The following is a 57,671-nucleotide window of genomic DNA, read 5'->3' on the forward strand; positions in this document are numbered from 1 at the left end:
GTCCGCCCTCAGGGACCACGTACGGGAATTCGCGAAGGTCGTTTCGGATTAGGGCGTGCAGCGGCGCGAGCTGGTTGACCAGCTCGGTGTGGCCGAGCAGTACGAAGCCGAGGCGGGTGCGGGCGTCGGCGGAATTCTGTTCGTCGTCCGCCTCGAAGGCTTTCGCGATCTGTCGTGCTGTAGCGGGTTTCGCATTGGGTTGGGTCTTGCCCAGGTGGTCGATGAGTTTCTTTGCAAAGTCTGCTCCGCTCGTCGCGGCATCCGCGATCGTGCGCAGCTCGGTCAAAAGGACTTCAGGCTCGTACCCACTCTTTCCTTGGAGTCCGACCACCACGCCTCGGGTGTATTCGGCGGAATAGCCGAGCAGACCTTCGTAGACGTAACCGATCTGTTCGACGTCGAGGTCACGGAACGACAGCTGGCGGGCTTCGCCGCCTACATGTGCGATCTGCACAGCCCTTAGGACTTGGAGCATGACTCGGTCGGAGACGCGGACGGAGAGCTGCCCATGTGCGTTGGTCGTCCGGAGCCATGGGAAGCGAGCCGGGTCGAACAGGGATCCACCGTAAGCCGGCATCCGGGTGTCTTCGAAGGTGGCGCCGGAATAGATTGCAGTGCTGGCGGCGAGTAGGCGGTACCAGGTTTCCCATGTGTGGTCGAGGGCCTCTTCCGTGGCGTGCTGCGCGTGGTGCTCCAGGTCGACGCGCACTCCCGAAATGGCGTAGGAGTCGCGGTACATCTGGTGCTGCGGCAGCAGGGCGCGTTCCTCGGCGAAAAGGAGGAAGACGACGCGCATCAGCACGGACACGGCGGCTTCGTATACATGCCTGCCGTCGTCCGGCAGAGGGGATTCCTCTCCGCTCGCGATGGCCCGCAAGTGCGACTCGGACATGGCCTGGAGCACGAGCTCGACCGCGCGACGGACCTGGTCGCCCAGGGCCTCGGTGATCGCCTCCGCGCTCGCGACGCTGAGCTCGAACAATTTCGGCAGACGCTTCTCTGTGGCGCCGCCGGCGAGCGAGACCAGCCCGGCGAGGGCGAGGAACGCATCCCGGCTGTCCCGTTCCTCACGCCAGATGAGTGAATCGAAGACGCCGCTCGCTGTAGTGACGTCGCGGACGGCGGAAACGATCCCCCACCACCGGCCGTCGGTGACGAGCCCGACACTGACTTTCGCTTCGCGCAGCAGGGCGGCAGTTCGGTCGATGGCGTCGGCTGCCCAACCATCGGCGCCGGTTCGTCGGAGATCGTCGGTCGGGTCGACGACCACGACCAGGGCGGCTGGTCCGTCACCCGCGTCCAGCGCGGCCCAAGGGCGTACGGTCACGTCTCCATCAGGCGAACTGGCGACGATCGTAGAGTCGGGGTGCCTGTCAAGGTAGTCACCCCACTGCAGAAGGTCGCGCAGGACGGCCGTGACCCAGCGGTCGCGCCAGGCGAGTCCCCCCGCGCTGTCGGGCTGGCCTTGGCGGGCGGTCCACGCCTTTGACCAGACCGTGTGCTCGTATACGAAGGTGCTGTTGACGTCGTCGATGGCGTTGTAAGGCCGATCAAGTCCGGTGGGGAACACCGATTTGAGCGCAGCGCGCGAAAGGAATGGCCCGTCAACGTCGACGAGAGACAGCCACTCCCAAGGGTCCTTAATTGCCATCGTTCTTCCCCAGTCTCTCAGCATCGGCCGGGCTCAGTGCGAACACGACCGCGGCGACGAATGTGTGCGGTTGCAGATTGGCGTAGCGCCTGGACACGGCGTCCCGCTCATCGCGCTGCTCCTCGGCGAGGGCGTCGAGGCGCCTCCTGATGTTTGCCAAGTCCTTCTCGCGCTGGCGCTGCTCCTCGTGGAACAGCATGTCCTCAAGCTCGCGTTTGCGCGCTTCGGCGTTGTCGAGCGTGCCAGACAATGTCTGGCGGAAACGGGCGAAAACCTCGTTCACACGTTCGAGATCGGCGGTCTTGCGTTTGACCAGGTCCTGCTCGATCCCGCTGCGCAGCCTCTGAGCCCGGGAGGCGACGGCGTCGGCGACGCGCTGGCGAATGCCGCCGTCGTCGGCGCCATCTGCATTCCAAAGATCGGCCAGCCCGGCGAGCACTCCGGGGGCGGGTGACGTCAACTTGTCGGCGTCCAAGGCTGTGACCAGAAGGTCCTCCGAGCGTTCCACGCCGAGTTCCTGGCGCCGAGTGAGCCGGGTGCCGGCAAGAAACACTTCCTCATGGAGGCGAGTGCCGCCGTCGCCGACAACGACCAAGCGTGCGACGCCGGCGACGAACGACTGCTCCAGCCCGTCGACAACAACAGCGCTCACGCCATGAATGTGATTTGAGCGGGTCCAGATCTGGCCGCGCAATTCACGAGCGGCGCGCTGGATGAGCGGGTGTCCCAAGTGGGCGTAGACGATGTCGGTGCGACCCTTCGCCTCTTCACCGTCGAACGTGATGGGGCGCGCCAGATCCGGGCGCAGACGAGTGCGCAGCCCCTCCAACCCCGGTGTCCAGGTCCGGTCGAGTCCGGACGGAAGGGCGTAGAGGTCAGCCTTTTCGTCGTCGTCGACCACACCAATGAGGCCGGGCTGACCGGACACCCGCAGCCCGGTCTCCAGGACCCGGCGTAGATTGCGGTCGTGGAGGTGAAGGCGGTCGCGGGAACTCTCGAGCCTGTCGGCAAGGGCGGTTAGTTCACGGCGGAGATTGTGTTCGCCTTGCATGGCCGTCTGAATGATCTGCTCGCCGGAGCCTTTGACTAGCTTCGGCCGGGCGGGCAGGTCTCCGTAGCCAAGCGTTCGCTGGATATCCGGATCGATGATGTCGCCCGCGGACCCGAGGTCTTCCTGTACACGTGAGATTTTGCGGGCGACTCGGGCAAGATAGTCGGTGTCCCTGGCGTAGTTCGAGGACGTAGCCGACTTGTCTTCCGGATCAGGGTGGTAAATCTGCGGGCGTTCGGTCTGCCCATATCGGTCGATGCGGCCGATGCGCTGCTCAAGGCGGTTGGGGTTGAAGGGGATGTCGACGCTGACCAGGCGGTGGCAGTATGTTTGCAGGTCGATGCCCTCACCCGCGGCGTCAGTAGCGATCAGGATCCGTACGGGGTCCTTGGAAGGGTTCTCGGTGAAGCGCACGCGGATGAGTTCGCGCTCTTCGGCATCGGTAGAGCCCTCGATCACCGCAAGGCGGTCGCCTCCGAGGTCAAACGCATTGAGAATGTCGCGAATCCAGTTGAGCGTGGCGACGTACTCGGTGAAGATGACGAGGCGTTCGTTCAGCCAGGTTCCGTCTGGAGTGAGTAGCTGACCTCGGATGAGGTCGATGAGCGCCTGGAGCTTCGTGTCAGGCAACGAGGCGTAATCCCAGCCCCAGGCGATGAGCCACTCAAGGTCAGCGACATCTTCATTGGTCAGCGGAACCTGTGCGCGCTGTGCCATGCGGAGTGCTTCAAGCTCAGGCTGCTCCAGGCGGCCTTCTTCTTCATCGGAGGCTTCGTCGCCGAGCACCTCGTCGTAGTCAGGCAAGTCGATGTCGTCGTCTCCACGCAATCGCGTGGCGAGATACGTTTCGGCGGTCGAGGCGAATGCTGTCGGGGAGGAGAAGAACCGCTTCTTCAGAATCAGCGTTGCGAGATCGGCGGCGCGCTTGCCCTTTTCGGCTTTTACAGCAGCGTTGCGCCGTTTGGTGAACGCGATCAGCCGGTCGTAAGCCTCAGACTCGTCGTCGGAGGGCTGGAACAGCAGGGCGTGCACTTCGCGCAGCTGGAAGCCCTCATCAGGTAGGTCCTTCTTGAGCCGGCGAACGGCCACTTCGCGCAGCGCCTTGGGATCGAGATCGGCGCCGCGGGCGAAGCGCTGTGGGTCGACCATCTCCATGAGGGCCGTAAACGATTCGGTGTAGCCGTTGTGCGGGGTGGCGCTGAGGAAGAGCCGGTGTTCGCAGCGTCGCGCGAGTTCGCGGACGGACACCGTTCGCTGGCTGTCGATGGCGTAGCGGCTCTTGTCATTGCCGCCTCGGGAGGGCGTGGCCGGGGCAACGTGGTGGGCTTCGTCGACGATTACGACATCGAAGGCGTACCGGTCGGCAACACGCTTGTCGTCGGCACGGGCGTAGACGTCCCGGAGGAGTCGCTCGGCTCGCGGCGACGGCAGCCAGGACATGGAGACGATCACCCGGGGGAACAGGATGAAAGGGTTTGCGTGCACTCCGAAGCGTCGCCGGAAGTCGCGCATGGTGTTGGAATTGACGATTTCGAAGCCGAGGCCGAACTTGTCGCGCATCTCCTCCTGCCACTTGATGACGAGGCCGGCCGGGCACACGATGATGACGGATCGGGCTCGATGGCGGAGCAGTAGCTCCTGCACCACCAGTCCTGCTTCGACGGTCTTGCCGAGACCGACGTCGTCGGCCAGGAGGAGGTTCGCTCGAGGTGCTTCCAGCGCACGGCGGAGCGGCTCAAGCTGGTAGGCCTCAATGGTAGCGCTGCTGCGGAAGGGGGCTTGAAGCGTCCGGGCATCCGCCGACGTAAGAGCACCCCAGCGAAGGGCATCGACGTAGGCAGCAAAGGTGGTCGGATCGTCGAAATGATCTGAGTCGACTTCAAGGGGGAGGCCCTGGTCAAGAATGACGCCCCGTCCCGGCTCAAGCTGCCAGATGGCGGTCATCTCACGGCCGTAGTGCTCTTCCTCGATCGACTGGAGCGACACTGCGTGCTGGAGCTCGGCTTTCCCGTCATCCGCGCTGGACCGTTCCAGGGCCTGTGCGGCTACGTCGGTGACGATCCATTTTGAACCTCGAACCGTGACCAGTTGACCGACCTCAGGCAGCTCGTCGTGAACTGCCGACGCCGCAGGCGCGACTGTCATTAATGCTCCCCCATTTTTCGATTTCGTTGATGCTCCTACTATTTATACACACAAGCCCCGACATCAGAGGGAGGCATACTCCTTGAGGTCTTGCATGAAGGCGTCCTGGTAGCGGAGGGTGCTTCGCAGCAGCCGCGAGGCGAACCCTCGTGTCGCCTTCGCAGAAAGGGCGTTTGAGCCCCTCTCCTTGAGAACTCTTTGGAGGGTGAACTGCCGGCGCAAAGGCCCGGTGACGGGAGCTTCCGAGGCTTTTGTGCGCCGCACGTGATCGCCGACCGAGATTCCCGCCGAGCCCCAGCCGTGTTTCACATCAAGTTCCCGGGGGAGCTCGACACTACCCAGTTGGTCATACCGTCTGAGACCCTCAGCTATCCACTGCACCGCCGGGACGGCCACTGCGTTGCCAACGAGCTTCCAGCGGTCTCGTGACGGTGCCGCGCTGGTCCAGCCCGGGCGAAAGCCTTGCAGGGTTTCCAAGGCTTCAATGGACGGCGTCCGGAACTTCAATTCGATTGGTTTCCCCGGAAGCCAGACGCCCGGAGCCGAGGGGATTCCAGCCGTGGTGGACCCCTTTATCGTTGGCACCACACCGTTGCCCCAGCCAACCCCGCGATTCCCCTCAGTCCAGTAGAAGCCATGAGCCTTCTGGATTCGGTCCGTGGTGCTCCGCTTGCCTTCGGAAGGCGCTGCGTAGTCCCGAAACAGCACGCGTTCCGGGTCCTGGTGGCGGCTGGCGAGGAGGAAGACTCGTTTACGCCGTTGGGCTACGCCAAAATGCTGGGCATCGAGTGTGCGATAGCACCAGCGGTATCCGGCGTCGCTGAGCATGCTGCCGATGATGGACATCGCCTCACCGCCCTTAAGCCGCAACATGTTTGGGACGTTTTCGAGCAGAACCCACTCCGGCTTCTGTTTTTGAATCGCGCTGAGAACACCGATAATCAGTCCGGAAGCTGCTCCCGCGATGCCTGCTTGTCGGCCGGCAGGTGAAAGGTCGGTGCAGGGGAAGCCAGCCGTGACCATGTCAGCGTTGTGAAGATTCGGCGGAAGGTCCTGTACGTCAGCAAAAAGGGTTGCCGAAGGGAAGCGCATCTTGATGACCGCTTGTGCTGAGGACCACGTTTCATAGGCCAACACGTCCCCGGTGAATCCCGCTTTTTGAAAGGCTTGCTCAAACCCGCCGATGCCTGCGAATAGGCTAACAATTACTGCATTGCGATCCATAACTTCAATCCCTGGTTGATCCCCCGGAAGCACTGCGTCTTCCGCCTCCGGCGAATCAACAGCCTAGACGACCCTTCTATGGTGGCAAGTCAAGCCATGAGTGTTTGGAGTTGGCGGAAGATTTGTCTAGCGATGAAGCGCTTGAGGCAGCGGCGGATCTCCCGTGGGCTCCTGCCTTCCGCGGTGCGTCGCTCGATGTAGTCGCGGGTGGCGGGGTCTGTGAGGCTTCTGGTCCGGGCGATGACGTCCAGTGCCCGGTTGAGTTGCCGGTCACCGACGCGGTTGAGCCGGTGCCGGTGCGTGTTGCCTGAGGATGCCGGGATGGGGCTCGCGCCGGCCAGGGCCGCGAAGGCCGCTTCCGAGCGGACTCGGCCGTGGTGCGAGTACGCGGCGAGGATGATCGCCGCGGTCACTGGGCCCACTCCCCGGATGTCCATGACTCCCGGGGCCATGAGCTGGACGTGCTCGGCCAGGGCAAGCTGATTGGCCTCCAGTTCCGTGCCGAGCGCGATGACCGCAGACGCGAGCCGCCGCGCCTCGGCCCGCGCGACAGTGGCGGCAGCGCCGTCGCCGGGCCGGGCCCGCCAGCTCTGAACCGTCTTGATTTGGGCGGCGGTCAGCGGGGAGCGTGCGTCGATTCCTAGGTCGAGGGTCCGCAGCAGGGCGGTCAGCGCGTTGCGCGCGCCCGTGCGCTGTGTGTCCATCGAACGCCTGGCGGCCAGGAGGATCCGCAGTGCTTCCCTCAGACCCTCGGACCGGGGGCTGACCAGTTCTGTGATGGCCGCTCCCAGGACGGTCCGGGCGGCCGCGACGGCGTCGATCGCGTCGGATTTTCCGTGGCCGTGGCGGGACTGCCGTCGAGGCGGCCTGGCTTCGCAGACTGCGAAGCGCTCCGCTTCGAGCAGGCGCGTCAGCCTAGCCCCGTAGGAGCTCGTCCCTTCGACCGCGACCAGGACGCTCCCGGTCGCGGTGCGGCGGCGGATCCATTCCACTGCCCGGCTCATGCCTGCCCCGCTGGCCGGAAACGTGTCGGTCCCGATCACCGCGCCCGTGGTGGAGGTAAGAACTGAGAATGTGTGGGTTTTGGCGTGTGTGTCCACACCGACGACGTGTGTGTACTGTTCTGCGACTATGGTCATTTGCTTGCTCCTGTCCCCGATAGCGTCACGGTCGGAACCAGCCGGAGGATCACCCAGAGGCAAATCTCTAACGAGTCACGCAGCACCATCGTGGGGCGGAGCGGACAGCCTTCTATCAAGCCATCGGAGTGGGCCGACTGCTCCCGGGACCCTAGGGGCGGACAGGTCGTCTATAAGACACCGCAGGGCGGGTCAGATATGAAGGGAGTCACGCCCCGGCGGTCCCGGAAAGCAGTCTGCCAACCAACCCCGGGCTGGTCACTACCCATTAGAGATATGAGGTAGGAGGACCCGGCCCTCGTGAAGCCCCGAACCTTCTGGAGTCCATTTTCGCCGGGGCCCGATCCGGACCGCCAGCCTGCCAGGGGGTGTCGTGCCATGTGTGGGGGTGGCGGCGTTCCGGATCGTGTATTCCCCGGCGCTGATGGCCTCTATCAGAAGGTTCGGGGAGGATGTGCCCGGGGCTGGAACCTCCTTTCAAAGCAAGACGTGGGTTGCCTGCCACACTTGGCGGACAGGTAGAGCCACATTTGAAAATTGGAGGTTCCAGCTATGTTCGAGCGTACAAGCGTTGGCCTGGATGTCCATGCCCGAACGGTCGTTGCCTGCGCATTGGACGCGCAGACCGGTGATCCCGCACCGCATGACTCCGGATTATGCCGCAATTCTCGGTTGGATCGTGTCGCTCCCGTCGCCGGTGAGAGTTGTCTATGAAGCCGGGCCCACGGGGTTCGGGTTGGCCCGGTTCCTGCTGACTGCCGGCATCGACACGCTCGTGGCGGCCCCGTCCAAACTTCGCCCGTCCGGGACAGGGTGAAGACCGATGCGAAAGATGCGCTGCATCTGGCCCGGCTGCTGAAGCTGGGCGAGATCACCGCGGTCCGGATCCCCTCTGCGGATCAGGAAGCGGCCCGGGATCTGGTCCGCTCCCGGGAAGACGTCAGGGGCGATCTGATGCGTGCCCGGCACCGGATCTCGAAACTCCCTTTTGCGGCAGGGAATCGTCTATTCCGGCGGCAGAGCGTGGACCGGTATCCACGACCTCTGGCTGGCCCGGCAACATTTTGATGCCCCCGCAAGGCAACTGACCTACGAGTCCTCCCTGGAGGCCTTGCATGAGATTTCGGACCGGCGCGACCGTCTTGACGAGGCGATCACCACGATGGCCTACGGCAGCGAGTACACCCCGGTCGTCAGGGCACTACAGTGCCTGCGCGGCATTTCAACCTTGACCGCGTTCGGCCTCGCTGTGGAGATCGGTGACTGGGACCGGTTTACTGGCTCCACGATCGGCGCCTATCTGGGCCTGGTACCGACTGAGCATTCCTCCGGCGCGTCCCGATCCTTGGGCTCCATCACCAAGACAGGCAACACCCACGCCCGCCGGCTTCTTGTCGAGGCCGCCTGGCATCACCGTCGACCATACAACAGCCCCTCACGGCTGACGCGCTCCCGCTGGGAGGAAGCCACCACGGAGGCAAGAACCCGCGGCCATGCCGGAAACCGGCGCCTGCACAACCGTTGGATGAGTTACCTCGAACGCCGCAAACGACCGGTCATCGCCAACGTCGCCATCGCCCGAGAATTATCTGGCTGGTGCTGGTCCCTGGCCACCGGACAGCTCGAGACACCTACATCCACATAACTAAAGATTCCGTTCCCCTCCGGGGCCACGGAAAACCTGCCGAGGACGGCCCCCTGACTGTCCACGTGGTTCACCTTGCAGCGCGTGGAGTAAACCCGCGAACCAACTATGAGCAGCCCTAACGGCCACGCCCGTGATTCCTAGACCAGCGGTAACCTCCAGCCGAACAACTCGTCCTGCGGTAACCAACCCGCGCATATCAGTCTGACCGCGCCGTCGCCAACGACACGCTAACCACTGACACCAGCACGGCCGTCCCTGGCAGCAAACAGACGAAGCGGTCCCAGGTAACCAGCCCGGGACCGCTTCGCCCTGCCACTTGACACAACCGATCTACATATCAGTTGGTTATCGGTTCCAGAGGCGACCACCTGTCGTAAGCTGCTGGGCGATCCCGCCCGGGGTCGCCCTGCCTGGCTGCTGCGGACGATCTGACCCTTGTACGCGCTGAGTTGAGGATAACCGAGCTGCCCCTCAAGAACGACGGTTTGTACGTCTCAGCCGCCCTCCTCCACTCAACCCCAACGACTTGCGGCAGCTGACTTCAGGTGCAAAACCATTTCATCGGGCAGTAATGCCCAACTTGACCGTGCACGGTGTTCTTAGATACTTTGCGCTGAGAGCAGGACTGTCAGTATCTAGCATGGGCCCGCTGGCTAGTCCGGAATGGCCAGTGAAGCCCGACTAGCGTCTCGCGATACGCTGGGTCACCCAATTGAGGTGGCTTTGAGTTACGTGTTATGTGCAGCTTCGTTCCGATGTTGTAGATATTGACGGTCCTGTTCGCAAATCAGCATGCCCTCACTCGCTACTCGTAGGGCTCCTAGTTGAGCGGTGACGGTGATCATGTACATAAATAAGCGCCCTGTTCCCAGCCTTGAGTATGTCGCCTCAGAAGCAGGGGTTAGCTCTGCTTTTCTTCGTGACGTAGCTGAGCGTCGCGTCGACGCTTACAGCGAGTTCACGCTGGCAAAGGCCAAGAAGGATTCCACACGGACTATTGCGTCCCCCCTCCCGGACCTTGCAAGAGCCCAGCGTTGGATCCTGGCCAACATCCTTCGCGGTTCAACGGCCGAGTCACCGAGTTTCGCCTACCGTAAAGGCGTATCCGTCAAAGACTGCGCCCGAGTTCACGTCGGGGCTCGCTGGGTATTGAAGTTAGATTTGCGGGATTTCTTCCACTCCGTTGATGTGGGGAGAGTCGCCAAGATTTTCAGGAAAACCGGCTGCGATGACGGGGTCTCTCAGCAGTTGGCTCGAATCTGCACGAGGAGCACGAGGAGCGCAAGGAGCACAGCATCCTTGGCATTGGGTTACCTGCCACAGGGCGCGCCTACGAGTGGTATGCTCGCAAACCTTGCGGCGTCGAACTTGGATCGTTCGCTGTCACGATTGGCCGCGCGTTACAACCTGAAATACACCAGATACTCGGACGACCTGACGTTTTCCTCCGGCGGAATGTTCTCCAGAACCGACACCCGTGCGATCATACGATCCGCCCGCGGTGAGATCGCTAGAAATCATTTCGAGATGAACGAAGAAAAGATCCGCATTAGCCCTCCTGGATCGCGGCTGATAGTGCTGGGGCTGCTCGTTGACACCGACCGACCACGTTTGAGGGGAGATTTTAAAAAGGCCCTAGAATGGCACGTCTACGGGTCCTCCACCTTTGGTCCAAATTACTCCGCTTCAAAGGGATTTACCTCATTGCAAGACTATGTCTCTCATGTGGACGGTTTGTTCGCTCACGCGGTCGACATCGAACCGGAGTGGACTCACGAATTGCAGAAGTCCTGGACAGCTGTTTCCGAGGCACTGACCAAAAAAGCGTTGGACCCATTTGGAACGGCGCCGTTATACGGCTAACACAAATGCGAGTAATGGCCGCAGCTACTTCACATAATGATCGGACTCTTCGCACCGGCGCAGGCAGATGATGTAGAGGCACACCAGTCTCCGCAGCCAGCGACTGGGCGCAATGCCCATTTGGATCTGGTCGAGGAATGCCGCCCTGGAGCTCAGTCATGCGTTGATCGCCTGGAATGTACTGGCTGGCAGACCTTCGTGAGGCCGAATGCCGGCGTAGGCTGAGGATATGGAGGACGTTGGCTGGGCATCCAGCGCGGCGGCACGGACGGTAATGCAAGGCAATCGCTCCAGAGATACGAGGCCGGAGTTGGCGGTTCGCCGCGCCGTCCACCGGCTGGGCCTTAGATACAGAGTTGCCCATCGACCCCTGCAGAACGTGCGTCGCAGTGCGGACCTAGTGTTCCCCCGAGTCAAAGTCGCCGTTTTCGTAGATGGCTGCTTCTGGCACGGATGTCCTGAACACTATAGTGCTCCGGCCTCGCACGCGGATTTTTGGCGCGACAAGCTCGCCGCCAACCGTGCCCGTGACCATGAGACCATGGAACTTCTCAGACTGCAGGGTTGGGTGGCATTACGCTTTTGGACGCACAACGACCCCCTCTTGGTTGCTGAGGAGATCCGTTGCGTTGTCGAACAAAGGCGCCAGGCGCTCGTCGACCATCACGCTCCATCGGCTAAGGGCTCATAGGCCGCGATCGCTTAGTACATATTCACTTGGGTTCCTCTGTGAGTCCGCGGTTGCCCTGGACTAGGTTATTGCGTGCATCCGCCTGGTCGCGAGGGTTGGGAGATATTCCGTGGGGCATTACTCTGAGCTGAGTTGATCGTCGGCCCCGGGCCGAAGAGGGGGATTCAAATGGGGCTTTCCAACCGTGAGTTTGTCGGCCGCGCGCTCAAGGTTCTGGCGTCGAGCCTGGGCCCGTACATTTCCTCAGTCCTGGCGGACCTCGCTCCAGGCATCTTGTGGCCGAAGCTTCTCGAACACAAGGATGCCGCGGCCGGACGTACGGCGCAAAGCTATTCAGCCACAGACCTCAACGTGCAACTGCGTGTCATGACGGAGTCCCTTGGATCACTTGGTTACCCCTTCAACCTTGCCCATGCGGCCCGAAGCTACACCTCGGAGCTCCGCCAGACGCGCAATCTGTGGGCGCACAATGCAGAGTTCGATGACAACGACACGTACCGGCCCTGGACACTGCCGGCAGGCTGGCCAAGTGCCTCAAGCTGGAAGATGCCACGATGGCCCTCTCCGTTCTGCCGGACGGCTACAAGGCGCGGGGCTCAGGGAACGACGAGGATGCGGTTGACGGGCGTACGGAATCGGCTGAAACGAACGAACGCGTCGACGAGCTGACTGACAACGACGTTGTTGTGCTGTCGCCGAGCCAGCATGAAGTTAGCGTTGAAGTAACCGCGGCTGCGGCGCTCAGCTATGCGACGGCCCACAACGGGTTCAAGTTCGTTCGTCAAGTTAAGATGATCAACCCCGGCACGGAGATCCGTGGGGCCGTGGTCCGCATTGAAGTGCTGTCCCCCGCGGGGAGGATTTCTGAGGAGTTTCAGCAGTTCGTTGAACTTGCCGCTGCCGGCCCGAACAACGTCCGAGACCGGGCGCCGGTAGCACGACCTACACGCCGCAAGCAAGGCAGCGCCCGTCCTCCCTGGGAAGCAGGGCAAAGTCTCCCGCGCTCCGGGGCAGTAACGGATGTTCCCGCGCGTCACGCAGTGGAAGAACGCGCTGCTGGACCTGAGTTTGCGGAACCGGCTGATCAACTTCACCGACACGGCGCGTTTTCCGCTGGCAGTGCCGAGCTCGTGGATCGGCTCGTTTCACTGCTCCGACCGTCGAACTCCTGCTTACGCTCGGAGCTGACAACGTCCTGGTTGCTCCTCGTGGTCGGTAGGAGGCTCATGAAGTTTTTTGCACCGAAGGAAGCCAAGGGTGGACATTCGGCAGGTAGGCTTCGGGAAACTAGACAAAAACTTACGCGGCGAGCCTTTGGGCGATAAGGGGGAAGACGTGAGCGTCACAATGAAGAGCGACACGGATCGCACAGTCGACGGCGTGGCCAAGACGGTCGAAGAGGTGCTTGAGAAGAAAAAGTATTCGATCGACTACTACCAGCGCGAGTACAAATGGGAATCCAAGCAGCTGGCCGAGCTCGTCGCCGACCTGACCCGGAAATTTCTGGAGCTCTACGAGCCTGGCCACGCCCGTAAAGACGTAGCCAGCTACCCGGGCTACTACCTTGGCTCAATTATCGTCTCGCAGAAGGGAAGCCAGCCGTTCATTGTTGATGGCCAACAGCGATTGACCAGCCTTACCCTGCTGCTCACATACTTGCGGCGCCTGCAACATGGGCGGGACGACGCAGTCGACATTGACCAGCTGATCTTCTCTGAGAAGTTCGGCGAGAAGTCCTTCAACCTCGATGTTCCTGACCGCATGGACTGCATGGAAGGGCTCTTCGAAACGGGCGAGTACGAACCGCCCACTGAGGCGCCGGAGTCAGTCCACACGCTCGTCGGCCGCTACAGCGAGCTGGACGGGCTTTTCCCGGAGGAGCTGAGACAGCAAGCGCTGCCATTCTTCATCGACTGGCTCAAAGACCGGGTCCAACTTGTACAAATCACCGCCTATTCCGACGACGATGCGTACGCGATCTTTGAGACGATGAACGACCGAGGCCTCAAACTCACCCCGGCCGACATGCTCAAGGGCTATCTCCTGGCCAACATGGAAGAGGGCAAGCCCCGCACGACGGCAAACGACATCTGGCGCAAACGTCTGCGCACCTTGGATGACCACGCCGACGACGCCAGTTCGGACTTTCTCAAGACCTGGCTCCGCAGCCAATACTCAACCAAGATCCGCGAACGCAGGAAGGGCGCCAGACCGGAGGACTGGGACCGCATCGGAACGGAATTCCATCGCTGGCTCCGCGGTGCCCACGACATTATTGGGCTCAAGTCCCGCGACGACTTCCACGAATTCGTCGTCCGCGACCTCGACTTCTACAGTCACCAGTACGGGCGCATTCTCCAGGCTGCCAAGGGAACGTTCCACCCCGACAGCCCGCTGCGTTTCATCAGGTACAACGCTGATCTCGGCTTCACGCTGCAGGACCAGCTGCTTCTCGCCCCGCTTCTGGTCGAGGACAGCAAACATGTCATTGACCAGAAATTGGAGATCGTCGGCCGTTTCACGGACATCCTGCTGGCCTGGCGCATCTGGAACTTCCGGGCCACGGCCTACTCGACGATGCAGTACGCCATGTTCAACGTCATGCGCGACATCCGCGGACTCACGGTGCATGAACTCGCCACGGCCCTCAGGGACACTCTGCTAAAGATCGACGAGAACTTTGATGGCAACGACAACCTGTACGTCCACCAACAAAACCGCGGGCAGCTGCACAAAGTCCTCGCGAGGATAACGGACTACATTAGCGTCGGGTCCGGCCGCGTCTCTTCCTACGTCGAGCTGACCAACGGGACCAAGGTGCGGTACGAGGTCGAGCATGTCTGGGCTGACCACTTTGAGCGACACACCGACGAGTTCAGTCATGAAGCAGACTTCGCCCGGCACCGCAACCGCATCGGGGACCTACTGCTCCTTCCGAAGCAATTCAACGCCAGCTACAACGACGACCCCTACGAGATGAAGCTTCCGCACTACTTTGGCCAGAACCTGCTAGCCGCCAGCCTCAATCCGTTGAGCTACGAGAAAAACCCCGGATTCAAGGCCTTTGTCAAGAGCAGTGGGCTCCCGTTCAAACCCTATGACCAGTTCAAGGCCGCCGACGTCATCGAACGAGTCAACCTTTACCGTGAAATCGCCAAGCAGGTGTGGAACCCCGACGACCTCTATGCGGTCGCAAAGGATGAAGGCTGACGGGCGCGTTTATGGCGTAATTCTCTTGGACTCAGCAGGAACCAAGACTCGGTGCTCGGAACGAAGTCCTTTGGTTTTGATGGTGTTGATGCACGATTCGCCCCATAGGAATAATGGTGGGGCCGCCCTGGCGAACGGCGTCACCACGGAGAAGACAGACGTGCTCTTCGCGTCCCTGCCGTACCGGATCCTGCCGGAGGCGCAGGTGCCCGTGTACCAGGTGATGGCGCGGCGGGACGCGGAGTTCTACTCCCAGCTGGAGGCCGCCGGGTTCGAGTTGGACTTCGGCGTGGACGGGTCCGGCTTGTTCCTCAAATACATGCGGCGCGGCTCCGGCTACTACATCGCCGTCGGTGTCTCCCAGCTGATCATCGATGGCCGGGTGAGGCGGAAATCCGGACCGGTCTCCAAAACCACGGGCAATGCCGTGGTCATGGACGACGGGACGGAGCTGGAAGCCGACCTGATCGTTTATGCCACGGGGTACCGCTCCATGAACGGGTGGCTGGCGGACCTGGTCTCTCCCGAACCCGGGCCCCCGGAAGGCGAGCTGCGCAACATATGGAAGCCCACCAACGTTCCGAACCTCTGGATCCATGGCGGGAACCTGCACCAGAGCCGGCACTACTCCTCGTACCTGGCCCTGCAGCTCAAGGCGCGCATGGAAGGACTGGAAACGCCCGTCTACGAACTGCAGCCCAGCCACCACGCCCGTTGAACGCCCGCGTTCCCACAGGGAGGAAATCATGAAGGCAGCACGCTTCCACACCCGCAAGGACATCCGCATGGAGGACATCCCCGAACCGGAACTCCGGGCCGAGGTGGTGAAGATCGACGTCGCGTGGTGCGGCATCTGCGCCACCGACCTACACGAGTACCTGGAAGGGCCCATCTTCTGCCCGGCCTTCTGCCCGGCGCCGGCCATCTCCACCCGCTCTCGCACGAGGAATCCCCGGTGACACTGGGGCACGAATTCTCCGGGACTGTCTCTGAGGTCGGCGAAGGGGTGACGGGCCTGACGAAGGGGGACAACGTCGTCGTCGAACCCTATTTTGTGGCCGGCGACTGCCACATGTGCCAGGCGGGCAGCTACCACTTGTGCCGGCAGATGGGCTTTTTCGCTGTCCGGCGGCGGGGGAGGGCTGAACGAGAAGATAGTGGTGGACGCGCGGTGGGCGCACCCCATCGGGGACATTCCGTTGGCCGAGGCGGCGCTGATCGAGCCGCTGTCCGTGGGGCTACCACGCCGTGGAGGTGTGTTCCATAGACAAGAGAGTGTCGAAACTTGTTCTCAGTGGTCTGCGGGGGAAGATGGCTGAATGGAAATTGCCGATCACACGACGACATCGATCTCCTCAACATTCTCACCCCGTTGAGTCTGAGATGATCTAGGCAGCCGCAGAAGCGGCCCGATCACCATTAATCCCCCGAGCGTCAACCAAACTCGGGGCAGATTCCTACGGGGGGTCCGCGTCTGATGTCAATGGATGACCTGGTCTATCAGGGGCCGCAATCTGGGCTTGCTTGGCTGAAAGAGATCGGAGCCGAGCGGGTCCTCGTTCGAGGTGAACTAACGGGGTTGGACCTCGAAGAGTTGGAGGCGCTCGACGCCGACGTCCGTCAGCTTCCGCCCGGATATTCCGGCGGCAATCTCTTCAACGGTGTGTATGGGGTCTACCGCAAGGGTCGATGGGAGGCCCTCGTCATCCGTGGAGAGGGCCAAGAAGGGCCGGCTGCAACCGCCCGCCATCGATTCACTGCGGACGGAGGGATGCGTCACCTCGCGGAGGCTCGAGAGGACCTGGTTGAGCAGTGGGAGGACGGTCTGCCCTTCATCGGCACAAGTTCGTTTGCGCCCGAGGATGTCGTGAAGGTGCTCGGGTGCGATCGCTTTGGTCGGGTGCGGCGGGTTACTCGCACGCGCGCTGGCTACGTGATTGAAGTGAGTGTCGACGGGGAGCTTCAGCACGTCGCGCCAGAGTCCCTCCAGAAGGTGGATGGAGACCCACGCGATCCAGCCTTCTGGGTAACCTCGGCACCCGCTTCGGCACGGGAGATCGCAATGACTCTGACGTGGACGAAGTTGCGCGAGCCGCTCTCGAACACCCTGTACTCCTACCGAGCGACAAAAACGGTCTTTCGTGCCTACCAGTTCATCCCTGCACTCAAGATCCTCAACTCTCCGACCGGGCGGCTACTTCTGGCGGACGAGGTGGGTCTCGGAAAGACGATCGAGGCGGGACTGGTGTGGAGCGAGCTGGAGCAGAGGTCACCGCTTCGTCGCACGCTTGTGGTCACGCCTTCCTCCTTGACTCACAAATGGCGGATGGAGATGAGCCGGCGTTTCGACCGTGACCTCGAGGTTATCAAGCCTCGCAATCTGGCTGACCTCGCCGAAGATCTCCTCGCCGGTCGGGACCCGGAAATCCACGCGATCATCTCGGTGGAGTCCCTCCGCAGTGCGAGCGACGTGCTCGAGCAGCTGACCCGGATCCGACCGAGATTTGATCTGGTCATCGTCGACGAGGCCCACGTGTTGCGCAATGCCGGCACGAGGTCGAACCTGCTAGGCGGGTTGCTATCCGATTGGGCCGATCACTTGTTGTTCCTGTCGGCCACCCCCATCAACCTGCGCACTGACGACCTGTACAACCTGCTGACTTTGCTCGACGACGGCATGTACCAGGACTCCCAAATCTTCCACATGCAGCTCGAACCGAATCAGCACCTCAACGCGATCGAACGCGGTATCTCTCACGGCTCATCCGGTGCAGCAGTGCGCCACCACCTGCGGTCGATTGAGACACTGCCCTTCGGCCGCGCCGTCTCGAATCGCCCGGACTACGCGCGCCTAGAGGAGATTCTTGACACCGCTGCACCTTTGGAAGCGGGCCAACGGGCCGAAGTCAAACGTCTCGTTTCCGAGCTGAACACCTTGAGTGGCGTGCTCTCAAGGACCCGGAAGGTGGATGTACCTGACGCCAAGGCAGTGCGCGAACCCCATCAGGTAGCCGTGAACTGGTCGCCGGGTGAGAAAGGCTTCTACGACTGCGTCGTCGACCACTTCATGTCCCGGGCTCGCGCGCACGGAACGCCACCCGGCTTCGCCATGCAGATGCCGTTGCGACAGGTCGCGAGCTGCCTCCCCGCGATGCAGGCGCGACTCTCTGCCAACGCAGACCAGTTCGCGCGCTCAGTGGAGGATTACGACGAGGAGTACGGCGAAGAGGACTTGGCGGAAATGCGCGAGGACCGGGCATCCTTCGAGTGGCATGGTGAGGACTCCAAGTTTGAGGCCCTGCTTGAGCAGCTCACGCACTTGCGCGAACAAGGCCTGCGTCAGGCACTGATCTTCTCCACCTTTCGCGGGACCATCACGTACTTAGCAGAACGCCTGAGTTCAGACTTCCGGGTCGAGCAGCTCCATGGCGGTATCCACATGGTGGATCGTCAGCCCATCATCGATGCCTTTCGCGATGGGAAATTCGACCTCCTCATTGCGAGCGAGGTGGCATCGGAGGGTCTGGACTTCGAGTTCTGCAACGTACTGGTGAACTACGACCTGCCCTGGAACCCCATGCGAGTCGAGCAGCGAATCGGTCGTTTGGATCGATTCGGACAAAAGCGCGAGAAGGTACTTATCCTCAACATGCATGTGCCGGGGACGATCGAGTCCGACATCTTGGAACGCCTATACACCCGAATCGGCGTATTTCAGAACTCCATCGGAGACCTCGAGCCCATCCTCAGGGACGACTTCCGTGACCTAGCTAACCAAATTCTTGATCCGCGACTGGACGACTCCCAGCGAAGGCAACGAGCGGAAGAAATCGCTACGGCCATCGAGACGAGGGCGGCGAACCTTCGGCGACTGAATGAGGAGCGCGCCACTCTGTCCACGATTGATGAGATGCAGGTTGAAGGCCTCTCGGAATCAGGGCCAGTGGACGGGCGGTATGTCGGAACGACAGAAGTGCGCACCCTCATTGAGCACATACTGCGAGCCACTGGAGGCAAGCTCGAGAAGTCGGAGCATCCCGGCGTCCTGCTATTACGGGGAAGCAAAGAGCTCTCCGACCTCATCTATCGCTTTCGAGGCGCCCAGGGAGCGAGCCGTCGGTCAGCCGTACTGCTCCAAGGCCGTATCAGCAACGGAGAACCAATCGAAGTCACCTTCGACGCTGACCTTGCAAGCACGCGAGACGTGGAGCTCTTATCTCTCCGGCATCCTATCGTTGACGTGGCACTGCACCAACTGGAACACGACAGGCTCGGGTTGCATCGTTATGGCATAGCCAGGCTTGCAACGCTGCCGTCCGGCACTCGCTATGCCGTCACGGTGGACTTGATAGCGTCGACCGGGGTGAGACCGACGAAGGAGCTGTGGTCAATGGCGATCGATATCAAGACCGCGGCCGTTGCGCCAGACGTCGGCGTTCAGTTGCTGGAAGCCATTGCGAACGGATCACTGGAGGAAGCCACTGGAGCCGCTCCAACACCAATGGAGCCCTTCCTGGCATCGCTGAAGGAGGTCAGCTGGGCCCGGCACCGCGAGGAAGAGTCACGCAGACGTTTGGATAATGAGGCGTTGGTGCAGGCCCGCCTCGATGCGCGCAAGGCGAGTCTTCAGGTCAAAATCCATAAGGCGAAAGCCACGTTGGACGTCGTTATGGCGCGGGAACGCGACCCTCGAGTCATCCGGATGGCAGAAGGTCGCATCCGGAACCTCGGTCAAGACCTCGAGCAGCTTGAGGCCGAGCTGGAAAAGCATCGGGCCTTCTCGATGAGCCGCAGGACGGTCGCAGTGATTGAGCTCGTCGGTCCGGCTACTTGACGTCCCAGTCGCGTCGTTCCATTGGCTTCCAGTCCGGTTCCTTAACAGGAAGGGCAAGGCGGGCGAAACCCCCCGTGAGCACAGGCCAGCGCGAGACGCGGAATGACTGACTCGTTCCGCGGCCATCGGTGATATTGACGCGCCCCTCCGTGGACATGACGAAGCGGACACCATCATAGCCAAAGGCCACCTTTAATCCGGGCACATCGGTCTCCTTATGCCGCAGATCGACCGGCGTTCCGTCCATCGCATAGACAGCGAGGCGGCCGTACCCGGATGATGGCAATGATCGAGCTGAATCGCGATTGACCGCGGTGACACCGGTTGGCCACTCGTACCTGAGCCGGTCCCGGCTCTGTGCTTCCCACGACTCGTAAAGCTTCGTGTGTGCCCGGTAGAGCGGAACACGGGTCACGTTCCCGCCTCCGGCCGAGAACTCGAGCACGAAGTCGAAGGCAGGGCGATGCAGATTCACCTGCTCGTAGGAGGTATTCTCGGCAAGGCCCGCCACGATCGCCTCCCGCGCACCGTTCGTGCCAGGGAAGGTGTGAACCCTGGCGTTGGGTAGCTTTCGGCTAAGGAACTTCTCCACCGCGGAGGCGCGACTCATGCCCCCGGCAAGGAGAACGTGATCAACCTTTGAGGTGAGGCTCTCCTCCGAAATCTGGCGCAGGGCAGATGTGACCACACCTTCGGCGCGGGTCAAGTACGACCCGCGCAGAGTCGAGAGGATGAGGGACCAGGCGCGTTCCAGTTGCGGACGCATGGCATCCTCCAGCTGCTCGCGGGTGTAGCGGAGGCTGGGCAGGTGGCCGGCCTGATAGCCGACATGCACCTGCGTCTCCTGGTATGTCGAGAGGTCAACCTTTGCCTCAGCCGCTGCGCGCATCAGATAAGCCCTCGCAAGATCAGCGTCGGGCAACGCCTCGAGCTCGATTCCTTGGTCGCGGAGAGAGACCTCCAGGTCGGCGACGATCGTTCCGTCGAGCACGTCACCGGCCTCGTTGAGGCCGTCTGAGGCGAGGACATAGATTTCAGGGTCTCTGAGCGGGCCGGTCGTGACGTCAAGGACGGCGACGTCGAGCGTGCCTCCGCCCATATCGAACACGAGCACGCGCTCTCCGTCGAAGTACTCCCTCTGTTGCGTTCGCCAGCCGATCCAGTTCAGTCCAGCGGCGATCGGCTCATCAATCAGAGTCGAGGGGCCGACGCTGAACCCCGCCGTCTCGGCGAGTCCGAGCAACCGTTCCCGCTGATCCCCATCCCACATTGCAGGGCAGCCGAGCCGCGTGACTCCTTTATCGGAGATGGGGAGCCGATCAGCGCGGGCACGGTTCGCGATCTCGCGAAGGACCGCGCCGATCACCTCGTCGGCGTCGCGTTCAATGGAGCCATCCCCGCTTCGCGCGACTACCACGCGTCCTGTGATGCAGCGCTTGACTGAAGTGATCAGAGCGGCGGGATTGTGAGTCAGTGCGTCCTCGCCGACCACCAAGGCGTCACCGCTGACCGCAACAGCAGAGGGCATCCACGATTCGGCATGACCGATTGGGACTACCGTCGGCCTGCCCGCCGGCAGGCTCTCGGCGATCAGTGTCGTGCTCGTGCCAAAGTCGACACCCAGAAACTGTTCTCGAACCACTCCCACTCCTACTAACTTCGTTCAACGAGGGCGCGCACGAGAACGATCTCATCGGCCCCCTCGCCCCACGTATATCCGATGCCGGTGACAATCACTGGTGTGCTGGGCAGTGGCGGCTCCCCGATGACATCGTGACGCTGTGGGTCATAGGGCTCAGTCCGGCCTGGAACACCCGAGGGAGTCAGTCCCTCACGGGCGGCCATTCGCCGTACCCGCTCCCGGACGCGCTCAGCGGACTGACTGTCGGCAGCCCCGTCGACGTACGCGCAGAGCCCCGCAAAGGCGCGCATGACATCGATCCTGATCTGGCGCGACTGAGATTCGCGAAGCTCGTTGGTGCTCGCGGCGGCCTCGCCAAGTTTTTCCTCCATGCGGTGCAGCCGGTCATCACGCAACCGCACGGCTTCCTGGGCCTTGCCGAGCAGCTCCGTCATTTCTCTCGCCTGGCGATTGAGGGCCTCTACTTGGTGAGCAAGCTCGGATATCCGTGTCTCATTCCTGAGCTGCACAAGCCAGGCCCGGCCGATGTTGTCATCCCGTAGGACTCGGTCGAACGCTCGCTGAACGTCACTTTCATCCATGACGCGGGCAAGTGCAGTAGGGGCGGCGAGCGACGTGAGTAGCTGACGCCTCGTGGTGGCTGACTCGAGCCTCTTGACCACCAAGGGCTTGACTACGGTGGACGCTATGGCATCGCTCTCGAGCGCACTGGCCAAGGGCGTGGTGGCGACCGCAGCCAGGTCATCAAACTCCACGTCCCGCCACCACATTTCGTCGGCGAGATCTGCCGGATGATTGCGCCAGATCCACCCCAGCACGCGCGCCCTCGAGCCGGTCGCATTCAGCGGAACGGACGTGAGACGCCGGGCCACCGCAGACTTGTCCTGGAGCGCGAGATTCTTCCAGGAGTCCTGATCCATCGCGCCTATAACGGCCGCCAGAACTCCAGCGACCCACTCACCCTTCTTGACAGCATCTTTGGGCGTTTCCATCTCGCGGGTGGCACGAAGAACAGTGTCCAGGCTGAGGAGACCAACCAAAGGCGAACTCAACAGCCTCCGAATCATGAAGTCCTTGGCTTGCCGTAGCTCCTGGGCTCTGGCAGACGCCGATTCAAGACCGCGCAACTCGGCCTCTGCAGCATCTATTAGAGCGGTCGCACCCTCGGGTCCCGCCAATTGCAGTGCATCAATTGCCTTGATCGTTTTGCTGTCCCTCGGCAGGGCCTGCAGGATCAAAGCAGCTCGATCGAGCGCCGGAACGGCCGCTTGAAGCACATCCTCTGACAGCGAGCCCACAGCGAGCCCAGCTGCCAAAGGATTCCGCATGGCACTGCCCAGTACCCCAGCCCAGTTCTCAGGCAGTTCGCCTGAGACTGAAGTCGCGCGGACGAGTTCGACAGCCGGGTGTATTCGCCCGTCCTCAGCACTGTGTGCGCTGCCTTGGCCCTCGTTCTGATTTCCTGAATCCATTGGCCGGTCGACAGCGCCGTCGGCGACGTGCGGAGCAACGTCACTGCCTCGCTCTGCATTTCCGGCATGGAGTCCCACCGTCACGGTGTTCTCTTTCATGGCAGTCCGTCGGCGCACCTGGGCGGCTACGTCAGCGGACACTGCATCGAGCGGAGCCTGCCCCACCCAGATGTACTTGAGGCTGGCACCCTTGCCCGATGCCTTGACATTCTCGTTAGCCTCGAAGGCCAGGCGAGCCCGCTTCCACAGGGCGCCGACATCCCCCGTGTAGACCTCTTGGACATGCGCGATGAGGTCTTTGCTCGACATCGGCTTCGATGAGTCGAGAAGGGCGAACGCAAAAGCCTGTGCAGGCGACGAGCGCACGAGCTCTGATGCGCCAGCCGGGTCGACGAACTTTCGGTGGCGTAGCCCACCAGCCGCGGTGGCAAGCCGTATGTGGTCCTCATCAACACCGAGTCGCACATCATCGGTTGACCCGTCACTCCAAAGAACAGTGACCTCAGAACCCATGTGGTCGACGAGGCGTCCCTCTCGGAGGACCACCCGAGATTTCCTATCGAGGTCTATGACCACCTGTGGCGCTTTCACCAGCGTATTCTATCCACAGCACCTGCTTCTACCTGAGCCAAGTGATCGCTCCACGAGCGTCAGCTGGACCGTATCTTGTAGAGGACCGCGTCGTGCGATCACCCGCCTGTACGCGTCGGCGTAGGCAGCGGCGCCCAAGCCCGGCTTCGAGCTTGCACGGGCTGCCGGCGCGGACCATCCCTTCGTAGCGCTGCTGCCTGTTGAAGCGACCTACCTGGTCCCGGCCTCTAAGGATCCGGCGGCGGTGCCAATGATCAGGACGGCGGTGAAAGCGCCCGGGGAGGGAGACGCTACAGCTTGATGACCGCGGGTTGAGCTGATGCACGTGATGTAGAAAACGGCGGTGGGACATTTCATAGCTGCACCAGAAGCTTCAACGCGGTGTTATTGCGGCAAACCACTTCTTCTCAGCATTGGCGCAGGAACTCAGCAGCATTGGATCAAGACAGGCTTTGCCTATGCGATCACATGGGACGATTTACGCACCAAGACATACGCATCGAGCATGGGGACACCGATGACTTTCGACTTCCACTCAGATACTCCGGCCGGCAAGGACCCCGACTCCTTTAGTCCCGCCCTGCGGAAGCATCACCAACTGCTGTGGAGCAAGGAGTTGCCCACCGGCCCACACTTCGACCTGGCTATGGAACCCCGCGCATACCTCGTGCACCGATCCTCGTCTGGTGTCTTCTTCCTCGCCAGTGACGCGATCACCACCAGGCTGCGAAAGAAGGCTTGGAACGTCATCCGTGGCATACCGGAAGACGACTTACCCGAGTACCTCGGCTACACCCCGGGAAGCGCCCTTGTGTTTCCAGGCAACAGGATCGGAAGAAAGCCGACGATCAATGGTGCACGCGGACTACACCCCAGGATTGCCGATCGCTTCGACCTGACTCTGGAGTGCATCCGCCGCCACTATCTTGGTGAGACGAGCCCCCTTGCACATGTCCTGCTCCGGTACGCGGAATTCTTCGCGCTGTTCGGGGATTTCGCCGGGTACGTCAAATTCTTTTTGCTGGAAGACCTCGTGGAGGACGACGGACAGTCCATCCGGTTCTTCCACCCGTTCGCAGACTTCATCACGCCTGCCGTTCCGAAGGACCGTGACGAATACCTTGAGTACCTACGGCTCAACAACGTCTTCATCTCCGCACGCAATCGAAGGATCGATGAAGAACTTGAAGGCCGGATCGCACGATAAACCTGAAGTCCATTGGTCCGGTCCGTAACCTAGCGGGCTTGCTGACCCCTGAGCGGCGCCAGAAATAACAGACGCGCAGGATTGTCAGCGCCGGATGCCATGATTGGTTGCATTGATTGAATGACGGTACTGATGGCGGTGCCGTAGATGGGGGAATTTGATGAGTTTGTCCAACCGCGAGTACGTGGGCCGGGCGCTTGAGGCCTTGGCGGTTGGCCTTGAGCCGTACATCGCAGGAGTGCTTGGTGAGATAGCCCCCGGAGTGGCCTGGACCAAGATCATCCAGCACAAGGACGAGAACGCCGGACGCGCTGCGCAGACATACGCGCCCACGGATCTCAGCCTGCAGCTGCGCATCATGACTGAATCCATGGGCTCACTTGGGTACCCCTTCAACCTTCCGCACGATGCGCGCAGCCACACCTCCGAGCTGCGCCAAGCACGCAACCTTTGGGCGCACAACGAGTCCTTCGACGACCCCGATACCTTCCGTACGCTGGACACCGCAGGTCGGCTGACCAAGGTGATCGGGCTGGACCAAACTCACAGCGAGTTGGCTGCGCTTCTCACCGAGTACCAGAACCGGTCTTCTCCGAACCATGAACAGCCGGAAGAAGACCAGCAGGCTCTGCCCGTCGCCGTCGCGCAGCCGGACCTCCCGGGGGCAAACTCCTCAGTTGAACCTGTAGCCCATGAACCGGCTGCATCCGCTGTCCACGTTGCGGTTGAGGTGACCACAGCAGATGCGCTGAGCTACGCGATGGCGCACAACGGCTTCCGCTTCGTCAGGCAGGTCAAGATCACGAACTATGGCGCGGAAATCCGTGGTGCAGTGGTACAGGTGGAGGCCTCCGCGCAGACGGGCCGGATCTCCGGCGACTTCCAGCAGTATGTGGACCTTGCGGCAGGACAAACCATCACGCTCGATGACCTCAACGTTCCAGTTCAGGCCGCCACCATGTATGAACTGGCTGACCGCCAGATGGGAAAGGTTCTGGTGACCGTTCATTCGGCGGGCCCCGATGCCGCCGTGGCGGAGCTGGGCCGCGCAGAAGCGGACCTAACGCTCCTGCCCGCCCAGTTGTGGATCGCCGGACGGGGACTCGTCTCCTTCGAGTTCCTGGCCGCGTACGTGCAGCCGCACCATCCCAGCATCGCCAAACTCATGTCCGAAGCTGCCGACATCCTCATGCAAACAACCGGCAGCGGCAGCTTCGACGGGTACCTGGAAGACGGGGACCGGGTTGATCGAATCGTGTTCGCCATCGCCCAGGCCATGAGCGCCCGTGACATCCGCTACAGCATGCCACCCGCCAGCTGGGGACTGGAAGGCCAGCAGGTACGGACGCCGGCGCAGGTCCTTGACGACCGTTTGGGCACGTGCCTGGACACCACGCTGGTCCTCGCCGCCGCTTTGGAATTCTGCGGCATCAGGCCTCTGCTCTGGCTAGTGGATGGCCACGCATTCCTCGGCTACTGGCGGGAGGAAGGCAGTCTCAGCACTGCGGCCTCCGACGACGTGCCCGAGCTGGTCAGCCTCGTACAGCGGGGTTTCATCGGCCTCGTGGAAACCACGCTCCTCACCGGCAGTCAGTCTATCTCGGCGGCCGCACTCCGCAGCAGCCCGCTGAACCGTTATGTGGAAAGCGGCAATGACGAGATCAATGCGGTGACTGACATCAGGCGCGCCCGCCTCGATGGCATTTACCCGCTGCCGGCCCGGACCACGTCCGACGCCGGAACCTACACCGTGGTCAACTACGTCCCGGAAACCAAGACTGCGCCGGCGCTGCCCGAGAAGGCAACTTCCAGCGGAGAACCCGCCCGGACCACCTCCCACGTTCCACCCAGGGTGGTTCAGTGGAAGAACGCCCTGCTGGACCTGAGCCTGCGGAACAGGCTCATCAACTTCACTGACACCGCCCGGTTCCCACTCGCAGTGCCCACCGCATGGATGGGCGCCTTCGAGGACCTCATCAGCGAGGGCACGTCCGTCAGCCTGCTTCCGTCAAACCAGATCAGTGCCATCCACCAGGAGCGCGGTGTCCGCTTCGGCAAAGACCTTCCCCAGGACGAACTCGCCGACCTGCTCAGCTCCAAAAAATCGGTGTTCGCCGAGGTCAGCGAAGACGGCTACAACGCCAAGATGCGCGGGCTCGCCTACAAGGCGAAAACCCAGCTTGAGGAAACGGGAGCCAACAACCTCTACCTGGCCATTGGCAGCCTAATGTGGGAGCTGGACGGCCGGGCGCTCAGGTCCCCGCTGGTCCTGGTCCCGGTGAAGCTGACTTCTGCAGGGAAAAACGGTCTGTACCGGGTCACACTCGATGAGACCGGCCAGTCCACGCCAAACTATTGCCTTCTCGAGAAGCTGGCCCAGTCTCACGACCTGCGCATCCCGGGCCTCGCCGAGCCGGAGGAAGACGGATTTGGAATCGATCTGGACGCCGCGTTCGCTGCGGTCCGGGCGGCCGTTTCGGCCAAGGGCCTGGCCTTCCGCGTGGAAAACACCGTGGACCTGTCCATGTTGCAGTTCGCCAAGTTCCGCCTATGGAAGGACCTTGACGAGAACTGGAAGGAATTCACGGCCAACAGCCTGGTCAATCACCTGATCAGCACCCCCACGGAACTCTATTCAGACAGTGTTGCCGTGACGCCCGACGTCGACCTGGACGCCCTTGCTGCCCAGTGTCCAATACCAGCGGACTCGTCGCAGTTGGAGGCAGTCGCGTCTGCGGTTGCCGGCCAGACGTTCGTCCTGGAAGGCCCTCCGGGCACCGGAAAGTCACAGACCATCACCAACCTCCTGACCCGCGCCATTGTTGACGGCAAAAGGGTTTTGTTCGTCGCGGAGAAACGGGCAGCACTCGATGTTGTTCAGAAGCGGCTCGACGACGTCGGGATGGGGCCGTTCTCCCTTGACCTGCATGACAAGGGCAGCAAGCCGGCGGTGGTCAGGGCGCAGATCAAACATGCCTTGGAGCTGCGCCTGTCTGCGAACCAGCAGCAGCTTGAGACTGCCTCCACCGATCTTGCCTCGGCCCGCCGCGGACTGGTCCGGTATGCCCACAACGTCCACGAGGAGAATGGTGCGCAGCTGTCCCTCTACAGCGCGCGGACCAAGGCTCTGACCTATGAACCTGATCATGCGATGGTTCCTCTCAGCCCGGAGCTGACAGCGTCGTTGAATGAGTCCACCTTGAACTCGATCCGGCAGGTGTTCCGGGAACTTCCGGAGTTCACTGACCCCGTCCGTCCTGGGCCTGACCACCCATGGCGGTTCGTCTCCGTTGCGGCGGGCGTCCAGCAGGAGCAGCAGTTGCTGGCTCTGGGACAGCGCCTCAACGAAGCGCTGAAGGCGCTGCGGCCGACCCCTGGGCTTTCGGCGGTACTGGACGCAGCGCGAACGCCGGCCGACCTCGGAACTCTCGCTGCACTGCTGCAGGACCGGAACGTCCCATTGGGGACCCTGGATGTGGTCCGCTCCGGCGACTGGTCTGTTAATGCTGAACAGTTGGAGAAACTGGTTACGGCCTTTGCGTCCGTCCAGCATCCGGGCCTTGAGCACGTAGCGCCGGGGGCTATGGATCTTCCTCTGCCGGAAATTCTCGGCCGCGCACAGCAGGCCGCAGCTTCCGGGTTCTGGGGACGCAAGAAGCGGCTGCTGGCAGTGGCCGCCGAACTGTCTCCCGTGCTTGTACCCGGAGCTGAAATCCGCCACAAGGAGCTTGTGCCGCTGCTGGAGAAACTGGTGGCCGTCCAGCATGAGGTCTCCGGTCTGCGGGCAACGCGGGGCTCTCTGCCTGGGCTTCCTGCGGATCAGCAATGGAACCCGCTGACGCCGGACGCCCAAGCCGACCTGCGACACCGCATTTCCTGGCTGCGCTGGGCCGCGCAGGCGGTGCAGCCGTCTACGGAGCCCGCCGTCGTGAGCTTCCAGACCGAGCTCCGCACGTTCCTGAAGGAAGCCCCCGACGTCCACCAGAACGTTGTCGGCTTACTGCGGGAGCTTTCCCATGCCTGGAAAGAGTTCCTGCAGATTCAGGGTGTGGGGAGCGATGACCTGCGTGCGTGGACCAATGAGCGGGGCTTCCTGGTTCGCTGGTGGGAAACGTCCGTGGCGCGGCGGCTGGACGCGGCGGGTTCGGTACCACTGACGCGGTGGCTCGAGCTGATCCGTCATGTCGAACCGCTGCGTACCGCGGGACTGATGGACGCCCGTATTGCCATCCTCGACGGCGCGCTGGAAGCAGATGACGCAGCAGCAGCCTTTGAACGCGGCTTGGCTGAAGGGTCGCTGGCCGAACGCCGCATCGCTACAGGGTTGGCCGACTTTGATGCCGCGGTGCACGAGCGCACCATCGAGCGGTTCACCACGCGCGCCGAAACCGTACGCGAGCTGCTCAAAACCAACCTTGCTGCCGGGGTCCTCCGCTCCCGGACGGTCTCGTCGTCGTCGACCTCGGGGCGCATGGGCGAGCTGCAACGGCAACTTACCAGGCAACGCGGTGGCTTGTCCGTCCGGAAACTGATGGAACACTACGCAGACCTCATCACGGGGATCATGCCCTGCACGCTGGTCAGCCCGGATTCGGTGGCGCGGTTCTTCCCCGCCAAGGCCGGTCTGTTCGACATCGTGGTGTTTGATGAAGCCTCACAGATCCGGGTGGCCGACGCGGTGGGCGCCATGGGCCGCGGTGCTTCAGTGGTGGTGGTGGGCGACAGCAAACAGATGCCGCCCACATCGTTCGCGGAGATTTCCGCCGATGCCGGCAGCGACGGTGACGCCGAGATCTCCGTGGTGGAGGACATGGAGTCGATCCTTTCCGAATGCGTGGAAGCGCGAGTGCCCCGGCAGTGGCTGTCCTGGCACTACCGTAGCCAGGACGAATCGCTGATCGCGTTCAGCAACCAGCAGTACTACGACAGCAAGCTTTCCTCGTTCCCCGCCCCCTCCCACGGCGCAGCGAATGCCGATGTCCGCGGAAACGGCGTGAACTTTGTCCGGGTCGACGGCCAGTTCCACCGTTCGGGACCATCCAAGGTCCTTCGTACCAATCCTGTGGAGGCCGCGGCGGTGGTGGCCGAAATCCGCCGAAGGTTTGATGCTGATACCGCGGGCACTCCTTCCATCGGTGTGGTGACGTTTAACCTGCAGCAGCGCGCACTGATCGAAGGTCTGCTTCGCGACACGGAGGAGCCGCGCATTGTCGCTGCTCTTGACGAGGATTCAGAAGGGCTGTTCGTCAAGAACCTTGAGAACGTGCAGGGTGATGAGCGGGACGTCATCCTGTTCTCGACGGGATTCAGCAAGAATGACAAGGGATACCTGCCGCTGAACTTTGGTCCCTTGAACCGGTCTGGTGGGGAACGGCGCCTCAATGTTGCTGTCACCCGTGCACGTCGGCAAGTTATTGTTTTTTCCAGCTTCAACCCGGCCGATCTGCGCTCCGAAGAAACCAGCTCCGTTGGCATCAAGCACCTGCGGTCCTACCTTGATCTGGCGGAACAGGGGACCGCTGCGCTGCCGTATGACGGGCGCCGCACTGCCAGCATTGACCTGCACCGGGAAGAGATAGCCGACGCGCTGCGGGACCGCGGTTTCGTGGTCACTTCAGATGTGGGCTTGTCCGATTTCAAGGTGGACCTGAGCGTTGCGTCAGCGGAAAACCCGTCCCGCCAGCTGATGGCGATTCTGTTGGACGGTCCCGCCTGGGCTGCCCGCAGGACGGCGGGGGACAGGGACGGGCTGCCCCGGGACGTCCTGACGCGGATGATGCGGTGGCCTTCAGTGGAGCGGGTGTGGTTGCCGGCGTGGCTGGCGGACAGCGAGGCCGTCCTCGATCGGCTGGAACTGTCTCTGCGGGAGGCTGCCGATGACGTTTCGGTCGAGGCTGCCGCTGAGCCAGCTCCACGCGAGGCTAGCCTTCCCGGACTCGCTGGTGGGGGGCGCCAGGCGGAACTGGCTAATAGTGTCACTGACCCTCTCGGAACACTGCCTCTGTTTGAGGAGATCCGAAAGCCTGCGGGCCCGCCGTCGCCTGGGCCTGTTGTATCTGAAGTTGCTACCTACCAGCCGTGGCCTGTGCAGGTGTTCGGAACCACAGACGTTCTGGATAACCTGCACTCACGACGTTCTATTGCTGCCGTCCGAGATGCCATTGGTGTTGTTGTCGCGGCTGAGGGGCCCATACATCAGGACCGTTTGGCAAAACTGGTGTGTGCTGCATTCGGCCTCAATAAGGTCAACGGTTCCCGTGCGGACTCCGTGCTTCGTCTGGTCGAACCGTCGACGCACGTAATCGACGACGATGGGTTTGTTTGGGATGCCACCGTGGATAGGCGCACTTGGAGCATCTTTCGGTCGAATGACGCTGACATCGTTCGCAAACCGGAGCACATCAGCGTTGTGGAACTACGGAATGCCATGGTGGATATCGTGAGTGCGACAGGCGGCATCGGAGTGAGCGAGCTGCATCGGGAAACGATTCAGACGTTCGGCGGGAAGCGCCGGACTGCTGGCATCACGGCTCGCCTGAATGATGGGCTGCAGCATGGAGTGGACACCGGACATCTTGAACTGCGCGGCGACATGGTGCGGCTGGCCACATCGTTTCAACCCTAGATGAGGCTCTGACATCTTTTCATCCGCACTACGCCGCGCAGAAACGGCGGAGGCGATGCTGCGTGGTCTCAGCCAGTCCTAAGCATGCTTATCTGCGAAGAGCCGCTTTTCTGGATCAACCATGCCAAGGACCTCTTCGCAAAGTTGGTGGCCCAGCGCGACGCCATCGGAGTGGAGTTTGGTTTCGGCGCGGAGGGGGACGACTGGCCCGACCGCAAAGCAGACAAGCTCGTCATTAGCCGGCCCGGCGAATTACTGGACGAGGCACGGGCGCAGGAACTCGTGGAGTGGCTCGTGATTTCGGGGCACACGATCGCGCGGGTCTTGTCGAAGTACCTGTAAAACACAAGTAATTCGCGGGATCGGCGGGATCAACGGCGTCTTGGTGACCTGGCGGGAATCCAGCCCTCGGCTATCTCTTGCGCATCTTGTTTATTACTTCCGCTGCCTTGCGGTAGGCCTCTTTGGCTTCGGGGCTTGTTGCTGCATGATACATCTTCTTGCCGTCCTCAAGCAGTTTCCCTGCCTTGGCCTGCGTCTCGGGGTCCTTGGCGAGAGCGTAAAGCTTGGCGGCGGCAGTTTTTGCCTTCTGTCCGCCGTCCTTCATAACAGCAGCGGCTTTGTCTGCTTTTCCGGCCATGGTTGCTCCGTAAAATCGTAGGCGGATTGTCTTAGCGAGCTGAGTATGCGTCAGATGGTAGTAAGCGCTTTGCCCACCTGAGTTGATTAGGCTGCGATTCCAGGGAATACGACGAGGGATCCGTCACGCTTCCGTTCAATTTCAATTGCAACGTCATCCCGGTGGCCAGATACCTGTAGATCGTCTCCCAGAGCGCGAAGTCGGTACGAGGCTTGTAGCAGTTGGTCTACCTCGCCAGCCGTAAACGCGGGAAGGCGGAAACCGCCGTCGCGCTTCACCTGAAGCGCAGACAGTCGAAGGAGCACCTGGTTGATACCTGACTCCAACTCGTCGGTGCTGCGCCCGTCGTCGTGGAGCGTCCCGATGAAACTCTTGAAGGAATTGCCGGTGTCCTGCTGGGCGTGCTCGACTGCCTGAAGCACGAGCACCCGCCGTTTGAGAGCGATGGCCAGCCGTGCAATCTGTAGGTGCGCCCGGAAGGTTCCGCCTTCCTCGGTGATGCCGGGAAACGGCTTTTTCAATCCGCTTACCTCGACTGCGCCGTCGGACAGCGCATCCAGTGCCGCTTCCCACTTCTTCAGCCGCCGCCGAGTGGCAGCGATAGCGGTATTGATGCCGTGCACGGAGGAATCCAGACCCAGCGAAAGGCCAATCCGGCCCTGGTCAAGGAGGATCGACGTCGCCTTGTCGATCGCTTCACGGCAACCGTCCAACTCGTTGCGTTCTTTATCGAGGTTGTCTTCGTGCAACTGCTCCAAGAGGTCAGTGATCCGCTCAATTGCTTCCTGGCGCTGGTGCTCGGCGTATGCGCTGACGCTGACGGCCACGGCCATCAGCACGAGTGGCGCGGCCACCGTCAGAGCTCCAGCGCTGGCTACCGCAACGCCAGCCGTCGCTGCCGAACCAGTTGCAGCGCCGGCAGTGCCTGCAGCTGCGGCTTTACCTGCAACAGGCACGAACTTTGCCGCACCTACGATTCCGGTCGAGCCCATCAGAGGACCGTGAACAGCTCCTGCGACTCCTTTGGCTGCCATGGGCCGCACAAGCCCCTTGCCCACCTGCGCGGCAACCTTGGCAGGGACTACCATCCGGTACAGCACCTCTCCGGTATCGGCCATGTTTAGTTGCGGGGGAGCGGATTTCGCTGTTTGGGTTACCAGCTGCGCCAATTGCTTTGCCAGCGGGCTTGCAACGTCAAGTGGGATCCCGCCTTTACGGTCACGAGTCGGTGGCATGGAATGCATCTCGAGTGTTGCGATCGGGGCGTCCGCAAGTGCTGCCAAAACCGTCCGCAGTTCTGCAAGGCGAGCCGGCGTTAAGCCCTCGGTGCCAAGCAAGTCAGACACGCTGACCGCCTCCGTAGCCAGTGTCCACACCGGTACGAGTGCCTTGCTGTCAGTAGTAGTCACTTGTTTCCCCTCGATGAAGTGAAGCCGCCCTGGGCGGTGCTAGCGACGGCGCCTGGGGGAGCCAAGAACGTGATCCTTGCCCAATTGTCACCGGTCGTTATCGTCCCACATAGAGATCAGAATTCCTGAAAGTGTCGCCACCCTAACCGTCGGGCGAGTCCCGCTACACTGATCCTGAATCAGCCAGACAGTAAATTCTGGAAGCAACACCAGGAACGGAACCTCCGCCGTTTCAAGGCAAAGGGGTCCAATGTCCGAAGCCAAATCATTCAAGCCCGTCGCGCTCGTTTCATCTGCCGTGGCGGTGCTTCTGGCAGCACTGTTGGCAGCGAGCATGCTTGGGTTCGGCCCGTTTTCGAGCAAGAGCGAGCGGGACCTAACCGTTCTTCTGAAGTCAGTCAAGAATGTCAGCCAGTACCACGCTGCGGTCGGTAATTTTGAGCTTCTACTGGACGAGAAAGAAAGCAGCGGGGGGCTTCCCGATTTCATAGCAGGACGACGGACGCTCTTTGTGGCCGCTGGCACCGTCAATGCCTATGTCGACCTTGCAGGTCTCGCCGAAGAGGACCTTACTCTGTCAGCGGACGGCAAGTCGGTGACGGTGCGGCTGCCCGAGCCGCAGCTCGACAAGCCCAATATTGACCACGACCGGTCCTATGTGTACAGCCAGGACCGTGGCATCGCTGACCGAGTCGTAGATGCTTTCACGGCGCCTCAGCAGGCGGAGCTCTATCTCCTCGCCGAATCAGATATGGCTGACGCTGCGGAGAAGTCCGAGCTGCGGCAGCGAGCAGGTGAAAATACCAAGAGCATGCTGACTGGTCTGTTCGGGTCGCTCGGATACGAGGTTACCTTTGAGGGCGGGGCATCTAGTTAGGTAATGCTGATCGACCGGGTTGGTTCCGGCTTCGGCGTAATCAGCTGCTTCAAATTAGCGAGCAGGACGCCGTAGTGGCCTCCAAAATTCGGACCCTACAAAAGACGGCGATACGCGCAGCCCGGGAGGACCGGATGAGGCGAATTATTCTTCCAGTAGGTCCGGTGTGATGAGACGACTGTGTCACGTCGCAGCCACCGGAGTTGCCCTGATGTAGCTGCCCCTGGTCCCGCAGACCCCAGCCACCTCAAACAGCAGCCCCCTCGCATCCCGGAACTTCTGCACCTGATCGGGGTCGGCGCCGTCGTCCGCCACCAGGTCCACGGCAGGGCCAGCCGTGCCCAGGTGTGGAAGGGCCGCAGCCCAAGCTTGAACGAGTCGGCCAGCACGTAGACTCCCGGCCTCGATACCCTTCGAATCGACGCTTACCCTTGAGGACTTCGGGCTTATCGGGCAAGGAATCATTGTCAGCGCCATTGGCTAGTGTGAGACGCATGACTGTTCTTCGCGCCGCCCTCACGGCCTCCCGCCTTTTGAGCGAGGACCCTGCGTGGCGTCTGCTCCGTGCAAACAACGCAGCCATCGCCGTGGCTGTGCTGAGCAAGCATCTGGGCGGCGAGCAACGGCGGTTGGCGGCGCCGACGCTCTTTGAGCAGGTTGAGGAGGACCTGGAGGAGCTGCGCGGTAATGGCTTCGACCTGCCGCAGACGGCTCAGGCATATTGCACGGCATGGCGTAATGACGGCATCCTGATCCGTCGCACGGCAGAGGGATCCCGCGAGGAGACCTTTGAGTTGTCGCTGGGAGCTCTGCAGGCCATTCGCTTTGTCACCGAGCTGTCCCAGCCGCGGCAGGCCGTCACCGAATCGCGTCTTGCCACAATCCTGGACAGGGTACGCGTGCTGGCCCGCGAAACAGACCCGGACAGTACGTCACGGCTGCGCGCACTGCATGAGGAACGCGCCCGCATCGATGCCCAGATTGAGCGGGCCGCCGGCGGGGACGTTGACGTGCTGTCCGCCGAGCAGGCCGCTGAACGGCTGCGCGACGTACTATCGCTCATCGAAGAAATACCCAGTGATTTTGCCCGGGTCCGGTCCGAGCTTGAGCAACTCAACAGGGACCTGCGGGAACGGCTGATCGAACAGGATGGCCCGCGCGGCAGCGTCCTGGATGACATCTTCCGCGGTGTTGATCTCTTGGCCGAGTCCGAGGCTGGACGGAGCTTTTCCGGCTTCTATGCTTTACTGCTTGACCCAGAACAGGGACGTGATTTCGAGGACAGCATCGACACCATCATGGACAGGCAATTCACGTCCCGGCTCTCCGCAACGCAGGTGAGGACTCTGCGCCGGATTTTGCCCACGCTCCAGGACCACAGCTCCGAAATCCATGCCGTCATGACTGCGTTCAGCCGCAGCCTGCGCCGCTTTGTCCAGTCCCAGGAACTCGAACAGGACCGGTTGATCAACCAGCGGCTGCGTTCTGCATTGCGGCAAGCTTTAGAGACCTCGCAGTCGGTGAAGCCTTATGCCAAGACAGAATTGTCGCTGGACCTGACCAGTGTTCCGCTCAATTCAGTGGCCGCTCTTAATCTGCATAATCCGGCCGACTTCGAAGTCGCTGGCGAGATCATCGAGCATGACGCCGAGACAGTGGACATTGAGGAACTCCGGGCTCTGGCCCGCGCCTCCGAGATCGACATGATCGAATTGACTGGCAATATAAATGCCGTGCTGAGCCGGCAAAGCTCTGCAACCATTGCCGACGTTTTGGCTGATCGTCCGGCCACCCAAGGTGTGGCAAGCGTCGTCGGACTCCTAGTTCTAGCCGAAGAGCACGCCATCGCGCTGAGCGGCCGTGAAGACGTCACCTGGCGGCCCCCCGGACGCTCCACCGATGGCTCCGGCACCACGCGCTGCGGCACCGTGGGCCGCTATCTCTTCACCGAAAGGATTTATCCGTGAGCGAATCAGGCGTACCCGGACCGGCCGGAGGCGAGGGACCGTTGTCCGACGTCGCGCTGTGGGATGGCGACACGGGCACCCTGCGGGAGCCCTCCCGCCGGGTCCTCGTCCAGCTTCTACGCGGCCCCTATCTCTCCGCCTCCCGGCACGGCAATCTATGGACGGCTCTCTTGTCCGACGAAGACGCCGTCCGGTCCAGCTTGGCAGACCTGTTCCTGGACCTAGTCACCGATCACGCCGCACAGGTCGCCTTCGTCCGCAACACCTCCGCGGACGTTGACGGGCCAAAAGTGATGCGCACTGCCACACTGACGTTCCTGGACACGGCGCTGCTGCTCCACCTGCGGCAGACGCTACTGCAGGAAGGCGGCGGTCGGAATACCATCGTCGGCGCGGACGAAGTGGCCGATCAGCTGCAGGTTTACCGAGGGAAAGACAACGCCGACATCGCGGGATTCTCCAAACGCATCAACTCGTCCTGGCAAAAAATGGTCAAATACGGGCTTTTGGCTGCAACCAGCACCGAGGGCCGTTTCGAGGTTTCGCCCGTCTTGAGGCTCGTTTTCGGCGCGGAGGAGATTGCAGCCGTGCAGGCGGAGTACCGGCGGCTGGCTGCGGAGGTAGAGCCCGGCTCCGCAGAGCTGCCCGACACCAATGAGGGGGCAGAATGAGCATGACGATGGCGGCCACGGCACCAAGCACCCGGACCAGTCAGTGGCGGCTGGAACGGGTAGAGCTGCTCAACTGGGGGACGTTTCAAGGCCACCACGGCCTGGACATTGCACGAAAGGGCTTCCTGCTGACTGGACATTCCGGCTCGGGAAAGTCCTCGCTGGTCGACGCCATCTCAGCGGTGCTGACGCCGCGAGGAAAGCTGCATTTCAACGCGGCCGCCCAGGACACCTCCGCCCGGGGGGAAGACCGGACGATTGTGAGCTACATCCGCGGCGCGTGGCGGCGCAGTGCCGATGACGAAACGGGCGAAGTGCGTGCGGAATATCTGCGCACCGGCGCCACGTTTAGCGGCATCCTGCTGCGCTACAACGACAACACAGGGTCTAAGCCGGTGCTGTTGCTCAAGCTGTACCACCTGCGCCGAGGCTGCAACACGCCCGCTGAAGTCAGCGAATTGAGCATCCTCCTGCAGGAGGATGCGACGCTCACCGATTTTGTCGACTACCTTCGCAACGGCATCGAGACCCGGCGCATCAAGAGCACCTGGCCGGCCGCATACGTCACCGACAAGCATTCGGCCTTTGCCAGCCGCTTCTGCCGCCTGATGGGCATCTCCGGCGAGAATGCCGTCCTTCTGCTGCACAAGACGCAATCGGCCAAGTCGCTGGGCAGCCTTGATGACCTATTCCGCCAATTCATGCTGGACAAGCCGAAGACGTTCGACATCGCCACTACCGCAGTGGCGCAGTTTGGCGAATTGTCCGAGGCCCACCGGCTGGTGGTGGAGGCGCGCGAGCAGGTGGAACATCTGCGGCGCATGGAGGAACCGGCCCGCGCGTTCGGGCTGAACAGCGCCCGCGCCACCGATGCCGCTGCACTTTCCGCGGCGTTGCCCAGCTTCAAGGATGAGTGGAAGCTCAAGCTGGCCAAGGACGCTAAAGCGGCCGCCGAGTCTGCCGCACTGACCACCCAACACGACCTCGATTTAGCCACCGCCACCACGGCGGAATTGGAAGAGGCCCATTCGGCAGCCCGCCGACAAGTGGACGGCCATGGCGGGCAGGCCCTCCGCGACCAACAGACGCAGGTGGACATGGCACAGGAGCGCGAACGCGATGTCCTGAGCCGGCGAGCGGAGCTGGCTTCAAAGTTGGAGGCGGTAGGCATCAGTTTCCCTGCCAGCTTCGAAGAGTACGAGGAACTTCGGGCCGCGGCCCGCACCGAACGCAGCGGCCTGGAGGCCGCCCGGGCGGCTAGCAGACAGACCATCAATGAGCTTCATGAGGCCCGCAGTGCCGCCAAAGCGAAAGTCCGCGACCTCGAAACGGAGCTCAAATCCCTGCGCGGCCGACGGTCCAATCTCGACGACAAGCTGGTGACAGCGAGGTCCGTTGTAGCCGAGGCGACGGGCCTGCCGGCGTCGGCGTTTCCGTTCGCCGGTGAACTGTTAGAGGTCCGGAAGAAATTCGCTGACTGGACCGGAGCCATCGAGCGGGTGCTGCGTCCGCTGGCCACCGTCATGCTCGTCCCGGAGAAGCACATCGACCGTGTGCGCGAGGCCGTCGATGGGCTGTTTCTGGGCTCGCGGCTCGTCTTCGAGTCCGTCCCCAGCCGGTCAGAACCACCGCGACCCGCACGAACCGAGCGGTCCTTGGTCTCGCGGGTCCAGGTTGCCGATGGTCCTATGGCCGGCTGGCTGCACGCGGTCCTGTCGGGCAACTATGACTACGAATGCGTCGATTCGCCCGCGGAACTAGCCGGTTCGGAGAAAGCCGTCACCCGTGCCGGGCAGGTCAAACGCTCACGCACCCGACACGAGAAAGACGATCGGTCACGGGTGGACGACCGCTCAACGTGGGTGCTCGGATTCGACAACGCGACAAACTGGAGCTACTGAGTTCACTCGTCCAGGCTGCCCGAGCCACGGCTGACCAACTCGCCGATAAGGTCGACGCCGCGGAGAATCGGCGCGAGTCCGAACGCCGGCGCGCCGAGGCACTGGCACTGACTGAAACCCAAGGCTGGGACCAACTGGATGCTGGCCGGGCCCGCACCCGGGTGGTAAGCCACAAAGAACGGCTGGCGGAGATCCTCGCGGTGAGTGGCGACCTTCGAGCAGCCGAAGCTGTTGCCAAGGAGGCCAGGGCGCGCTGGGCGGCTGCGCAGAAGGCCCAGCAGGCCGCCATGGAGTCGCTGGCTGACGTCAGAACTCAACTGGCGGGATTGGACCGCATCGTGTTAGGGCTTGAACCGCGTGTTGCGGCGTCGGCCGACGTGCCTGAGGAGCTTGCTGCCAGTCTCCGGGAACGATTCCTGAAGCAGCGCCGCAGCATAGTCCACGAGGTGATCGACGACGTCGCACTGGCTGTGGCCACTGGGTTGAGCGCGGAGGAAAAACAGGCCACGTCCCAGGCCGCGGCCGCCCGGACAGCCTTCGCCTCGCTGGCGGGAGAGTTCCGGCGTCGTTGGTCCGCCAAAGCCGGGGACTTGACCGACCAGGTGGAGGATGGTGGCGGATACCTTGCCCTGTTGGAGCAGCTCGTCGCGGACCGCCTGCCGGACTTTGAGACCCGGTTTTTCGAACTCATGGAACGCCAGTCGCAGCAAAATGTGGCCACTTTGGCCAATGAGATCCGCCGCGCGCCCTTGGAAGTGCGGGACAGGGTGACCCCCATCAACGGCTCTCTCAAACGGTCTGCCTTCGACGCCGGGCGGTTCCTGAAGATCGTCGTCAAGGAGAACCGGGGCGAGCTGGGCCGGAAGTTTCTCAGCGACCTGCAGGACATCAGTACGGGCTCCTGGGTGGCCCAGAACCGCGACGATGCCGAAGCCAAATTCGAGGTCATGCGCCGCATCATGGAGAAACTCGCCTCCAGCGAACCTGCCGACACGTCCTGGCGGAACCAATGCCTGGACACGCGGCTGCACGTGCGCTTCACCGCCACGGAGGTGGACTCCGCCGGCAGGCAGCTTAACGTGTACGATTCCAGCGCTGGCCTCTCCGGCGGTCAGCGACAAAAGCTTGTCACGTTTTGCCTGGCCGCGGCCCTGCGCTACCAGCTGGCCGGCGATGGCGAGGACGTGCCGCGCTACGGAACCGTCGTCATGGACGAGGCGTTCGATAAGGCGGACAGCAACTTCACCCGCATCGCCATGGATGTCTTCACGGAATTCGGTTTCCACATGGTGCTCGCCACACCGCTGAAACTCCTGCAAACGCTGGAGGAGTACATTGGGGGCATGGCCGTGGTCACCTGCCGGGAGTTCCAGGACTCCCGCATCGGCTCCCTGTCCATGGACGACGGCGAGGTTCCGGACTCTGTGCCACCGCCTGCCGAGGTGCCGGGCCGGGAGCAGCCGGCCGGCACAGGGCTGCTGGAAATCCGGGATGCTGAAGATCCTGCGGAGACGGGCGCGCTGTTTTGAGCCCCACGCCGGTGACACCTGCCGGGGCGGCCGCGCAGGCGCTCAAGAAATACAACCGCCACGTTGGCTCGTGGTCCGTAGGCGACGACGCGTCGCTTCCCTTTGGCATCCCCTTGCATCCGCCCACCGAAGCACAGGCACTGGCCTCCGTGTCCGCCGCCGTCGACTGGGCCAAGTCATGGGAAGGGGCCGCCGACGTGTTGTGGACGGAACGCCGCTGGGCCAGCCTCGGCCAGCAGAGGATTCCCGACCGTGTGCAACTCGACACCCCCGGGGCTGTCGCTGCATTTGCCGGCAAAACCACCCACTGGCAACGGGCATCCTCCAGGGCCAAGGCACTGCTCGACTCGGTGCCGCAGCCCCATGCAGACCGGTTTGCGACCGCGGTGGGCCGCAGCGCCGTGGAACTTGCCGCCTTGGCTCCCGAAGACTTCACCCGGCTCGCCGGCGTACTGGAATGGCTCAGAGTGCATCCGGCGTCCGGACTGTACATCCGCTAATTGCCCATCCGCGGAGTCGACACCAAATGGGTCCAGAAGTACAGGCCCCTCGTCACGCGACTGCATGAAGCAGCCACCGGTAGAAGTGGGTTGGGACTGGCGGACAAACCGGACCTGGTCCGCGTGCGTTTCCTCGACCCCGCTCTGGCGCCGGGCGGATTGGCGGATCTGGCTGCACCGGTCACGGAGTTGGCCGCTATGGACCTGAGCCCCGAGGTGGTCTACGTGTTTGAGAATCTGGAGTCCGTGTTGGCCATGCCGCCTCTGCCGGGGGCTGTGGTGGTCCATGGTTCCGGCTACGCAGTGGACAGGTTGGCCCGCATCCCGTGGATCCGCGACCATGGCGTCGTCTACTGGGGCGATCTAGACAGCCACGGGTTTGGCATTTTGAACCGGTTGCGGGCCCAAGGCATTGCTGTGAGCACTGTTTTGATGGACCTGGACACGTTGGAGGCATTCAAAGACCTCTGGGGGCACGAGCCCAAGCCGGCCGTTGGGACCATGCAGCACCTTCTGCCGGAGGAGCTTGCAGTGGTGGAACAGCTGGCGGTACGCGGCAACGTGCGTCTGGAACAGGAACGGATCGATTGGATGACGGCCATGGCGGTGCTCATTTCGACACAGCGCTGACCGGCTTTCCCACGACCTTTTACGACCAAGCCAGGACCCCCGCGGCATTACACCGCGGGAAGCGTTAGAGGGGCGTTGCAGCCGAGGGGCACAGGTCTGTCAGTCCTACCTCTCCGTTGTGTGACGGGGCGCAATTGTCGCGAAACACAAAGGGTTAAATTCCGCCATGCACGGGGGCTGCTACGCTCGTTGGTACGACCCGTTCCGCCTGTTGCTTAGCCGGGTCAATCAGCGTCCTTGCGATAGCAAGAGCCATGTCTAGGCCCGCCGCATCAGGGCAAGAAAGTCATCGGGCCCAGCGACCAAATCCCCGGCCTTCGGGGACCCATTACATGTAACGGGGGTCAGGGCCATGGCTCCGCTCTAGGTGCGGACCAACCGGCCCTGCTCTTCGAGGTTCGGCGGGTTCAACCACCAGTCACGTCGGGCGCGGTTTCGACAAGCTCAACCACCAGTCACGTCGGGCGCGGTTTCGACAAGCTCAACCACCAGTCACGTCGGGCGCGGTTTCGACAAGCTCAACCACCGACAGGTCCAGCCGGAACACCCAGAGCAGCACGTCCTCGCCCGGCACGTACCAGTCGCGGGCAGGGACCCTCCGGAAGCCCAGGGATTCGTAAAGAGCATGCGCCCGTTCCATGAACGTCGCGCTCGTAATGCTGATCGCCCTGATATTCGGCAACGACTCCGCGTGTTCGATGACCCGGCGGACAACGGCACGCCCAACGCCGCCGCCTTGAACGGCAGGATCAACCGCGAGCATCCGGAACTCAAGCTCATTTTCCATTGCGATCTCGCTGCACGGTTGCCCTGCGAAGGTGAGCGTCACTGCTGCCACGACTGCGCCCGATGATTCGGCGACCCACACCTCGGCATGCTTCGCCCGGTGTTCCACGTCATTCAGCGCACTCATGTATGGGTGGTCGGCAGCGAAGTGCCCGGCGTGGAGGTACGCCTCTCGCGTGATTCTCTGGACCTCAGAATAGTCGGCGGCCGTTGCCAGCCTGAAAACCACAGTCACGGCGCAGCAACCCCGGCCCCAGCCACCCGCTCAACGTACTCCTCGAGTCGCGCCAGCGCCGGCTGCGAAGAGGGATCGCGCACCGCATCTGCCCCCACCGCATTGGCCACGGCCAGCGCCCGCCCGTAATCCAGTCCAGCCCGCAGCGCCAGCACCAGCGCCGCACAGAATGCGTCCCCCGCGCCAATGGTGTTCGCCACCGTCGCGGCGGCAGCAGGAGCCTCGGCAACCTTCCGGCCGTGCTCGAACATCGCGGAGCCGTCCTTCCCGTACGTCACGGCCACGAGCTTCGCGGAAGTGAGTGCCGGGATCAGCTCGTACTCGGTCTCGTTGACGATCACCAGATCGCACCGCTCCAGAAGCTCCGCCGGCAGGTCCATGGCCGGCGCCGCGTTCAACGCGAAGAACCCCGAGGACTTCCGGGCGGCCTCCAGCACCACAGACAGGCCGACCTCGAGCTGGCACAGCACCGTCTCGTCCGGCGCAAACGAAACGCCGTCCAGCGAAAACGCTGCGTTTGCCCCCGGGCACACCACGATCTGGTTCTCGCCGTCGCGGTCCACCACGATCAGCGCCGTGCCGGTCGCGTCGCCGTCGAGCACCGCCACGTCCGCGGTGTCCACGCCTGCGGACGAAAGGGCCTCCAGCATCAGCCGGCCCTGGGCGTCGTTGCCCACCGCGCCGATCATCCGGGAACTTCCGCCCAGCCGCGCGGCGGCCACTGCCTGGTTGGCTCCCTTGCCGCCCGGTTGCTGCTGCAGGACGCCGCCGCCGATGGTCTCGCCGGCGGTGGGAAGCCGGTCGGTGGTGGCGATGATGTCCAGGTTGATGCTGCCGACGACGGTGACGGCAGGAAGCTGAGTGCTCATAAGGAAGTCCTATCAGGTCGAGCCAGGGGCGGCTGAATTAGGAAATAGTGTACGGCATGGTTGTACTTGTTMGTCATACATGGTTGTATAACAACTGATTTCCCATCCGCAGGACATCCTGCAGAGAACAATGGAGTTTGATGTGAACACCCCAGCCAACGCCAGCACCTCGCCACCCACCGCCGTCGAAAGCGAAACCGACGTGACCAGACTTGCCGGCCGCCCGGCCGCCCTGCTCATTTCCACACTGCTGCTCGGCGTGCTGTCCTTCCAGCTCAACGCCAGCATGGTCACCCCGGCCCTGCCGCGGATCGCCGCCAGCTTCGGCCAGGCCCCCGACGCCGCCGCCCCCGTGCAGTCCATGTTCTTTTTGGCCGGCGCCATCGCCGGCCCGGTGATCGGCAGGTGGAGCGATTTCATCGGCCGGCGCGCCGCGCTCCTGCTGGTGCTGGCCATCATGGGCGCCGGCACCATCCTCTGCATCGCCGCGCCCACCCTGCCGCTGCTCATCGCCGGCCGCTTCCTGCAGGGCGTGTCCAGCGCCGTCTTCGCCCTGTCCTACATCGTGCTCAGCGAGAACCTGCAGCCGCGCGTCTTCGGCACCTCCGTGGGCATCATCGCCGCCATCAACGGCGGCATCGGGGGAGTGGACGGCTACGTCGGCGGCCTGATGTCCGAGACCCTCGGCTTCCGGTCCATCTTCGCCGTCGTCCTGGTGCTCACCGCCGTCGCCGCCGGCTGCATCCTCAAGACCGTCCCGAAGGGACGGCCGCAGCACGTCCGCGGCGCCATGGACTGGTGGGGAGCGGGCTCGCTCTCGGTGTTCCTGGTGTTCATCACCTACTTCGTCTCCGGCGGATCCGCCGCCGGCTGGACCGCGCCCGGTACCCTGGCTCTGCTCGCCGGCACCGTCGTGTCCTTCGCCGCTTTCTGGATGATCGAGAAGCGGCGCAGCCACCCGCTCATCGCCGTCCACCACCTGCGCTCCCGCCAGGTGTGGCCCGTCATCGCCACCACCGTCCTGACCCTGGCCGGCATCTTCGCCGTCATGAACTTCACCGTGGTGCTGCTCAGCCAGGACGGCCGCTCCGGCTTCGGGCTCAGCCCGTCCCTCTCCGCCCTGCTGTTCCTCACCCCGGCCGCGCTCATCGGCGTCTTCGCCGCGCCGCTGGCCGGCTGGCTCGCCGGACGCCGCGGCTGGATCAAGACCCTCCGCACCGGCACGGCCCTGAGCCTGGCCTGCGCCGTGGCTGCCGCCTTGTTTTCCGGCAACCAAGTGGCGGTGATGATCGCCGTCGCGTCCCTCGGCATCTTCTACAACGGCCTCTTCCTCACTGCCATCAACGGGCTCTCCGTCCTGCTCTCGCCCAAGGAGGCGCCGGCGGCCCTGCCCGGCATCAACGGTGCCTCGTTCGGCATCGGGGCGAGCCTCGGCGTCGTAATTGTTGCCCCGTTCGCCGCGCAGGCGACGCCCGCCGGCTATGCCACCGCCCTTTGGATCTCGGTGGGCATCACCGCCGCCGCGTTCATCGTCAGCCTGTTCGTGGCCGCCCCCAAGGGCGAGACCCTCTGACCCCTCCGCACCAAACCGAAAGAAGAACCATTCCCATGACCAGCCATCCGTTCTACCTCGACTGCGACACGGGCATCGACGACGCCCTCGCCCTGGCCTACCTGCTCGCCTCACCGCAGGCGGACGTGCGGGGGATCGGCGCCGTGAGCGGCAACGTCAGTGCCGCCGTTGGCGCCCGCAACACCCTGGACCTGCTGGAGCTCGCCGGGCACGCGCACATCCCCGTCGCCCTCGGCGCGCACGACCCCCTGGCCGGTTCCTTCGGCGGGGGAGCGCCGTGGGTGCACGGCGCCAACGGGATCGGCGAGGTTTCGCTTGCTGCGTCCTCTGTTTCGCTCGCGCCGGAGACGGCGGCGGAGATGCTAGTGCGGCTCGCGAACGAGCACCCCGGCACGCTGCGGATCCTGGCCATCGGCCCGCTCACCAACATCGCCGAGGCCCTGCGGCTGGAGCCTTCCTTGCCGGAGCTGGTTGCGGAGATCACGATCATGGGTGGCGCCGCCCTGGCCCCGGGGAACCTCACGCCGGTGGCTGAGGCGAACATCGCCAACGACCCCGAGGCCGCCGCGCTGGTGCTGTCCGCCGGCTGGGACGTGACCTTGGTGCCGCTGGACGTGACCATGACCAACGTGCTGGAGGAGAACCACCGGCAGGAGCTGCTCGCCTCGTCCGGTCCTGTGCCGCGGGCGCTGGGGGAGATGCTCGGTTACTACTTCCGGTTCTACGAGGGCATCTTCGGACGGGCGTGCTCCGCCATGCACGACCCTCTCGCCGCGGCGCTCGCTGTGGGGGCTGTTAGCGCGGCGGTTGCTCCGGTGGTGCACGTGGACGTTGACACCACCTCCGGCCCGGGCCGCGGCCAGACCGTCTGCGACTTGCGCGGACTGTACATGGACTACCCGGAGCAGCCCGGCGCCCGGTGCCGCGTGGTGCTGTCGCTTGAGGACGACTTTGCGCCGCATCTGGTGGAGACACTGCTGGCGTTTGATGGAGCGGAGAGCACGACGGCGGCGCTCGCCTCTGCGGGCACGTCACCTGCCTGAGCCCTCACCCGCCCCACCCTCGAATTTTTGTACAGCGGCCGTCCTCTTGGCACGGTTCAAGTCGTGGCAGCTGTACAGAAACTCGAGGCCGCGGCGTGGCTCAGGACTGGAGTGACGTGACATGCAAGCAGTCAAAAGTCCCGTTCATCAGGCACTTGGCTCAACGGGCCGAAGTTCCCTTCGGACTGTCCGGGCTGGAGAACCCCAGCGGAGCTTTAGCCCGCGGCCCGAAAGAGGGCCTCGGGGGTATCTGTTGCAGAAGGGTAGCGGCCAACGGCCAGTCATGCGCGTGGCGACGAGCGGAGCCATGCCCTCCAATGGCCAAAAGACCGGCGCCAAAGATGTCCACCAGAAAGATGGAGCCGCCTGCGGACAAGGCGGCTCCTCACGGAGCAAGGACTGGACGTCGGCCGCAATCAGGTAGAAGAGGCCCTCGGCAACCCAAATGGTGGGTGCGTGCGGATCAAAGCCGCCTCCGGTAGGGCTTGCGTCCAGGGGGTATCCAGGCCGGCGCCAAGCAGAACCACCTGCGAGTCGTTCCGGGCGGAGCCGGTGTCCCGGGAGTTGTGATGTGGAGGCATTACTACCGCCCTAATGACCGGGCAGGCACGTTGATGCGACTGGATAAAGCTGTTGACGGTAGCCTCGTCTCACGACCGATTTCGTCAGTCCACGGGGCAGCACTTCCGGCTGAGACCTGGCCGACGACACTGATCCCGAATGAAGGCAGCCACCCCGTGAAGAAGAAACTGTCCCTTGCCGCGTCCTTGGCCGGCGTCCTCATAGCCGCGTCGGCGTGCGCCGCCTCGGTCCCCGGCACCTCGGCGCTCGACACCTCGGACTCCGGCACCCCACCCCAGTCGGCAGAGACCGAAGCACCTAGCCCCGCCACCGGGTGGGAGCTGAACAAGCAGGGCGGGGCCGCACGCATTAAAGCCGCGGGACTTGACGTTCTAAACGCCGAAGGCTCCGCCGAACACTTCCACGCACACCTGGACGTCTTCGTGAACGGCAAGGCGATGATCATCCCGGCGGACATCGGCTTCGAATTCAACGCCGCCGGCCAGCCCACGGGCATCTCGGCCCTGCACACCCACGACGAATCCGGCGTCATCCATGTCGAGGCGCCGGTCGTCGGCAAAACGTACACGGTAGGGCAACTGCTGACGGAATGGGGAGTCCTGGACGGAACCGGTCCCGCCACCGGCACAGCGGCCCACTCGCCAATTACTGGCTGGTCGGCGACCGTGAACGGCAAGAAGCGGTCCGGCAGCATTTCGTCGATCACCCTGAAGGCCCACGACGAAATCGTGCTGTACAGGGGCACCGCACCATCCCCGATGCCTTCGACGTTCGCGTTCCCGGCAGGGGAGTAGTCCCCGTGTCTATGCATGGGGTCCTCGGTGGTCCACACGGCGACGCAGTTCTGCGGCAGCGAGGGTAGAGGCTTCAATCGCCACAGCGACGTATCCTGCCTCATTCGGGCTGACTTCGCTGCCGGCCCTAACGAGTCGGTCCGCCCACGGCCCGTGCACGCTTGACGGCGCCGGGACCAGGTGGCCGCTGGAAACCAGGTCGTCAGTCGTGGCTCGTCAAAGGACGAGCGGCCCAATCCTTGAAAAGTGCAGAGGTTCAGCTGCCCGCATCGGGGCCGGAGATTCGCGCGAGCGGTTAGGTGAATTTACTTGGCAGGGGCGGCACCAGATGCTGCGGGACCTGGCTGGGTCTGGCTGTCGGCTCCGCCCCCTCCGCTGCTTCCGTCCGATGTTCCAGTGGCGGGATCGGGCGTGCTCGACGGATCCGGGGTGTCCCCGCCGGCTGGCGTGGTGGGTTCCGCACTTTGTGCGGGGTCACTTGTGAAAGTGGGTGTCGACGTCGGCTGTTCGGTCGGCTCCGTCGCCGGGTCTGTGGCCTGATCCGTTGGCACGGTACTCGGCTCAACTGCCGGGGCGCTCGGTTTCGGGCTCGTGGGGGAAGTGCCCTTGCTGTCCCCGGTGATTGGCACGACGTGGGAAATACTCGACTGGAGAGCGCTGGTTCCGTTCGAAAGGGTAACGCCCGTGGCTGACTGGATGCCAAGAACCGACCCGACTCCAACGAGGAAGATGATGGCTGTTCCACCGACAGCCATCCAGGCCTTCCGGCCCCGAGTCGATTTATCGGGGGCACGCCTTGCAGCGGTTGTGTGTTCCCAAGGCCGAGCAAGCGGCAAGGGCGTGGCGGAGACTTTGCCGGACGTGGCACGGGCGATGCTGGCGGTGTCCGTGGCCACCTGTGGGCGCGTCGTACGGGCTTGATCCGTGACTCGTTTGGGCACGAAGCGCTTGATCTGCGCGTGGCTCCTTTCGAGGGAGGCGCGGAACAGGGGCAGTGCAACGGCCGAGATAACGCTGAGGATAAAGGCGCCGACCACGGATCCTGCCAGGCCGAGGTGCCCGCCGATGATGGAAGCCACGGCGGCGGCGCCCCCGCCCGCGATGACCTGGGCGGGGCTCAGGCCGAGGCCGTTCCCAGTCTCCGCGGCCTTAACGGCTGGTCCTTCAATGTTGCTGTTGTCAGTTTTGGTCATCTATTCCAGCTTTGTCCGTGCAGCCAGTTCGGCTTCGATGGGGTTGCATAAGCTTCCAAATGGGTGTCTGACCCACCGGCGGTGCAGCCTTCAGGATTCCATGAGTTGCTTCAACTTTGTCCGGAACGTAACCAACTGCACAGCCGGAATTTTTCGGGCGGCGTGAGGTGTCAGTCCACGCTTCCACTGGGTGCTGGATCACGGGCGACGAACTCGGAGGCCGACTGCCGTCCCAGCTGGATGCGCTTGATCTCGACCTGGTGCCCGGGGCCGCCGAGGACTTCCTTGAAGGGCCGGATGCGTTCAATGCCGAGTCTGACGCGCACCACACCTTTGCATAATCCTGCGCAGAACCTTGTGTTCGGCGTGGCCAAACCCATGCAGAGCTTGAGCCTGCGGCAAAAGGATGGAGGCGGAGTACACGGCTTGTGGGGAAGCCGGCTTTCGATGGGAAACCAGATGCCCTCAAGACGAGACGATCCGCACGACACCATCGAAGGGAACAGCATGCCCCAGTCCTATCCGGAACAGCCTCCGACACCTCGGGCGGCATCCGCCCCCGGCCAGCCCGAATGGCAGCCGGCCATGGCGCCGGAGCCACAGGCTTCGTACCCTGGGCAGCCTGCCCAATCGCCGTACCCGGGGCACGTCCTGAACCAGCAGCCACACCCCCAAATGCCCCAACAGCCGCCGATGCCGGGCGCCGCTTATGGGTACCCGCAGTGGGGACAGACGCAGCAGAGCAATAAGTCCTTCCTCGTCACGTGGTTGCTCTCCCTCCTCCTCGGCGTTTTAGGCGTGGATCGGTTCTACCTGGGCAAAGTCGGCACCGGCATACTCAAGCTGATCACCTTCGGTGGTCTGGGTATATGGGCCCTGATCGACCTCATCCTCATACTGGTAAACAAGACCCGCGACAAGCAGGGGCTTCCGCTGGAGGGTTACGACAGGCATAAGAAAGTGGCCTTGATCGTCACGGGCGCTTTCATCCTCCTCAGCATTATCCTCAACGCCACCCGAGGCGAAGCTGCACCAACGTCCGCGCAGGCCGTTTCCACTGCCAATGACTCCGCGGTTGCTCCCGCTACTGCTGCTCCGGTAGAGACCGCAACGCAGGATCCCGCAGCCGCCAAGGCTGAGGCTGACGCAAAGGCTAAGGCTGACGCGGAAGCTAAGGCCGCGGCTGATGCTGCTGCTAAGGAGGCCAAGGCTAAGGCTGACGCGGAGGCTAAGGCTAAAGCGGACGCTGCTGCCAAAGAGGCCAAGGCCAAGGCTGACGCGGAGGCTAAGGCAAAGGCGGACGCTGCTGCCAAGGATAAGGCTGAAGCTGCCGCCGCTGCTAAGGCTGCCGCAGAAGCTGGAACGGTCAGTCAGCAGAACGCCCTGCAGAAAGCCGCTGATTATCTCGATTACAGTGCCTTCTCGCGTACCGGTCTCATCAAACAGTTGGTCTTCGAGAAGTATTCGACACCGGATGCGACTTGGGCCGTGGACCGCGTGAGCGTCAACTGGAACGAGCAGGCAGCCAAAAAAGCCAAGGACTACCTCGAATACACGTCCTTCTCGCGTGCCGGGCTGATTGACCAACTGCTCTTTGAGGGCTTCACCCCGGCGCAGGCTGAGTACGGCGTTAGCAAGACCGGTCTCTAGCAACTTGACGAAATGTGGCCCTGATTGGAACGCTCAGCTTCTGGGCGAAAAAGGATGCCCCGGCCGTTTGCGGCCGGGGCATTTCTCGTCGAAATATTCCTTTGACTCGACCAGCAAAGAACTTCTTCGCCTTGAAGCGCAAACGGGTGGTGTGGCCGCGACCCGGGCATGGCGTCAGGACTGGGGCGACTGCATCACTGAGGGTGTCCGGCGCGGTCGGCGATGAGGCTCTTGGCCAGGTAGAAGGGGCGGTTGGCGTGCCGCAAGTACTGTGTCAGCACGAGGACCGGGTCCGATGCGCGCAGGTCCAGCAGCTTGGCGCGGTTTGGGCCCGACCTGGCTCAGGCCGATCTGGCACTCGCCGGGGCCGATTCCCCGGCCAGCCGCTTTGTTGAGCCTCGTGAGCAAGGTGGTGCCGCCGTCGTCGTTAATTTCCAAGGGCGCCGCGGCGCCGCCGGCGAAACTCACGGGAAGCGCGGAGATGTTTTCCTGCAGGTGGGCGATGGGTTCCCCGTCGCGGATCAGCAGGGACTCGCAGAGCCAGACGTCGGTGCCGGGTTCGACGGCGACGCCGGGGCCGACGAATTCGGAGGCCGGTAACCGTTAGTCAGCCGTGGGGAAGGGGATTGCGGTGAGGGCTTCAGACTCAAGGCAACCAGCGAAGTGGTGCCCTCATGCAGCCTTCCGAGGTCTGATGACCAGCCCGACGACGGCTGCCAACGCGAGGGCGGAGAGGATGGTCGCCGACCAGAACCCGGCCCGTCCCCCAGTCAGGAAGTCGCCGGGGGTAGCGAAGGCCGCGTAGGTCGAAGCCACGATGGCCAGTCCGACGGCGCCGCCAAGTTGCTGCATTGTCTGGAAAAGCCCGGAGGCGGACCCTGCGTGCTCGGGTTCGACGTCACGAAGCGCGAGCGTCGTGAGCGGCATGAACGTCATGCCGGCTGAGATTCCCGTAAACAGCAGGGCAATCATGACGATCACGAAGGGCGTGTTCGGACTCAGTTGCGTGAGCGGCAGGAAGGCGACGACGCGAAGGGCGGCGCCGAAGATGACCAGGCGAACGGCCCCGAAGCGCTCGACCAGGCGCGGGACGATCCGCGACATCGCGAAGATGCTCAGGGGCATCGGCAGGAACGCCAGCCCCGTCAACAGCGGCGTGAGGTGCAGATCGTTTTCGAGGTACTGGACCATGAGGAAGAACATCGCCAGCATCCCGCCATAGGTGGCGGCCATCGCCGCCAGCGCTGCCAGCCGGCTCGGGCTGCGGAGCAGCTGCGGGCGGAGCAGGGGGTGGGCCACTCTCCGCTCGGTGAAGGCGAGCACGGTGATCAGCGCTGCGCCGGCCACGAACCCGCCGATCGTGCGGGGACTGGACCAGCCGTCGTCGCCCGCCTGGATGAGAGCCCACACGATGGCGACGGCGCCGCCAGTTGCGGTCACTGCTCCGAGAATGTCGAAGCGCCCGGGTCTGCGGGGAGTTTCGGCGACGAGGCGCGGCACGGCAATGAGGACCACGACGCCGATCGGCACGTTGATGAAGAGGGTCCACCGCCAGTTGGCCATGTCAGTGAGCAGGCCGCCAAGAATGAGCCCGAGTGCGCCGCCCATCGAGGCGACGGCGGAGAACAATGCAAGCGCCCTGTTCCGTGCGCCGTCGTCCCGTGCGCTCGTAGTGATGAGCGCGAGCACGCTCGGGGCGGCGAACGCGGCGCCGAGGCCTTGGAGTGCGCGTGCGATGACGAGGAGAAGGGGTGAGGTGGCCAGGCCGCCGAGCAGCGAGAAGACCGTGAAGACTGCGACGCCCAGCAGGAACGTGCGGCGACGGCCGAAGACGTCTCCGATCCGTCCGCCGAGCAGCAAGAGGCCGCCGAAGGCAACGGCGTAGCCGTTCAGGACCCAGCTGAGCTGGGCGCGGGTGAAATGGAGGTCAGTGGCGATGTGGGGGAGCGCGACGTTGACGACGGTCGCGTCGAGGACAAGCATGAGCTGGGCAAGCATGACCAGCCATAGGCCAATGCTGCCGGCGCGGCCGCGCGAATTGCCGCTCCGGGCGGTCCCGACGGGCCTGCGTGCGGCGATTGTGGATGTCATGGGGTGGTGTCCTGTTCTAGCCGGAGGGCTGACGTACACTAAGAGGAGAGATGCTCCGGTTAGAACTATACGGAGACACTCTCCGTTTTGGCAACAACGTTTTGAAAGGTGTTTCTGTGCGCGCTGACGCCCAACGCAACCGCGACCGCATCGTGGAGGTTGCACGTGCGTTCTTCCGCGCCAAAGGCTTCGACGCCGTCTCCATGGACGAGGTTGCCAAAGGTGCCGGGGTGGGCACCGGTACGCTGTACCGGCACTTTCCTACCAAAGAGTCCCTGTACGACGCGGTCCTCGAGGCCTGGGCAGAGAAGGTCAACGAGGCAGTGGACAGGGCGCTTTCGCTCGATGCGCCGGCGCGGGAGCAGCTGTTGACTTGGCTGAGCGACTACGCAGCGATGCTGACAGAACACAAAGGTGCAGCCGCCAGGATTACTGCTGCGCTGGGCGACCCTGAGTCGCCATTTGCGGCGAAATGCACGACTTACATCAATGCGAATCAGCGCGTGATTGACGCGTTGGACTCGGCCCTGCGCCCCGGGGTGGAGGCAATGCAAATCAGCCGGCTTGTTGGCGGGGCGGCCGCAGTCGCAGACAACAGCGAGCTTCCTGCCGACGCAGTGGCATCGATGCTTGGGATCGTCGCGGACGGGCTGCTTGCTCGCTGACGGCGCACCGCGGCGGCGGCCGCCGTCGTGCTTTTCGAAGACTTCAATAGGCGGGATGCTGGAACAGAACTCCAGGTGAGCGGCGCGGTCTTCAACCATCGGTGGCACCCGCGCGCCATTAAAGCGCTGAGGGCCACGCCGGTGCGCCGGCGTGGCCCTCAGCGTGAATTCGCTTCCTACTCCGGCGTCACATAGGCTCCGGCGATGCCGCCGTCGACCAGGAAGGTGGAGGCGGTGATGAACGACGCGTCGTCGCTGGCAAGGAAGGCCACGGCGGCGGCCAGCTCCTCAGGTTCGGCGAACCTGCCGAGGGGGACGTGGACCAGGCGGCGGGCGGCCTTCTCGGGGTCCTTGGCAAAGAGCTCCTTCAGCAGGGGCGTGTTGACGGGGCCGGGGCACAGGGCGTTGACCCGGATGCCCTCTCGGGCGAACTGGACCCCGAGTTCACGGCTCATCGACAGGACGCCGCCCTTGGAGGCACTGTATGAAATCTGGGACGTGGCGGCGCCCATCACGGCCACAAAGGATGCCGTGTTGATGATGGATCCTTTGCCCTGCGCCTGCATGTACGGCAGGGCGTATTTGCAGCAGTAGAACACGGAGGTGAGGTTCACTTCCTGGACGCGTCGCCAGGCGTCGATTCCCGTGTCGATGATGGAGGCGTCGTCTGCCGGGGAGATTCCGGCGTTGTTGAACGAGATGTCGACGCTGCCGTAGGTTTCGTTGGTCACGGCGTAGAGGTTCTTGACCTCTTCTTCGCTGGTGACATCGACTTTGACGAACAGGCCGTCAACCTCTTCAGCGGCACGCTGTCCGGCTGTCGGGTCAAGGTCGGCGATGACAACGTGCGCTCCTTCGGAGGCGAACCGGCGCGCGGTTGCCAGGCCGATACCGCTGGCGCCGCCGGTGATGACCGCGCTGCGGCCCTTGAGGCGGTTGGAGATAACTTCAATCATTTTTGCTTGTCCTCGTCTTGTGTTCAGGCGGTGGTGGAGATGAAAACGTTCTTGGTTTCGGTGAAGGCGTTCAGGGCGTCAGGTCCCAGCTCGCGGCCCAGGCCGGACTGCTTGAATCCGCCGAAGGGCGTGGAGTACCTGACGGATGAGTGGGAATTGACGGAGAGGTTTCCGGATTCCAGTCCGCGGGCAACGCGCAGGGCCCGCCCGGTGTCCCTGGTCCAGATGGAACCGGACAGGCCGTAGATGGTGTCGTTGGCCAGGCGGAGCGCGTCAGCTTCGTCCGTGAAGGGGACTACTGCCACTACCGGGCCGAAGATCTCCTCGTGCATCACCCGGTCCTCGCGGGAGGGCGTCAGGACTGTGGGCGGGAACCAGAATCCCTTGCCGTCGGGCGCTGATCCTTGGAACGCGATGGGTGTTCCGTCAGGCACGAAGCCCGCCACCGTGCGGTGCTGCGCGGCGGAAATCAGCGGCCCCATGAACGAGTCCTCGTCCCGGGGGTCACCGACCTTCAGCGCCTTGACGGCAGGTTCCAGCAGTTCGAGGAACTTTTCAAAGACGTCGTGCTGCACCAGGATCCGGGAACGGGAGCAGCAGTCCTGCCCGGCATTGTCAAAGGCTCCGCCCGGGGCTGCTGCCGCGGCCGCCTCCAGATCGGCGTCGGAGAAGATGATGTTGGCGCTCTTGCCGCCCAGTTCCAGGGTCACCGGCTTCACCTGCTCGGCGCAGCCGGCCATGATCCGCTTGCCGACCCCGGTTGAGCCGGTGAAAACCACCTTGCGCACTGCCGGGTGCGTGACGAAGCGTTCCCCGACGACGGATCCCTTGCCGGGAATGATCTGGAGTACACCTTCGGGCAGGCCGGCTTCCCTGGCAAGCTGCCCGAGGCGCAGTGCGGTCAATGGCGTCAGCTCGGCGGGCTTGAGGACCACCGTGTTGCCTGCCGCAAGCGCCGGAGCGAATCCCCACGCCGCGATGGGCATCGGGAAATTCCAGGGGACGATCACTCCCACAACACCCAGGGGTTCGTTGAAGGTGACGTTGACGCCGCCGGCGACGGGGATCTGCTGGCCCATATGGCGTTCGGGGGCGCCGGAATAGTAGTTGAGGACGTCCCGGACGTTGCCTGCCTCCCAGCGGGCGTTGCCGATGGTATGGCCGGCGTTGACCACTTCAAGGTGGGCGAGGTTTTCGACGTCGGCATCCACCGCGGCGGCGAAGCGGCGCAGCAGCATTGACCGGTCGGCGGGTGACACGTGGCGCCACGTCTCGAAGGCCGCAGCGGCTTTTTCGATCGCCCGGTCCGTGTCTTCCAGGGTGGCGAGTGGAACCGTTTCTATGATCTCTTCCGTAGCCGGATTCAGGACATCAAACGTGCTGGTGGACATCGACTGGGTTCTCCGTTCGTTCTTTGCGGTAGTTGCGGGCTGCTTCAACGAATCCCCTGAAGAGCCGCAGGTCGTCCGGGTTTTGTTCGGGGTGGAACTGAACTCCCAGCACCCAACCATCTGTTGTCGTCTCGAGCGCCTGTACGGTTCCGTCCTGCGCTGCCGCCGTCACAGCCAGGCCGTCCGCGATCGTGTCCATGGCCTGGTGGTGGTAGCAGGGGGCGCCGGCGCGTGGCCCGAGCAGGCGCTCGCTGATGCTTCCGGGGCTTGTGCTGAATTCGACGGTTCCAAACACGCCTGGTGCCGGCTGGTACTGCTCCGCCTGCGGGGCGACGTCCGGGAGGTGCTGGATCAGAGATCCTCCCAGTGCCACGTTGAGGATCTGGGCGCCGCGGCAGATGGAAAACAGCGGAAGTCCGGTGTCCAGCGCGGCCCTTGTCAGGGCGATGTCATGGGCGTCCCGTGCCGGCTGGGAGCGGGTCAGCTCATGGGGCTCGGCACCGTACTGTCCGGGCTCCACGTCGCTTCCGCCCGCGATGATCAGCCCGTCCAGGAGTTCGACGACGGTGGGGTCCGTGCCGACGGGCGGCAGCAGAACAGGTGTGCCGCCGGCAGCGACCACTGCCTGTACATACGTGCCGGGCAGGATGGCCGCATCGGCCTGCCAGACTCCCCAGGCGGCTTCCTGATAGTAGGTGGTCAGGCCAATCCGCGGCCGGTAGGTATCAGAGACGTTCAAAGCCACGCTTGCGCTCCCAGTCTGTGACGGCACTGTCGTAGGCCTTCAGTTCGACGTCGGCGGCGTGCACGTAGTGGTCCACCACTTCGTCGCCGAAGGACTTGCGTGCGATTTCGCTGGTCACGAGCAGGGCGCGCGAGTCGCGAAGCGTCGTCGGGATCCGGGCGGCAGTGGACTCGTAGGCGTTGCCAACCATAATGGGCTCCAGGGGCAGCTCGTTCTCGACGCCGTGGATGGCTGCCGCAATAAGTGCTGCCGCGGCCAGGTAGGGGTTGACGTCGCCGCCGCCCACCCGGTTTTCCACGCGGAGGCTGGGGCCGCGCCCAACAATGCGGAGTGCACAGCTGCGGTTGTCCAGTCCCCAGGCGATGGCGGTTGGTGCGAAGCTGCCCTCGACGAAGCGCTTGTACGAGTTGATGTTGGGGGCCAGGAAGTACGAGAGTTCCTTCATGGCCGCCAGCTGCCCTGCGACGAAATGCTCCATCAGGGGGCTGAAGCCGTGCTCGCCGTCACCTGCGAGCACCGGATTGCCGTCCAGGTCCGTCAGGCTGAAGTGGATGTGGCAGGAGCTGCCTTCCCGCTCGTTGTACTTGGCCATGAACGTGATGCTCTTGCCGTGCTTTCCGGCGATCTCTTTGGCGCCGTTCTTGTAGAACGCGTGGCTGTCGCAGGCCTGGAGCGCTTCTGAATACCTGAAGGTGATTTCCTGCTGGCCGTGGTTGCACTCGCCCTTTGAGGATTCGACGACGAGTCCGGCGCTTTCCATGCTGTTCCGGATGTCGCGGATGACGGGTTCGAGACTGGCCGTGGCAAGGAGGGAGTAGTCGATGTTGTATCGCGTTGAGGGCTTCAGCCCGACGTACTGCTTGTCCCATGCCTGCTCGTAGCTGTCGTCGAACATGATGAACTCGAGTTCCGTGCCGATATGCGCACGATATCCGAGCTTCTCGAGCCGTTCGATCTGTGCGCGCAGGATTTGCCGCGGTGACTGGGTGACGGGGCGGCCGTCGAGCCAGAGGATGTCGCACTGGACCATCGCCGTGCCTTCCAGCCACGGCACAAGCCGGAGGGTGCTGACATCGGGCCGCATGACCATGTCCCCGTAACCGTTTGCCCAGGACGACATGGCGTACCCGTCGATGGTGTTCATTTCGACGTCGACGGCGAGGAGGTAGTTGCAGCCTTCGGCGCCGTGTCCGAGGACGTCCTCCAGGAAGGACCTTGCGCCGCAGCGCTTGCCTTGGAGCCGGCCCAGGGAGTCGGTGATGGCTACGACGACGGTGTCGATTTCACCTGCCGCAACCTTTTGCTTCAGCTCCTCGACAGTCAGCTGTACCTGGGAGGTTTTCCCTGCGATTTTATTGGTCATCTGTTTTCCGTAACTTCGATCTGGATGTTGGACGTGATCAGTGCTCTCCGCCATGTTGGCCGGAGAGCGTGTTTCAGTTGCTCAGTTCGGCTTCCGCTGCCGCGAGCTGTGCAAATTCCTCTTCGGGCGCCCCTGCCACAATCCGGTGGCGACTGTAGAACCAGTAGTAAAGGAGTGCGGCGGCGAACACCGCGGCGGTGATGGATGCCGCCATGACGTCGACGACGAAGGTGGCGATGACGGCAACAGCAGCCAGAACCAGGGCGATGGTTGTGGTGACCGCACCTCCAGGGGTCCGGTATCCCCGGGGAAGGTCGGGTTCCTTGACCCGCAGGACAATGTGCGAAAGGTTCAGCAGCACGTAGGATACTGTCGCTCCGAAGACCGCGATATTGATGAGCAGGGCACCGTTGCCGGTGATGGCCGCAAGGAGGAATCCGAGGGCACCGGGGACGATGAGCGCCCAGTACGGGGTGCGCCTCTTGCCGGTCAATGACAACCACTTGGGAAGGTATCCGGCGCGGGACAGGGCGAAGAGCTGCCGGGAGTAGGCATAGATGATGGAGAAGAAGCTGGCCACCAGCCCCGCCAGGCCTGCATAGTTCACAAAGTCAGCGA

General features: G+C 63.1%; 40 protein-coding genes and 4 pseudogenes (2 of these 44 cut by a window edge). 25 read left to right on the forward strand and 19 right to left on the reverse strand.

The genetic code is table 11. The annotated features are described in order from the left end of the window. From AC1DFE_RS07135 to AC1DFE_RS07150, 4 genes are all read right to left on the reverse strand, one after another. Positions 1-1,651, reverse strand: the beginning of a protein-coding gene (locus tag AC1DFE_RS07135) for a DNA methyltransferase (RefSeq protein WP_476905204.1). 2,396 nt of this gene lie to the left of the window's left edge; 1,651 of the gene's 4,047 nt are visible here — the first part of the coding sequence; it begins with the start codon at positions 1,649-1,651; its stop codon lies beyond the left edge, outside the window. Beyond that, positions 1,641-4,847 (reverse strand): DISARM system SNF2-like helicase DrmD, encoded by a 3,207-nt coding sequence (gene drmD / locus AC1DFE_RS07140; protein ID WP_476905205.1) that lies wholly within the window; start codon positions 4,845-4,847, stop codon positions 1,641-1,643. The genes AC1DFE_RS07135 and drmD overlap by 11 nt, the downstream gene beginning before the upstream one ends. Before the next feature lie 63 nt (positions 4,848-4,910). Then, positions 4,911-6,071, reverse strand: a complete 1,161-nt coding sequence (locus AC1DFE_RS07145; RefSeq protein WP_476905206.1) for a DNA cytosine methyltransferase — start codon at positions 6,069-6,071, stop codon at positions 4,911-4,913. 89 nt (positions 6,072-6,160) lie between these two features. Further along, the gene (locus AC1DFE_RS07150) at positions 6,161-7,210 is read right to left on the reverse strand and encodes an IS110 family RNA-guided transposase (RefSeq protein ID WP_476905207.1); all 1,050 of its coding nucleotides are present in this window, start codon (positions 7,208-7,210) and stop codon (positions 6,161-6,163) included. A gap of 552 nt (positions 7,211-7,762) precedes the next feature. Here AC1DFE_RS07150 and AC1DFE_RS07155 point away from each other — a divergent pair. From AC1DFE_RS07155 to AC1DFE_RS07195, 9 genes and pseudogenes are all read left to right on the forward strand, one after another. Next, positions 7,763-8,855, forward strand: a pseudogene (locus AC1DFE_RS07155) (IS110 family RNA-guided transposase). A gap of 834 nt (positions 8,856-9,689) precedes the next feature. Further along, the gene (locus tag AC1DFE_RS07160) at positions 9,690-10,721 is read left to right on the forward strand and encodes a reverse transcriptase family protein (RefSeq protein ID WP_476905208.1); all 1,032 of its coding nucleotides are present in this window, start codon (positions 9,690-9,692) and stop codon (positions 10,719-10,721) included. A gap of 229 nt (positions 10,722-10,950) precedes the next feature. After that, a complete protein-coding gene (locus tag AC1DFE_RS07165) occupies positions 10,951-11,412 on the forward strand; it encodes a very short patch repair endonuclease (protein WP_476905209.1) in 462 nt (153 codons plus the stop codon). Between the two features lie 168 nt (positions 11,413-11,580). Continuing rightward, positions 11,581-12,081, forward strand: coding sequence for a Swt1 family HEPN domain-containing protein (locus AC1DFE_RS07170; protein WP_476905210.1), 501 nt, complete (start codon positions 11,581-11,583; stop codon positions 12,079-12,081). Continuing rightward, on the forward strand, positions 11,967-12,737 hold the full coding sequence (locus AC1DFE_RS07175) for a hypothetical protein (protein WP_476905300.1): 771 nt from the start codon (positions 11,967-11,969) through the stop codon (positions 12,735-12,737). Before AC1DFE_RS07170 ends, AC1DFE_RS07175 begins: the two co-directional genes overlap by 115 nt. 10 nt (positions 12,738-12,747) lie before the next feature. After that, positions 12,748-14,622 (forward strand): DUF262 domain-containing protein, encoded by a 1,875-nt coding sequence (locus AC1DFE_RS07180; RefSeq protein WP_476905211.1) that lies wholly within the window; start codon positions 12,748-12,750, stop codon positions 14,620-14,622. A 124-nt stretch (positions 14,623-14,746) separates the two neighbouring features. Then, a pseudogene (locus AC1DFE_RS07185) lies at positions 14,747-15,340 on the forward strand (NAD(P)/FAD-dependent oxidoreductase); the annotation flags it as partial. Positions 15,341-15,368: 28 nt separating this feature from the next. After that, positions 15,369-15,857, forward strand: a pseudogene (locus AC1DFE_RS07190) (alcohol dehydrogenase catalytic domain-containing protein); the annotation flags it as partial. A gap of 248 nt (positions 15,858-16,105) precedes the next feature. Further along, positions 16,106-19,456, forward strand: a complete 3,351-nt coding sequence (locus AC1DFE_RS07195) for a DEAD/DEAH box helicase (RefSeq protein ID WP_476905212.1) — start codon at positions 16,106-16,108, stop codon at positions 19,454-19,456. On the opposite strand, the gene AC1DFE_RS07200 is transcribed toward AC1DFE_RS07195, so the two are convergent. Both AC1DFE_RS07200 and AC1DFE_RS07205 read right to left on the reverse strand, forming a co-directional pair. Continuing rightward, positions 19,449-21,098, reverse strand: coding sequence for an Hsp70 family protein (locus AC1DFE_RS07200; protein WP_476905213.1), 1,650 nt, complete (start codon positions 21,096-21,098; stop codon positions 19,449-19,451). The two genes, AC1DFE_RS07195 and AC1DFE_RS07200, sit on opposite strands and share 8 nt — an antisense overlap. An 11-nt stretch (positions 21,099-21,109) precedes the next feature. Beyond that, on the reverse strand, positions 21,110-23,161 hold the full coding sequence (locus tag AC1DFE_RS07205; RefSeq protein WP_476905214.1) for a hypothetical protein: 2,052 nt from the start codon (positions 23,159-23,161) through the stop codon (positions 21,110-21,112). A gap of 517 nt (positions 23,162-23,678) precedes the next feature. On the opposite strand from AC1DFE_RS07205, the gene AC1DFE_RS07210 reads away from it, so the two are divergent. The 3 genes from AC1DFE_RS07210 to AC1DFE_RS07220 all read left to right on the forward strand — a co-directional run bounded on the left by AC1DFE_RS07210 (position 23,679) and on the right by AC1DFE_RS07220 (position 31,335). After that, on the forward strand, positions 23,679-24,368 hold the full coding sequence (locus tag AC1DFE_RS07210) for a DUF6994 family protein (RefSeq protein ID WP_476905215.1): 690 nt from the start codon (positions 23,679-23,681) through the stop codon (positions 24,366-24,368). Positions 24,369-24,528: 160 nt separating this feature from the next. Then, on the forward strand, positions 24,529-30,993 hold the full coding sequence (locus AC1DFE_RS07215) for a DUF3320 domain-containing protein (protein WP_476905216.1): 6,465 nt from the start codon (positions 24,529-24,531) through the stop codon (positions 30,991-30,993). 84 nt (positions 30,994-31,077) lie between these two features. Continuing rightward, a complete protein-coding gene (locus AC1DFE_RS07220) occupies positions 31,078-31,335 on the forward strand; it encodes a hypothetical protein (RefSeq protein ID WP_476905217.1) in 258 nt (85 codons plus the stop codon). A 70-nt stretch (positions 31,336-31,405) separates the two neighbouring features. Here the strand turns inward: AC1DFE_RS07220 and AC1DFE_RS07225 are convergent, their stop codons facing one another. Both AC1DFE_RS07225 and AC1DFE_RS07230 read right to left on the reverse strand, forming a co-directional pair. Further along, positions 31,406-31,633, reverse strand: a complete 228-nt coding sequence (locus tag AC1DFE_RS07225) for a hypothetical protein (protein WP_476905218.1) — start codon at positions 31,631-31,633, stop codon at positions 31,406-31,408. Positions 31,634-31,719: 86 nt separating this feature from the next. Next, positions 31,720-33,042 carry a hypothetical protein gene (locus AC1DFE_RS07230; protein WP_476905219.1) on the reverse strand — a complete coding sequence of 441 codons (1,323 nt, stop codon included), beginning with the start codon at positions 33,040-33,042 and terminating at the stop codon, positions 31,720-31,722. 250 nt (positions 33,043-33,292) lie between these two features. Between AC1DFE_RS07230 and AC1DFE_RS07235 the strand changes: the two genes are divergently transcribed. Further along, the gene (locus tag AC1DFE_RS07235) at positions 33,293-33,919 is read left to right on the forward strand and encodes a DUF4230 domain-containing protein (RefSeq protein ID WP_476905220.1); all 627 of its coding nucleotides are present in this window, start codon (positions 33,293-33,295) and stop codon (positions 33,917-33,919) included. A gap of 183 nt (positions 33,920-34,102) precedes the next feature. On the opposite strand, the pseudogene AC1DFE_RS07240 reads toward AC1DFE_RS07235, so the two are convergent. Continuing rightward, a pseudogene (locus tag AC1DFE_RS07240) lies at positions 34,103-34,314 on the reverse strand (hypothetical protein); the annotation flags it as partial. 99 nt (positions 34,315-34,413) lie between these two features. On the opposite strand from AC1DFE_RS07240, the gene AC1DFE_RS07245 reads away from it, so the two are divergent. The 6 genes from AC1DFE_RS07245 (at position 34,414) to AC1DFE_RS07270 (ending at position 41,117) form a co-directional block, all read left to right on the forward strand. After that, complete coding sequence (locus AC1DFE_RS07245) at positions 34,414-35,886, forward strand: DUF3375 domain-containing protein (protein WP_476905298.1); 1,473 nt, start codon at positions 34,414-34,416, stop codon at positions 35,884-35,886. Then, on the forward strand, positions 35,883-36,557 hold the full coding sequence (locus tag AC1DFE_RS07250; RefSeq protein ID WP_476905221.1) for a DUF4194 domain-containing protein: 675 nt from the start codon (positions 35,883-35,885) through the stop codon (positions 36,555-36,557). Before AC1DFE_RS07245 ends, AC1DFE_RS07250 begins: the two co-directional genes overlap by 4 nt. 8 nt (positions 36,558-36,565) lie before the next feature. Further along, the gene (locus AC1DFE_RS07255) at positions 36,566-38,458 is read left to right on the forward strand and encodes an ATP-binding protein (RefSeq protein ID WP_476905222.1); all 1,893 of its coding nucleotides are present in this window, start codon (positions 36,566-36,568) and stop codon (positions 38,456-38,458) included. Next, the gene (locus AC1DFE_RS07260; RefSeq protein WP_476905223.1) at positions 38,416-39,987 is read left to right on the forward strand and encodes an SbcC/MukB-like Walker B domain-containing protein; all 1,572 of its coding nucleotides are present in this window, start codon (positions 38,416-38,418) and stop codon (positions 39,985-39,987) included. Before AC1DFE_RS07255 ends, AC1DFE_RS07260 begins: the two co-directional genes overlap by 43 nt. After that, a complete protein-coding gene (locus AC1DFE_RS07265; RefSeq protein ID WP_476905224.1) occupies positions 39,984-40,487 on the forward strand; it encodes a DUF3322 domain-containing protein in 504 nt (167 codons plus the stop codon). The genes AC1DFE_RS07260 and AC1DFE_RS07265 overlap by 4 nt, the downstream gene beginning before the upstream one ends. A gap of 90 nt (positions 40,488-40,577) precedes the next feature. Continuing rightward, a complete protein-coding gene (locus AC1DFE_RS07270; protein WP_476905225.1) occupies positions 40,578-41,117 on the forward strand; it encodes a Wadjet anti-phage system protein JetD domain-containing protein in 540 nt (179 codons plus the stop codon). Between the two features lie 481 nt (positions 41,118-41,598). On the opposite strand, the gene AC1DFE_RS07275 is transcribed toward AC1DFE_RS07270, so the two are convergent. Together AC1DFE_RS07275 and AC1DFE_RS07280 are read right to left on the reverse strand one after the other, a co-directional pair. Next, complete coding sequence (locus AC1DFE_RS07275; protein WP_476905226.1) at positions 41,599-42,138, reverse strand: GNAT family N-acetyltransferase; 540 nt, start codon at positions 42,136-42,138, stop codon at positions 41,599-41,601. After that, on the reverse strand, positions 42,135-43,007 hold the full coding sequence (locus AC1DFE_RS07280; RefSeq protein ID WP_476905227.1) for a ribokinase: 873 nt from the start codon (positions 43,005-43,007) through the stop codon (positions 42,135-42,137). Before AC1DFE_RS07280 ends, AC1DFE_RS07275 begins: the two co-directional genes overlap by 4 nt. A gap of 142 nt (positions 43,008-43,149) precedes the next feature. Between AC1DFE_RS07280 and AC1DFE_RS07285 the strand changes: the two genes are divergently transcribed. From AC1DFE_RS07285 to AC1DFE_RS07295, 3 genes are all read left to right on the forward strand, one after another. Continuing rightward, positions 43,150-44,580, forward strand: coding sequence for an MFS transporter (locus AC1DFE_RS07285; protein WP_476905228.1), 1,431 nt, complete (start codon positions 43,150-43,152; stop codon positions 44,578-44,580). Between the two features lie 35 nt (positions 44,581-44,615). Continuing rightward, positions 44,616-45,623 (forward strand): nucleoside hydrolase, encoded by a 1,008-nt coding sequence (locus AC1DFE_RS07290; protein WP_476905229.1) that lies wholly within the window; start codon positions 44,616-44,618, stop codon positions 45,621-45,623. 737 nt (positions 45,624-46,360) lie between these two features. Beyond that, positions 46,361-46,999 carry a hypothetical protein gene (locus AC1DFE_RS07295; RefSeq protein WP_476905230.1) on the forward strand — a complete coding sequence of 213 codons (639 nt, stop codon included), beginning with the start codon at positions 46,361-46,363 and terminating at the stop codon, positions 46,997-46,999. Between the two features lie 305 nt (positions 47,000-47,304). Here AC1DFE_RS07295 and AC1DFE_RS07300 read toward each other — a convergent pair whose 3' ends face one another. Then, complete coding sequence (locus tag AC1DFE_RS07300) at positions 47,305-48,192, reverse strand: hypothetical protein (protein ID WP_476905231.1); 888 nt, start codon at positions 48,190-48,192, stop codon at positions 47,305-47,307. A 170-nt stretch (positions 48,193-48,362) separates the two neighbouring features. Continuing rightward, positions 48,363-48,521, reverse strand: coding sequence for a hypothetical protein (locus tag AC1DFE_RS07305; RefSeq protein WP_476905232.1), 159 nt, complete (start codon positions 48,519-48,521; stop codon positions 48,363-48,365). A 346-nt stretch (positions 48,522-48,867) separates the two neighbouring features. Between AC1DFE_RS07305 and AC1DFE_RS07310 the strand changes: the two genes are divergently transcribed. Together AC1DFE_RS07310 and AC1DFE_RS07315 are read left to right on the forward strand one after the other, a co-directional pair. Further along, complete coding sequence (locus AC1DFE_RS07310; RefSeq protein WP_476905233.1) at positions 48,868-49,842, forward strand: Ltp family lipoprotein; 975 nt, start codon at positions 48,868-48,870, stop codon at positions 49,840-49,842. 315 nt (positions 49,843-50,157) lie between these two features. Beyond that, a complete protein-coding gene (locus AC1DFE_RS07315) occupies positions 50,158-50,442 on the forward strand; it encodes a hypothetical protein (protein ID WP_476905234.1) in 285 nt (94 codons plus the stop codon). Positions 50,443-50,514: 72 nt separating this feature from the next. Here AC1DFE_RS07315 and AC1DFE_RS07320 read toward each other — a convergent pair whose 3' ends face one another. Then, entirely contained in the window at positions 50,515-51,933 is a 1,419-nt protein-coding gene (locus AC1DFE_RS07320) for an MFS transporter (protein WP_476905235.1), read from the reverse strand. Between the two features lie 116 nt (positions 51,934-52,049). On the opposite strand from AC1DFE_RS07320, the gene AC1DFE_RS07325 reads away from it, so the two are divergent. Continuing rightward, complete coding sequence (locus tag AC1DFE_RS07325; RefSeq protein WP_476905236.1) at positions 52,050-52,598, forward strand: TetR/AcrR family transcriptional regulator; 549 nt, start codon at positions 52,050-52,052, stop codon at positions 52,596-52,598. Between the two features lie 176 nt (positions 52,599-52,774). On the opposite strand, the gene AC1DFE_RS07330 is transcribed toward AC1DFE_RS07325, so the two are convergent. The 5 genes from AC1DFE_RS07330 to eat form a co-directional block, all read right to left on the reverse strand. After that, a complete protein-coding gene (locus AC1DFE_RS07330) occupies positions 52,775-53,554 on the reverse strand; it encodes a 3-oxoacyl-ACP reductase (RefSeq protein ID WP_476905237.1) in 780 nt (259 codons plus the stop codon). A gap of 23 nt (positions 53,555-53,577) precedes the next feature. Further along, positions 53,578-54,945 (reverse strand): aldehyde dehydrogenase family protein, encoded by a 1,368-nt coding sequence (locus AC1DFE_RS07335; RefSeq protein WP_476905238.1) that lies wholly within the window; start codon positions 54,943-54,945, stop codon positions 53,578-53,580. After that, positions 54,926-55,690 carry a gamma-glutamyl-gamma-aminobutyrate hydrolase family protein gene (locus AC1DFE_RS07340; RefSeq protein ID WP_476905239.1) on the reverse strand — a complete coding sequence of 255 codons (765 nt, stop codon included), beginning with the start codon at positions 55,688-55,690 and terminating at the stop codon, positions 54,926-54,928. Before AC1DFE_RS07340 ends, AC1DFE_RS07335 begins: the two co-directional genes overlap by 20 nt. Next, the gene (locus AC1DFE_RS07345; RefSeq protein ID WP_476905240.1) at positions 55,671-57,053 is read right to left on the reverse strand and encodes a glutamine synthetase family protein; all 1,383 of its coding nucleotides are present in this window, start codon (positions 57,051-57,053) and stop codon (positions 55,671-55,673) included. Before AC1DFE_RS07345 ends, AC1DFE_RS07340 begins: the two co-directional genes overlap by 20 nt. 73 nt (positions 57,054-57,126) lie before the next feature. Further along, positions 57,127-57,671 carry the end of an ethanolamine permease gene (gene eat, locus AC1DFE_RS07350; protein WP_476905241.1) on the reverse strand. The gene runs 895 nt beyond the window's last position, so 545 of the gene's 1,440 nt are visible here — the last part of the coding sequence; the start codon falls outside the window, past its right edge; its stop codon occupies positions 57,127-57,129.

Source organism: Arthrobacter sp. 05T423 (assembly GCF_056396245.1).

Excerpts from the sequence above, each read along its gene's own strand:
- AC1DFE_RS07255 (WP_476905222.1), top strand. The coding sequence starts at position 36,566 with ATGGCGGCCACGGCACCAAGCACCCGGACCAGTCAGTGGCGGCTGGAA.
- AC1DFE_RS07320 (WP_476905235.1), bottom strand. The coding sequence starts at position 51,933 with ATGACATCCACAATCGCCGCACGCAGGCCCGTCGGGACCGCCCGGAGC.
- AC1DFE_RS07195 (WP_476905212.1), top strand. The coding sequence starts at position 16,106 with ATGGATGACCTGGTCTATCAGGGGCCGCAATCTGGGCTTGCTTGGCTG.
- AC1DFE_RS07330 (WP_476905237.1), bottom strand. The coding sequence starts at position 53,554 with ATGATTGAAGTTATCTCCAACCGCCTCAAGGGCCGCAGCGCGGTCATC.
- AC1DFE_RS07290 (WP_476905229.1), top strand. The coding sequence starts at position 44,616 with ATGACCAGCCATCCGTTCTACCTCGACTGCGACACGGGCATCGACGAC.
- AC1DFE_RS07215 (WP_476905216.1), top strand. The coding sequence starts at position 24,529 with ATGAGTTTGTCCAACCGCGAGTACGTGGGCCGGGCGCTTGAGGCCTTG.
- AC1DFE_RS07145 (WP_476905206.1), bottom strand. The coding sequence starts at position 6,071 with ATGGATCGCAATGCAGTAATTGTTAGCCTATTCGCAGGCATCGGCGGG.
- AC1DFE_RS07235 (WP_476905220.1), top strand. The coding sequence starts at position 33,293 with ATGTCCGAAGCCAAATCATTCAAGCCCGTCGCGCTCGTTTCATCTGCC.
- AC1DFE_RS07165 (WP_476905209.1), top strand. The coding sequence starts at position 10,951 with ATGGAGGACGTTGGCTGGGCATCCAGCGCGGCGGCACGGACGGTAATG.
- AC1DFE_RS07300 (WP_476905231.1), bottom strand. The coding sequence starts at position 48,192 with ATGACCAAAACTGACAACAGCAACATTGAAGGACCAGCCGTTAAGGCC.
- drmD (WP_476905205.1), bottom strand. The coding sequence starts at position 4,847 with ATGACAGTCGCGCCTGCGGCGTCGGCAGTTCACGACGAGCTGCCTGAG.
- AC1DFE_RS07280 (WP_476905227.1), bottom strand. The coding sequence starts at position 43,007 with ATGAGCACTCAGCTTCCTGCCGTCACCGTCGTCGGCAGCATCAACCTG.
- AC1DFE_RS07335 (WP_476905238.1), bottom strand. The coding sequence starts at position 54,945 with ATGTCCACCAGCACGTTTGATGTCCTGAATCCGGCTACGGAAGAGATC.
- AC1DFE_RS07310 (WP_476905233.1), top strand. The coding sequence starts at position 48,868 with ATGCCCCAACAGCCGCCGATGCCGGGCGCCGCTTATGGGTACCCGCAG.
- AC1DFE_RS07210 (WP_476905215.1), top strand. The coding sequence starts at position 23,679 with ATGACTTTCGACTTCCACTCAGATACTCCGGCCGGCAAGGACCCCGAC.
- AC1DFE_RS07150 (WP_476905207.1), bottom strand. The coding sequence starts at position 7,210 with ATGACCATAGTCGCAGAACAGTACACACACGTCGTCGGTGTGGACACA.
- AC1DFE_RS07245 (WP_476905298.1), top strand. The coding sequence starts at position 34,414 with ATGACTGTTCTTCGCGCCGCCCTCACGGCCTCCCGCCTTTTGAGCGAG.
- AC1DFE_RS07225 (WP_476905218.1), bottom strand. The coding sequence starts at position 31,633 with ATGGCCGGAAAAGCAGACAAAGCCGCTGCTGTTATGAAGGACGGCGGA.
- AC1DFE_RS07220 (WP_476905217.1), top strand. The coding sequence starts at position 31,078 with ATGCTTATCTGCGAAGAGCCGCTTTTCTGGATCAACCATGCCAAGGAC.
- AC1DFE_RS07175 (WP_476905300.1), top strand. The coding sequence starts at position 11,967 with ATGGCCCTCTCCGTTCTGCCGGACGGCTACAAGGCGCGGGGCTCAGGG.
- AC1DFE_RS07170 (WP_476905210.1), top strand. The coding sequence starts at position 11,581 with ATGGGGCTTTCCAACCGTGAGTTTGTCGGCCGCGCGCTCAAGGTTCTG.
- AC1DFE_RS07345 (WP_476905240.1), bottom strand. The coding sequence starts at position 57,053 with ATGACCAATAAAATCGCAGGGAAAACCTCCCAGGTACAGCTGACTGTC.